This is a genomic window from Erwinia sp. MYb375 (assembly GCF_037479175.1).
Classification (GTDB): domain Bacteria; phylum Pseudomonadota; class Gammaproteobacteria; order Enterobacterales; family Enterobacteriaceae; genus Erwinia; species Erwinia rhapontici.
Window position 1 is genome coordinate 171,680 of record NZ_JBBGZS010000022.1, and the last position, 57,478, is coordinate 229,157.

At 54.9% G+C, this 57,478-nt stretch carries 53 protein-coding genes (1 of these 53 only partly in view); 28 read left to right on the forward strand and 25 right to left on the reverse strand.

Annotation, left to right across the window (positions count from 1 at the left end):
* Positions 1-204, forward strand: partial view of a Na+/H+ antiporter NhaA gene (nhaA, locus tag WH279_RS12790; protein ID WP_339457011.1) — the 3' end only. The gene continues 972 nt to the left of window position 1, outside the view; 204 of the gene's 1,176 nt are visible here — the last part of the coding sequence; its start codon lies beyond the left edge, outside the window; the stop codon is at positions 202-204.
* Between the two features lie 131 nt (positions 205-335).
* Here nhaA and rpsT read toward each other — a convergent pair whose 3' ends face one another.
* A complete protein-coding gene (gene rpsT, locus WH279_RS12795; RefSeq protein WP_133842352.1) occupies positions 336-599 on the reverse strand; it encodes a 30S ribosomal protein S20 in 264 nt (87 codons plus the stop codon).
* 316 nt (positions 600-915) lie between these two features.
* Here rpsT and ribF point away from each other — a divergent pair, with 316 nt between their 5' ends.
* Genes ribF through ispH form a run of 5 tightly spaced genes read left to right on the forward strand, consistent with a single transcriptional unit; the run spans position 916 to position 6,621 of the window.
* Positions 916-1,854, forward strand: a complete 939-nt coding sequence (gene ribF / locus WH279_RS12800) for a bifunctional riboflavin kinase/FAD synthetase (protein WP_200641684.1) — start codon at positions 916-918, stop codon at positions 1,852-1,854.
* 36 nt (positions 1,855-1,890) lie between these two features.
* Positions 1,891-4,707, forward strand: a complete 2,817-nt coding sequence (ileS, locus tag WH279_RS12805; protein ID WP_200641683.1) for an isoleucine--tRNA ligase — start codon at positions 1,891-1,893, stop codon at positions 4,705-4,707.
* Positions 4,707-5,213, forward strand: a complete 507-nt coding sequence (lspA, locus tag WH279_RS12810; protein ID WP_339457091.1) for a signal peptidase II — start codon at positions 4,707-4,709, stop codon at positions 5,211-5,213. Before ileS ends, lspA begins: the two co-directional genes overlap by 1 nt.
* Positions 5,214-5,216: 3 nt before the next feature.
* Positions 5,217-5,687 carry an FKBP-type peptidyl-prolyl cis-trans isomerase gene (fkpB, locus tag WH279_RS12815; protein ID WP_200641682.1) on the forward strand — a complete coding sequence of 157 codons (471 nt, stop codon included), beginning with the start codon at positions 5,217-5,219 and terminating at the stop codon, positions 5,685-5,687.
* Positions 5,668-6,621: a 4-hydroxy-3-methylbut-2-enyl diphosphate reductase gene (gene ispH / locus WH279_RS12820; RefSeq protein ID WP_133842347.1), complete on the forward strand. Its 954-nt coding sequence runs from the start codon at positions 5,668-5,670 to the stop codon at positions 6,619-6,621. The genes fkpB and ispH overlap by 20 nt, the downstream gene beginning before the upstream one ends.
* Positions 6,622-6,700: 79 nt before the next feature.
* Here ispH and WH279_RS12825 read toward each other — a convergent pair whose 3' ends face one another.
* The 3 genes from WH279_RS12825 to WH279_RS12835 are packed head-to-tail and all read right to left on the reverse strand — an operon-like array spanning position 6,701 to position 7,496.
* Complete coding sequence (locus WH279_RS12825) at positions 6,701-7,120, reverse strand: hypothetical protein (protein ID WP_339457015.1); 420 nt, start codon at positions 7,118-7,120, stop codon at positions 6,701-6,703.
* On the reverse strand, positions 7,114-7,317 hold the full coding sequence (locus WH279_RS12830; RefSeq protein ID WP_339457017.1) for a hypothetical protein: 204 nt from the start codon (positions 7,315-7,317) through the stop codon (positions 7,114-7,116). Before WH279_RS12830 ends, WH279_RS12825 begins: the two co-directional genes overlap by 7 nt.
* Positions 7,311-7,496, reverse strand: a complete 186-nt coding sequence (locus WH279_RS12835; protein WP_339457019.1) for a hypothetical protein — start codon at positions 7,494-7,496, stop codon at positions 7,311-7,313. Before WH279_RS12835 ends, WH279_RS12830 begins: the two co-directional genes overlap by 7 nt.
* A 272-nt stretch (positions 7,497-7,768) precedes the next feature.
* Between WH279_RS12835 and dapB the strand changes: the two genes are divergently transcribed.
* From dapB to WH279_RS12855, 4 genes are all read left to right on the forward strand, one after another.
* Positions 7,769-8,590, forward strand: a complete 822-nt coding sequence (gene dapB, locus WH279_RS12840; RefSeq protein ID WP_200641679.1) for a 4-hydroxy-tetrahydrodipicolinate reductase — start codon at positions 7,769-7,771, stop codon at positions 8,588-8,590.
* A gap of 468 nt (positions 8,591-9,058) precedes the next feature.
* Positions 9,059-10,195 (forward strand): glutamine-hydrolyzing carbamoyl-phosphate synthase small subunit, encoded by a 1,137-nt coding sequence (carA, locus tag WH279_RS12845; protein WP_200641678.1) that lies wholly within the window; start codon positions 9,059-9,061, stop codon positions 10,193-10,195.
* A gap of 18 nt (positions 10,196-10,213) precedes the next feature.
* Positions 10,214-13,438, forward strand: a complete 3,225-nt coding sequence (gene carB, locus WH279_RS12850; RefSeq protein ID WP_339457021.1) for a carbamoyl-phosphate synthase large subunit — start codon at positions 10,214-10,216, stop codon at positions 13,436-13,438.
* A gap of 204 nt (positions 13,439-13,642) precedes the next feature.
* The gene (locus tag WH279_RS12855; protein ID WP_339457023.1) at positions 13,643-14,386 is read left to right on the forward strand and encodes an acid phosphatase; all 744 of its coding nucleotides are present in this window, start codon (positions 13,643-13,645) and stop codon (positions 14,384-14,386) included.
* A gap of 72 nt (positions 14,387-14,458) precedes the next feature.
* Here WH279_RS12855 and WH279_RS12860 read toward each other — a convergent pair whose 3' ends face one another.
* Together WH279_RS12860 and WH279_RS12865 are read right to left on the reverse strand one after the other, a co-directional pair.
* Complete coding sequence (locus WH279_RS12860; RefSeq protein WP_159336876.1) at positions 14,459-14,776, reverse strand: helix-turn-helix domain-containing protein; 318 nt, start codon at positions 14,774-14,776, stop codon at positions 14,459-14,461.
* A gap of 4 nt (positions 14,777-14,780) precedes the next feature.
* Positions 14,781-15,023 (reverse strand): toxin, encoded by a 243-nt coding sequence (locus tag WH279_RS12865; RefSeq protein WP_339457025.1) that lies wholly within the window; start codon positions 15,021-15,023, stop codon positions 14,781-14,783.
* A 372-nt stretch (positions 15,024-15,395) separates the two neighbouring features.
* On the opposite strand from WH279_RS12865, the gene WH279_RS12870 reads away from it, so the two are divergent.
* The 6 genes from WH279_RS12870 (at position 15,396) to WH279_RS12895 (ending at position 21,471) form a co-directional block, all read left to right on the forward strand.
* The gene (locus WH279_RS12870; protein WP_167863356.1) at positions 15,396-16,115 is read left to right on the forward strand and encodes a FadR/GntR family transcriptional regulator; all 720 of its coding nucleotides are present in this window, start codon (positions 15,396-15,398) and stop codon (positions 16,113-16,115) included.
* Entirely contained in the window at positions 16,096-17,253 is a 1,158-nt protein-coding gene (locus tag WH279_RS12875; protein ID WP_339457028.1) for a PLP-dependent transferase, read from the forward strand. Before WH279_RS12870 ends, WH279_RS12875 begins: the two co-directional genes overlap by 20 nt.
* A gap of 22 nt (positions 17,254-17,275) precedes the next feature.
* Positions 17,276-18,562: an ABC transporter substrate-binding protein gene (locus WH279_RS12880; RefSeq protein ID WP_339457030.1), complete on the forward strand. Its 1,287-nt coding sequence runs from the start codon at positions 17,276-17,278 to the stop codon at positions 18,560-18,562.
* 65 nt (positions 18,563-18,627) lie between these two features.
* Positions 18,628-19,551, forward strand: a complete 924-nt coding sequence (locus tag WH279_RS12885) for a carbohydrate ABC transporter permease (protein ID WP_339457032.1) — start codon at positions 18,628-18,630, stop codon at positions 19,549-19,551.
* A gap of 10 nt (positions 19,552-19,561) precedes the next feature.
* Positions 19,562-20,389 carry a carbohydrate ABC transporter permease gene (locus WH279_RS12890; protein WP_133842336.1) on the forward strand — a complete coding sequence of 276 codons (828 nt, stop codon included), beginning with the start codon at positions 19,562-19,564 and terminating at the stop codon, positions 20,387-20,389.
* A 5-nt stretch (positions 20,390-20,394) separates the two neighbouring features.
* Positions 20,395-21,471, forward strand: a complete 1,077-nt coding sequence (locus tag WH279_RS12895) for an ABC transporter ATP-binding protein (RefSeq protein ID WP_339457035.1) — start codon at positions 20,395-20,397, stop codon at positions 21,469-21,471.
* Positions 21,472-21,516: 45 nt separating this feature from the next.
* Here the strand turns inward: WH279_RS12895 and WH279_RS12900 are convergent, their stop codons facing one another.
* Positions 21,517-22,131, reverse strand: a complete 615-nt coding sequence (locus WH279_RS12900; RefSeq protein WP_167863357.1) for a LysE family translocator — start codon at positions 22,129-22,131, stop codon at positions 21,517-21,519.
* A gap of 190 nt (positions 22,132-22,321) precedes the next feature.
* On the opposite strand from WH279_RS12900, the gene folA reads away from it, so the two are divergent.
* A complete protein-coding gene (gene folA / locus WH279_RS12905) occupies positions 22,322-22,804 on the forward strand; it encodes a type 3 dihydrofolate reductase (protein ID WP_171149235.1) in 483 nt (160 codons plus the stop codon).
* 46 nt (positions 22,805-22,850) lie between these two features.
* Here folA and apaH read toward each other — a convergent pair whose 3' ends face one another.
* Genes apaH through lptD form a run of 6 tightly spaced genes read right to left on the reverse strand, consistent with a single transcriptional unit; the run spans position 22,851 to position 29,597 of the window.
* Positions 22,851-23,678, reverse strand: coding sequence for a bis(5'-nucleosyl)-tetraphosphatase (symmetrical) ApaH (gene apaH / locus WH279_RS12910; RefSeq protein WP_200641672.1), 828 nt, complete (start codon positions 23,676-23,678; stop codon positions 22,851-22,853).
* 14 nt (positions 23,679-23,692) lie between these two features.
* Positions 23,693-24,070: a Co2+/Mg2+ efflux protein ApaG gene (apaG, locus tag WH279_RS12915; RefSeq protein WP_133842332.1), complete on the reverse strand. Its 378-nt coding sequence runs from the start codon at positions 24,068-24,070 to the stop codon at positions 23,693-23,695.
* Positions 24,071-24,072: 2 nt separating this feature from the next.
* On the reverse strand, positions 24,073-24,894 hold the full coding sequence (rsmA, locus tag WH279_RS12920; RefSeq protein WP_200641671.1) for a 16S rRNA (adenine(1518)-N(6)/adenine(1519)-N(6))-dimethyltransferase RsmA: 822 nt from the start codon (positions 24,892-24,894) through the stop codon (positions 24,073-24,075).
* Positions 24,887-25,879, reverse strand: a complete 993-nt coding sequence (pdxA, locus tag WH279_RS12925) for a 4-hydroxythreonine-4-phosphate dehydrogenase PdxA (RefSeq protein ID WP_200641670.1) — start codon at positions 25,877-25,879, stop codon at positions 24,887-24,889. Before pdxA ends, rsmA begins: the two co-directional genes overlap by 8 nt.
* Positions 25,869-27,164: a peptidylprolyl isomerase SurA gene (surA, locus tag WH279_RS12930; protein ID WP_200641669.1), complete on the reverse strand. Its 1,296-nt coding sequence runs from the start codon at positions 27,162-27,164 to the stop codon at positions 25,869-25,871. The genes pdxA and surA overlap by 11 nt, the downstream gene beginning before the upstream one ends.
* A 54-nt stretch (positions 27,165-27,218) precedes the next feature.
* Positions 27,219-29,597: an LPS assembly protein LptD gene (lptD, locus tag WH279_RS12935; RefSeq protein ID WP_339457040.1), complete on the reverse strand. Its 2,379-nt coding sequence runs from the start codon at positions 29,595-29,597 to the stop codon at positions 27,219-27,221.
* 172 nt (positions 29,598-29,769) lie between these two features.
* Here lptD and djlA point away from each other — a divergent pair, with 172 nt between their 5' ends.
* Positions 29,770-30,591, forward strand: coding sequence for a co-chaperone DjlA (djlA, locus tag WH279_RS12940; protein ID WP_339457042.1), 822 nt, complete (start codon positions 29,770-29,772; stop codon positions 30,589-30,591).
* 95 nt (positions 30,592-30,686) lie between these two features.
* Here the strand turns inward: djlA and rluA are convergent, their stop codons facing one another.
* The 3 genes from rluA to polB form a co-directional block, all read right to left on the reverse strand.
* Positions 30,687-31,340, reverse strand: a complete 654-nt coding sequence (gene rluA, locus WH279_RS12945; RefSeq protein ID WP_200641666.1) for a bifunctional tRNA pseudouridine(32) synthase/23S rRNA pseudouridine(746) synthase RluA — start codon at positions 31,338-31,340, stop codon at positions 30,687-30,689.
* 40 nt (positions 31,341-31,380) lie between these two features.
* Positions 31,381-34,287 (reverse strand): RNA polymerase-associated protein RapA, encoded by a 2,907-nt coding sequence (rapA, locus tag WH279_RS12950; RefSeq protein ID WP_339457044.1) that lies wholly within the window; start codon positions 34,285-34,287, stop codon positions 31,381-31,383.
* 141 nt (positions 34,288-34,428) lie between these two features.
* Positions 34,429-36,792, reverse strand: coding sequence for a DNA polymerase II (polB, locus tag WH279_RS12955; protein WP_339457046.1), 2,364 nt, complete (start codon positions 36,790-36,792; stop codon positions 34,429-34,431).
* A gap of 170 nt (positions 36,793-36,962) precedes the next feature.
* Here polB and WH279_RS12960 point away from each other — a divergent pair, with 170 nt between their 5' ends.
* Positions 36,963-37,724 carry a DedA family protein gene (locus WH279_RS12960; RefSeq protein WP_339457048.1) on the forward strand — a complete coding sequence of 254 codons (762 nt, stop codon included), beginning with the start codon at positions 36,963-36,965 and terminating at the stop codon, positions 37,722-37,724.
* Here the strand turns inward: WH279_RS12960 and thiQ are convergent.
* From thiQ to sgrR, 4 genes are all read right to left on the reverse strand, one after another.
* Positions 37,701-38,417 (reverse strand): thiamine ABC transporter ATP-binding protein ThiQ, encoded by a 717-nt coding sequence (thiQ, locus tag WH279_RS12965; protein ID WP_339457050.1) that lies wholly within the window; start codon positions 38,415-38,417, stop codon positions 37,701-37,703. The two genes, WH279_RS12960 and thiQ, sit on opposite strands and share 24 nt — an antisense overlap.
* The gene (thiP, locus tag WH279_RS12970; RefSeq protein ID WP_339457052.1) at positions 38,401-40,011 is read right to left on the reverse strand and encodes a thiamine/thiamine pyrophosphate ABC transporter permease ThiP; all 1,611 of its coding nucleotides are present in this window, start codon (positions 40,009-40,011) and stop codon (positions 38,401-38,403) included. Before thiP ends, thiQ begins: the two co-directional genes overlap by 17 nt.
* Positions 39,987-40,973 (reverse strand): thiamine ABC transporter substrate binding subunit, encoded by a 987-nt coding sequence (thiB, locus tag WH279_RS12975; protein ID WP_339457054.1) that lies wholly within the window; start codon positions 40,971-40,973, stop codon positions 39,987-39,989. The genes thiP and thiB overlap by 25 nt, the downstream gene beginning before the upstream one ends.
* A gap of 320 nt (positions 40,974-41,293) precedes the next feature.
* Entirely contained in the window at positions 41,294-42,955 is a 1,662-nt protein-coding gene (gene sgrR / locus WH279_RS12980; RefSeq protein ID WP_339457056.1) for an HTH-type transcriptional regulator SgrR, read from the reverse strand.
* Between the two features lie 244 nt (positions 42,956-43,199).
* On the opposite strand from sgrR, the gene WH279_RS12985 reads away from it, so the two are divergent.
* Positions 43,200-44,384: an MFS transporter gene (locus WH279_RS12985; protein ID WP_339457058.1), complete on the forward strand. Its 1,185-nt coding sequence runs from the start codon at positions 43,200-43,202 to the stop codon at positions 44,382-44,384.
* Between the two features lie 72 nt (positions 44,385-44,456).
* Here the strand turns inward: WH279_RS12985 and leuD are convergent, their stop codons facing one another.
* The 5 genes from leuD to leuL form a co-directional block, all read right to left on the reverse strand.
* Positions 44,457-45,062 (reverse strand): 3-isopropylmalate dehydratase small subunit, encoded by a 606-nt coding sequence (gene leuD / locus WH279_RS12990; RefSeq protein WP_133842317.1) that lies wholly within the window; start codon positions 45,060-45,062, stop codon positions 44,457-44,459.
* A gap of 9 nt (positions 45,063-45,071) precedes the next feature.
* Positions 45,072-46,469 (reverse strand): 3-isopropylmalate dehydratase large subunit, encoded by a 1,398-nt coding sequence (leuC, locus tag WH279_RS12995; RefSeq protein ID WP_167863362.1) that lies wholly within the window; start codon positions 46,467-46,469, stop codon positions 45,072-45,074.
* Positions 46,470-46,473: 4 nt separating this feature from the next.
* Positions 46,474-47,562: a 3-isopropylmalate dehydrogenase gene (gene leuB / locus WH279_RS13000; RefSeq protein ID WP_200641656.1), complete on the reverse strand. Its 1,089-nt coding sequence runs from the start codon at positions 47,560-47,562 to the stop codon at positions 46,474-46,476.
* Between the two features lies 1 nt (position 47,563).
* The gene (gene leuA / locus WH279_RS13005) at positions 47,564-49,132 is read right to left on the reverse strand and encodes a 2-isopropylmalate synthase (protein ID WP_339457062.1); all 1,569 of its coding nucleotides are present in this window, start codon (positions 49,130-49,132) and stop codon (positions 47,564-47,566) included.
* 94 nt (positions 49,133-49,226) lie between these two features.
* Complete coding sequence (gene leuL, locus WH279_RS22745) at positions 49,227-49,325, reverse strand: leu operon leader peptide (RefSeq protein WP_197931253.1); 99 nt, start codon at positions 49,323-49,325, stop codon at positions 49,227-49,229.
* A gap of 458 nt (positions 49,326-49,783) precedes the next feature.
* Here leuL and ilvI point away from each other — a divergent pair, with 458 nt between their 5' ends.
* The 8 genes from ilvI to WH279_RS13045 form a co-directional block, all read left to right on the forward strand.
* Complete coding sequence (gene ilvI / locus WH279_RS13010; RefSeq protein WP_200641655.1) at positions 49,784-51,508, forward strand: acetolactate synthase 3 large subunit; 1,725 nt, start codon at positions 49,784-49,786, stop codon at positions 51,506-51,508.
* Positions 51,509-51,510: 2 nt separating this feature from the next.
* Positions 51,511-52,002: an acetolactate synthase small subunit gene (gene ilvN, locus WH279_RS13015; protein ID WP_339457065.1), complete on the forward strand. Its 492-nt coding sequence runs from the start codon at positions 51,511-51,513 to the stop codon at positions 52,000-52,002.
* Between the two features lie 161 nt (positions 52,003-52,163).
* Positions 52,164-53,174 (forward strand): catabolite repressor/activator, encoded by a 1,011-nt coding sequence (gene cra, locus WH279_RS13020; RefSeq protein WP_133842311.1) that lies wholly within the window; start codon positions 52,164-52,166, stop codon positions 53,172-53,174.
* Positions 53,175-53,690: 516 nt separating this feature from the next.
* Entirely contained in the window at positions 53,691-54,149 is a 459-nt protein-coding gene (gene mraZ, locus WH279_RS13025; protein ID WP_200641654.1) for a division/cell wall cluster transcriptional repressor MraZ, read from the forward strand.
* A 2-nt stretch (positions 54,150-54,151) separates the two neighbouring features.
* Positions 54,152-55,093 (forward strand): 16S rRNA (cytosine(1402)-N(4))-methyltransferase RsmH, encoded by a 942-nt coding sequence (gene rsmH, locus WH279_RS13030; RefSeq protein WP_339457068.1) that lies wholly within the window; start codon positions 54,152-54,154, stop codon positions 55,091-55,093.
* A complete protein-coding gene (ftsL, locus tag WH279_RS13035; RefSeq protein WP_133842308.1) occupies positions 55,090-55,410 on the forward strand; it encodes a cell division protein FtsL in 321 nt (106 codons plus the stop codon). Before rsmH ends, ftsL begins: the two co-directional genes overlap by 4 nt.
* 15 nt (positions 55,411-55,425) lie before the next feature.
* Complete coding sequence (locus tag WH279_RS13040; protein WP_339457070.1) at positions 55,426-57,192, forward strand: peptidoglycan glycosyltransferase FtsI; 1,767 nt, start codon at positions 55,426-55,428, stop codon at positions 57,190-57,192.
* Positions 57,179-57,478: Mur ligase domain-containing protein (locus tag WH279_RS13045; RefSeq protein ID WP_339457071.1), on the forward strand; the 300-nt coding region annotated here is incomplete at its 3' end. The genes WH279_RS13040 and WH279_RS13045, both read left to right, overlap by 14 nt.

Here is a 57,478-nt window from a genome sequence, read left to right on the forward strand (position 1 = left end):
AAGATGGTGGATATTGCCGCTGTGGGTGTGCTGTGTGGCATCGGCTTTACCATGTCTATCTTTATCGCTTCACTGGCATTTGACGCCGCCCATGAAGAGATGGTCACGCTGGCCAAGCTAGGGATCCTGAGCGGATCGGTACTGTCTGCTGTGGTGGGATATATTCTGCTGCGGATTAAACTGCCTCCGCAATCATCACATTAATGACGCGGTAACTGATGGAACGGTAGGTGTGGCCTTTTTCAGGTCGCACCTGCTGGCTGTACCCTCAAAAAAAAGAAATAAAAAAACCGCCGGAGCGGTTTCTTTATCAAAGCTTGATTAACACGCTGACATTAAGCCAGTTTGCTGATCTGTGCAGCCAGATTTGCTTTATGACGTGCAGCTTTGTTCTTGTGGATCAGGCCTTTAGCTGCCTGACGGTCCACAATTGGTTGCATGTCATTAAATGCATTCTGCGCAGCTGCTTTATCGCCAGTAGCGATAGCCGCGTAAACTTTCTTGATGAAAGTACGTAACATTGAGCGACGGCTAGCATTGTGCTTGCGACGGTTCTCAGACGTTACGGCGCGTTTCTTAGCTGATTTGATATTAGCCAAGGTCCAACTCCCAAATAGTTCTATGAGGACAATTCAAAGGCCGAGGAATATGCCCTTTTCGCCTTCGGTTGTCAATGGATTTGTGCAAATAAGCGCCGGTCAAACAGTGGCACTTGATTACGTTTCGATGGCGCAAGATTCTACCAGCTTCATCCAGGCGAATACAGCTTATTCACAAGAAAAATATCATACCACGCTGGATCAGCACCCTACAGAGCGAAATGGGGAGAAGAAAGCATGAAAGCCCGAATTCGTGGGTTAACCTTCACGGCTGTACAAGGTATAATCCGCCGATTTCCACAAATTTGAGCCAGCCATGAAGTTTATCCGCGGCATACATAACCTTAGAGAGCAGCATCGCGGCTGCGTACTGACTATCGGGAATTTCGATGGCGTACATCGCGGTCATCAGGCGCTGCTAGCGCAACTGTGCAAAGAAGGGCGTCAGCGCAATTTGCCAGTGATGGTCATGCTGTTTGAGCCTCAGCCGCTGGAGCTGTTTGCGGCGGAAAAAGCCCCTGCACGGCTGACACGCCTGAGGGAGAAAGTGCGCTACCTCGAACAGGCCGGCGTCGATGCCGTGCTGTGCGTGCGTTTTGATCGCCGCTTTGCGGCCCAGACGGCACAGAGCTTTGTCGCCGATCTTCTGGTCGATAAGCTGGGCGTAGCGTTCCTCGCTGTAGGGGATGATTTCCGCTTTGGCGCTGGTCGCCAGGGCGATTTCCTGTTATTACAGAATGCAGGTGTCGAGTATGGCTTTGATGTCATCAGTACCCAGACATTCTGCGATGACGGAAAACGCATCAGCAGCACGGCGATTCGCCAGGCACTGGCAGAAGATAACCTGTCGATGGCCAATGCCCTGCTGGGGCGTCCTTTCAGCATTTCTGGCCGTGTCGTGCATGGCGATGCATTGGGCCGCACCATAGGTTTCCCTACGGCTAACCTGCCGCTACGTCGCACCGTCTCCCCGGTCAAAGGGGTGTATGCCGTGGAGGTGTTGGGGCTGGGGTCACATCCGTTAGCCGGTGTGGCAAATATCGGCACCCGACCTACCGTTGCAGGGCTGCGTCAGCAGCTGGAAGTGCATCTGCTGGATGTCTCTATCGACCTTTACGGGCGCCATATTGAAGTGGTACTGCGTGATAAAATACGTAACGAGCAGCGCTTTGCCTCGCTCGACGCACTGAAAGAACAAATTGCAAACGATGTGGTGACTGCCCGAACTTTTTTTGGGCTGAAGACATCGGTTTAAGTTTACATAGAACCGACATACGGAACCGAGAATCTGATGAGTGACTATAAATCTACCCTGAATTTGCCGGAAACGGGGTTCCCGATGCGTGGCGATCTGGCCAAGCGCGAACCGGGCATGCTGCAACGTTGGTATGATGACAAGCTGTACGGCATCATTCGCGAAGCCAAGAAAGGGAAAAAAACCTTTATTCTGCATGATGGCCCTCCCTACGCGAACGGCAGCATTCATATTGGTCACTCCGTTAACAAGATTCTGAAAGACATTATCGTTAAGTCGAAAGGCATGGCGGGCTATGATTCGCCGTATGTTCCAGGCTGGGACTGTCACGGTCTGCCTATCGAGCATAAAGTTGAGCAGATGATCGGTAAGCCGGGCGAGAAAGTCAGCGCATCCGAATTCCGTGCTGCCTGCCGTAAATATGCCGCCGAGCAGGTGGAAGGGCAGAAAGCCGACTTTATCCGCCTCGGAGTGCTGGGTGACTGGGATCGTCCGTATCTGACGATGAACTTCCAAACCGAAGCCAACATCATCCGTGCCCTGGGTAAGATCATCGGCAACGGCCACCTGCACAAGGGCGCAAAGCCGGTGCACTGGTGCCTGGACTGCCGCTCTGCGCTGGCTGAAGCGGAAGTGGAGTATTACGACAAAACCTCCCCGTCTATCGATGTGATGTTCAATGCCGTCGAGAAAGACGCGGTGCAGGCAAAATTTGGCGCAGGCCATGTTGATGGTCCTATTTCCCTGGTGATCTGGACCACCACGCCGTGGACGATGCCGGCTAACCGCGCTATCTCTCTGCATCCTGAATTCGACTACCAATTGGTGCAGATCGAGGGCCGTGCCCTGATCCTAGCGAAAGACATGGTCGAGAGCGTAATGAAGCGCGTTGGCGTGGCTGCATGGACCGTGCTGGGTGAAGCGAAAGGCGCTGACCTTGAACTGATGGGCTTCCAACATCCGTTCCTCGGCCACACCTCTCCGGTGGTGCTGGGTGAGCACGTGACGCTGGAAGCCGGTACCGGTGCCGTTCACACTGCGCCTGGCCACGGCCCGGACGACTATGTGATTGGCCAGAAGTACGGTATTGAAGTCGCTAATCCGGTCGGCCCGGACGGCAGCTTCCTGCCAGGCACTTACCCGACGCTGGACGGCGTTAACGTATTTAAAGCCAACGATATGATCGTTGAATTGCTGCGTGAGAAGGGTGCTCTGTTGCATGTTGAGAAACTGCATCACAGCTACCCACACTGCTGGCGCCACAAAACGCCGATCATCTTCCGTGCAACCCCGCAGTGGTTTATCAGCATGGATCAGAAAGGCTTGCGTGCGCAGTCGTTGAAAGAGATCAAAGGCGTGCAGTGGATCCCGGACTGGGGCCAGGCGCGTATTGAGTCGATGGTGGCTAACCGCCCTGACTGGTGTATCTCCCGTCAGCGTACCTGGGGCGTGCCGATGGCGCTGTTTGTCCACAAAGACACTGAGCAGCTGCACCCGGATTCTCTGGAACTGATGGAGAAGGTGGCGAAGCGGGTTGAGCAGGACGGTATCCAGGCATGGTGGGATCTCGATGCCCGCGACCTGATGGGCGCTGATGCTGACAACTACGTTAAAGTGCCGGATACCCTGGACGTATGGTTCGATTCAGGATCAACCAGTTACTCGGTGGTTGATGCGCGCCCTGAGTTTGGCGGTAACGAACCTGATTTATATCTGGAAGGTTCGGATCAGCACCGTGGCTGGTTTATGTCCTCGCTGATGATCTCCACTGCGATGAAAGGCAAAGCGCCATACCGCCAGGTACTGACGCACGGCTTCACCGTCGATGGTCAGGGCCGCAAGATGTCCAAATCCTTGGGCAACACCGTCAGCCCACAGGACGTGATGAACAAGTTGGGTGCCGATATCCTGCGTCTGTGGGTGGCATCGACCGATTACTCCGGTGAAATTGCTGTCTCTGACGAAATCCTTAAGCGTTCTGCCGACAGCTATCGTCGCATCCGTAACACCGCGCGTTTCCTCCTGGCGAACCTCGCCGGTTTCAACCCGGAAACCGATCTGGTGAAACCGGAAGAGATGGTCATCGTTGACCGCTGGGCTGTGGGCCGTGCACTGGCTGCACAGAATGATATCGTCGCTTCTTACGAAGCCTACGATTTCCATGAAGTGGTACAGCGTCTGATGCAGTTCTGCTCGGTTGAGATGGGTTCATTCTATCTGGATATCATCAAAGATCGTCAGTACACCGCGAAGTCAGATGGCCTGGCGCGTCGTAGCTGCCAGACCGCGCTGTGGTACATCGTAGAAGCGCTGGTGCGTTGGATGGCACCAATCATGTCCTTTACCGCGGATGAAATCTGGGGCTATCTGCCGGGCAAACGCAGCCAGTATGTGTTTACCGAGGAGTGGTTCGACGGGCTGTTCAGCCTGGAAGACAACCAGCCAATGAACGACAGCTACTGGGCTGAACTGCTGAAAGTCCGCGGTGAAGTCAATAAGGTGATCGAGCAGGCGCGTGCTGATAAGCGTATCGGTGGTTCTCTGGAAGCCAGCGTAACGCTGTACGCTGATGCTGACCTGGCGGCGAAGCTGACCAGCCTGGGTGAGGAGCTGCGCTTTGTGCTGCTGACCTCAGGGGCTCAGGTGGCTGACTATGCACAGGCGACAGACGATGCGCAGCAGAGCGACGTGGTAAAAGGTCTGAAAATTGCCCTGCATAAAGCAGAAGGTGAGAAATGCCCACGCTGCTGGCATTACACTAGCGATATCGGCCAGAACGCTGAACACGCCGATGTGTGCGGTCGTTGTGTCACTAACGTCGCGGGCAGCGGCGAACAGCGTAAGTTTGCATGATGAGCAGACCTGTTCTCTCAACCGGATTGCGCTGGCTGTGGCTGGTGCTGGTGGTGATTGTCATTGATTTCGCCAGCAAGCAGTGGATTATGAATAATCTGATGCTGCACGAATCGATGCCAGTGATGCCGTACTTTAACTTCTTTTATGCTCACAACTACGGCGCGGCGTTCAGCTTCCTCGCCGATAAAGGTGGCTGGCAGCGCTGGTTCTTTGCCGGTATTGCCATTGCCATCGTCGTGGTGCTGCTGGTGATGATGTACCGCACCAGCGCGAGCAATAAACTGAATAACATCGCCTATGCGCTGATTGTGGGTGGCGCAGTGGGCAACCTGTTTGACCGGTCATATCATGGCTTTGTGGTGGACTTCATCGATTTCTATGTCGGTGACTGGCACTTTGCCACGTTTAATATTGCTGACTGCGGTATCTGTATTGGTGCCGCGCTGATCGTGCTGGAAGGGTTCCTGAGCCCGAACGGCAAACAGGCTAAGAATAAAGGGTAAGGCATGACCGATTCTGTACAGCGTGACAGCGCAGTGCTGGTGCATTTCACCTTAAAACTGGCGGATGGTTCCACGGCGGAATCCACGCGCAGTCACGGTAAACCGGCACTGTTTTGCCTCGGCGATGGCAGCCTGTCCGAAGGGCTGGAAAGCCATCTTCTCGGGCTGAAAGCGGGTGAGACGTGTGCCTTTTCGCTGGATCCAGACGATGCGTTCGGCGGTATCAGCCCTGACCTGATCCAGTATTTCTCGCGCCGTGACTTTGTGCAGGCCGGGGAACCGGAAATGGGTGCCATCATGCTGTTCAGCGGCATGGATGGTAACGAGATGCCTGGTGTGATCCGTGAAATCTCCGGTGATTCGATCACCGTTGATTTCAATCATCCTCTGGCCGGGCAGACCATTCACTTTGACGTAGAAGTACTGGAGATTGATCCGGTACGGGAGACGAGCAATGCAGATCCTGTTGGCTAACCCGCGCGGTTTCTGCGCAGGCGTTGATCGCGCTATCAGCATTGTGGAGCGTGCGCTCGAGATGTATGGCGCACCTATCTACGTGCGGCATGAAGTGGTGCATAACCGTTATGTGGTCAATAGCCTGCGTGAGCGCGGGGCGATCTTTATTGAAGAGATCGCTGAAGTGCCGGATGGATCCATCCTGATCTTCTCTGCACACGGCGTGTCTCAGGCCGTTCGTGCTGAAGCGAAAGCGCGTGAGCTGACCATGCTGTTTGATGCCACCTGTCCGCTGGTCACCAAGGTGCATATGGAAGTGGCGCGTGCGAGTCGAAAAGGAACGGAAGCGATCCTGATTGGTCATGCGGGCCACCCGGAAGTGGAAGGGACAATGGGCCAGTACAACAACCCGAAAGGGGGAATGTATCTGGTGGAAGCGCCAGCAGATGTCTGGAAACTTCAGGTTAAAGATGAAGACAATCTGTGCTTTATGACGCAAACCACGCTGTCCGTCGATGACACCTATGAAGTGATCGATGCGCTGCGTGCCCGTTTCCCCAAAATTGTTGGTCCGCGTAAAGACGACATCTGTTACGCCACCACTAACCGTCAGGAAGCGGTGCGAACGCTGGCCCGTGACGCTGATGTGGTGCTGGTGGTCGGTTCGAAAAACTCCTCGAACTCAAACCGTCTGGCAGAGCTGGCACAGCGTGCCGGCAAGCTGGCACGTCTGATCGACTCCGCTGATGATATTCAGGAAGAGTGGGTGAGAGGTGTGGGTTGTGTTGGCGTCACTGCGGGGGCTTCGGCACCGGACATCCTGGTGCAACAGGTGATCGAACGGTTGAACTCACTGGGTGGCGTCGATGCCATCGAGCTGATTGGTCGCGAAGAGAACATTGTGTTTGAAGTACCGAAAGAACTGCGCGTGGAAGTTCGCCAGGTCGAGTAGGGCGCATTTTCTTCTGTCTGGGGCGACCTTTTTTCCGGTCGCCTTATTCCTTTAAGTTGTGAAATTGCAATAATTTCAATTACTTATCATCATGTCCACCCTCATTCGGATCGTACCATGTGTTGTGTTCATAAAAGAGGTTTACAACGTCACCACGGTCAAAAACGAAGGTGGCCGTGCCACTTGAATACAACCGCCATGTACCGAAAGATCCATCACTAAAATTTAAATCCCCCTCGGCGTAGCATGATGAATATCGTGCATCCATGACGACATAAGCTTCAACAGGATAGGCGTGATTAAAAAAGTTGATCGCCTGCTGCTGCGTGGGCACGAATTTTTTGCAGGCATTAATCTCATAGACATTGGTGACTTGTTTTAACGTTTTCCCGATGCTTGTGATGTTAAGCGAGGTTACCGATCGAGCCTGACTGTAAGTGGGGATTAGTAATATATTGATTAATATTAATTTTTTAATTATACCTTTTATTCTTACCATTTGGCGGTACTCGCCTCTGTTGGCGTTTTCCTTGCAATCTCCGGATGCCGATAAATTTCATTTGTGCTGATGCCCAACGACTCTTTTAACTGACTGATCAGCCATTTAAGTGATTCATTCTGCTGTTCAGTAACAGGATTATAGATAAGGTCTTTAGACTTTTTATTTATTGGGTCTTCTACCGCCAGTCCTACCATTTCAATACCAATTGCATCCGTGTTTGCCGGAAAGCGGTCGGGCCAGGTTTTTTTCCTCTCCCTGTCTGATGAACGACAATGCCGTTAACATGGGCGATGTTACCGTGATGAAGCGACGGGAAAATCTTTTTGGTAATCCTGACCGCATCGATATAGCCATTGGCATCGATATACAGCATGGTTCGTCCTTGTTTTGAGTGAGTTGTCATCTTTTTGTATGTTATGTAGCCCGTTCTGCTTGAGCAAGGCTGCCTGCCAATTTTCATTGTTTATCCACTCAACGCCCATCCCATTTTCCCTTCCCCAATCCTGACAAAATCTGTTTTACTGATAATCCTCACGCGCTGGCGTAAAATTCTTATTATCTGGTTTTAATTGTGGCGCAGACGTTAACCGCTGGTTAATCTGTATGCGGCTTGAATGAATAGAAATCTGTCAGGAATGAATAAATATGAGTAATACAGAAATCCGTATCGCCATTGTGGGAGCCGCAGGGCGTATGGGGCGTCAGCTAATTCAGGCAACGGTTCAGTCTGAAGGTGCGCGTTTGGGCGCAGCGCTGGTGCGTTCAGGTTCGTCGCTGACGGGCGCAGATGCCGGAGAGCTGGCAGGTTGTGGTGCTCTGGGCATTAACGTGACGGATAACCTTGATGCCGTCGTGAACGATTTCGATGTGTTGATCGACTTCACCCGTCCGGAAGGCACGCTGCATTATCTGGAATTTTGTCGTCAGCATAAAAAAGCGATGGTTATTGGTACCACCGGATTCGATGAGGACGGTAAAGCCGCCATCAAAGCCGCTTCTGCTGATATCGGCATCGTGTTTGCCGCCAACTTTAGTGTGGGCGTTAACCTGGTGCTGAAACTGCTGGAGAAAGCCGCCAAAGTGATGGGTGACTACGCGGATATCGAGATCATCGAAGCGCATCACCGTCATAAAGTTGATGCACCATCGGGTACCGCGCTGGCGATGGGGGAAGCGATTGCAGATGCAATGAACTGGAACCTGAATGAGCATGCGGTCTACAGCCGCGAAGGTTACACCGGTGAGCGCGAAGCACAGACCATTGGTTTTGCCACTGTACGTGCCGGAGATATCGTTGGTGAGCACACGGCGATGTTTGCAGATGTTGGCGAACGGGTAGAGATAACCCACAAGGCTTCAAGCCGCATGACCTTCGCTAATGGCGCAGTTCGTGCAGCAATATGGTTGAAAGCGCATAAAACAGGGCTTCATGATATGCGCAGTGTCCTTAATCTTGATGATTTATAAGTGTTGTGTACCATCGTGATGTGGTTATTTCAATCATAACTTTCTGATTGGAGGGGCAATAATTTTATTGCCCTTTTTATTTATGTAAAAATAATCGACTCGTTATTAAAAACGACTGTCATTGTTATAATTTATATTTATCTCTGTTTTTTACCCACCATAAACGCTATTTTTGACCATTTGGTCCACTTTTTTACTCTCTGCTCCCCAAAATTATGCACAAGCGCTCAGGCAACCGATTTTATGGCCAGGATGTGTCATGCTTTCAGGGTAAATCTTCCGGATTTACGCTCAGTTAGTTAAAAAACGCAGAAAAACATCCTCACAGGGTAGACAATAGAGAGGGCGATCATTAGAATGCGCCCAATTTGCCAAAAACTGAGCAGTCAGGCAGTTTTTGCATTGATTTCGGGGTCATTCCTGAATTAATATGCATATATTGTGACTGTTTATTCCCTGGAGGATGTTTTGATTAAGTCAGCGCTATTGGTTCTGGAAGACGGAACCCAATTCCACGGTCGGGCCATCGGGGCAACCGGGTCGGCAGTGGGAGAAGTTGTTTTCAACACGTCAATGACCGGTTATCAAGAAATCCTCACTGATCCTTCCTATTCCCGCCAGATCGTCACTCTTACTTATCCCCATATCGGCAATGTCGGCACCAACTCCGCTGACGCAGAATCTTCTCAGGTACATGCATCGGGCCTCGTTATCCGTGATTTACCACTGATTGCCAGCAACTACCGTAATGAAGAAGGCCTGTCTGATTACCTGACTCGCCACAACATTGTCGCTATTGCCGATATCGATACGCGTAAGCTGACCCGTCTGCTGCGCGAAAAAGGGGCACAGAATGGCTGTATCATCGCGGGCGATGCGCTGGATGCCGCTGTCGCACTGGAAAAAGCCAAAGCGTTCCCGGGCCTGAAAGGTATGGACCTGGCAAAAGAAGTGACCACTAAGGATGCGTATCAGTGGCTGCAGGGGAGCTGGACGCTGGAAGGTGAGCTGCCTGCGCCGAAGACTGATGCAGACCTGCCTTTCCATGTTGTCGCGTATGATTACGGCGTGAAGCGTAACATCCTGCGTATGCTGGTGGATCGCGGCTGCCGTTTGACCGTTGTTCCAGCACAGACTTCCGCGGAAGATGTACTGAAGCTGAATCCGGACGGGGTGTTCCTCTCTAACGGCCCTGGCGACCCGGAGCCGTGTGACTACGCGATTACGGCGATTAAACGCCTGCTGGAAACCGACATTCCGGTGTTCGGTATCTGCCTCGGCCACCAGTTACTGGCGCTGGCCAGCGGTGCCAAAACCGTGAAGATGAAACTGGGTCACCACGGTGGTAACCACCCGGTGAAAGATCACGATAACAATACCGTGATGATTACCGCCCAGAACCACGGTTTTGCCGTTGACGACAGCCAGCTGCCTTCTAATCTGCGTGTGACCCATACCTCACTGTTTGACCATACGGTACAGGGTATTCACCGCACCGATAAAGCAGCCTTCAGCTTCCAGGGCCACCCGGAAGCCAGCCCTGGCCCGCACGATGCCGCCCCCTTGTTCGATCATTTTATCGAACTGATTAAAGCTGCGAAATAAGATCGGGAGAGAAAGACAATGCCAAAACGTACAGACATAAAAAGTATCCTGATCCTCGGTGCTGGCCCGATTGTTATCGGCCAGGCCTGCGAATTTGACTATTCGGGTGCTCAGGCGTGTAAAGCGCTGCGCGAAGAGGGTTACCGCGTTATCCTGGTGAACTCCAACCCGGCCACCATCATGACCGACCCGGATATGGCCGATGCGACCTATATCGAACCTATCCACTGGGAAGTGGTGCGCAAAATCATTGAGAAAGAGCGCCCGGATGCCGTGCTGCCAACCATGGGCGGCCAGACTGCGCTGAACTGTGCGCTGGAGCTGGAACGTCAGGGCGTGCTGGCTGAATTTGGTGTCACGATGATCGGTGCCACCGCTGATGCGATCGATAAAGCGGAAGATCGTCGTCGTTTTGACGTCGCGATGAAGAAAATCGGCCTCGACACTGCGCGTTCCGGTATCGCACACACGATGGAAGAAGCGCTGGCGGTTGCCGCTGACGTGGGCTTCCCGTGCATTATCCGTCCGTCATTCACCATGGGTGGCACAGGCGGCGGTATCGCTTACAACCGCGAAGAGTTTGAAGAGATTTGCGAGCGTGGCCTCGACCTGTCACCGACTAATGAGCTGCTGATTGATGAGTCGCTGATTGGCTGGAAAGAGTACGAGATGGAAGTGGTGCGTGATAAAAACGACAACTGCATCATTGTCTGCTCGATTGAAAACTTCGATGCCATGGGTATTCACACCGGTGACTCCATCACGGTTGCGCCAGCACAGACGCTGACCGACAAAGAGTACCAGATTATGCGTAACGCCTCGCTGGCGGTACTGCGTGAGATCGGTGTGGAAACCGGCGGTTCAAACGTACAATTCTCGGTAAATCCGGAAAATGGTCGCCTGATTGTCATTGAGATGAACCCGCGCGTATCACGTTCTTCAGCGCTGGCATCCAAAGCGACCGGTTTCCCGATTGCGAAAATCGCCGCCAAGCTGGCCGTCGGTTTTACGCTGGATGAGCTGACCAACGACATCACCGGTGGCCTGACTCCGGCCTCCTTCGAGCCGTCCATCGACTACGTTGTGACGAAGATCCCTCGCTTTAACTTCGAGAAATTTGCCGGTGCCAATGACCGCCTGACCACACAGATGAAATCTGTGGGTGAAGTGATGGCAATTGGTCGCACCTTCCAGGAATCGATGCAGAAAGCCCTGCGCGGTCTGGAAGTGGGCGCCCATGGCTTTGACCCGAAAGTGGGCCTTGACGACCCGGAAGCGCTGACGACCATCCGTCGCGAGTTGAAAGATGCTGGCTGCGACCGCATCTGGTACATCGCTGATGCCTTCCGTGCTGCGATGAGCGTGGAAGATGTCTTCGCGCTGACCAACGTTGACCGCTGGTTCCTGGTCCAGATTGAAGAGCTGGTGAAGCTGGAACAGCAGGTATCAGAACAGGGCATTAACGGCCTGAACTATGACTTCCTGCGTGCCCTGAAGCGTAAAGGTTTTGCCGACGCACGCCTGGCCGATGTGGCCGGTGTCTCTGAAGCTGAAATCCGTGCGCTGCGTGAGCAGCATAACCTGCACCCGGTCTACAAACGTGTTGATACCTGTGCGGCAGAGTTCTCCACGAATACGGCCTACATGTACTCCACTTATGAAGAAGAGTGCGAAGCGAACCCTAACCAGGACCGTGACAAAATCATGGTGCTGGGCGGTGGTCCAAACCGTATCGGTCAGGGCATTGAGTTCGACTACTGCTGCGTACACGCCTCACTGGCGCTGCGCGAAGACGGGTTCGAAACCATTATGGTCAACTGTAACCCGGAAACCGTCTCTACCGATTACGACACCTCCGACCGTCTGTACTTCGAGCCGGTGACCCTGGAAGATGTGCTGGAAATCGTGCGCATCGAGAAGCCTAAGGGGGTGATCGTACAGTACGGTGGCCAGACGCCACTGAAACTGGCGCGTGCGCTGGAAGCCGCAGGCGTGCCGGTTATCGGCACCAGCCCGGATGCCATTGACCGTGCAGAAGATCGTGAGCGTTTCCAGCAGGCGGTTGATCGCCTGGGTCTGAAACAGCCGGCCAACGCCACCGTGACCGCCATTGAAATGGCCGTCGAAAAAGCAGCGCTGATTGGCTACCCGCTGGTGGTGCGTCCATCTTATGTGCTGGGCGGCCGTGCGATGGAAATCGTTTACGATGAAATCGACCTGAAGCGCTACTTCAACACGGCGGTTTCCGTCTCTAACGATGCGCCGGTTCTGCTGGACCGTTTCCTGGATGACGCCGTCGAAGTTGACGTAGATGCCATCTGTGACGGTGAGCAGGTGCTGATTGGCGGCATTATGGAACACATTGAGCAGGCGGGCGTTCACTCCGGTGACTCAGCCTGTTCACTGCCAGCGTATACGTTGAGCCAGGAAATCCAGGATGTGATGCGCGACCAGGTGAAAAAACTGGCCTTTGAACTGGGTGTACGCGGCCTGATGAACGTGCAGTTTGCGGTGAAAGACAACGAGGTTTACCTGATTGAGGTGAACCCACGTGCTGCACGTACTGTACCGTTTGTCTCCAAAGCGACCGGGATGCCGTTGGCGAAGGTTGCCGCACGCGTGATGGCGGGCAAAACGCTGGCTGCACAGGGTATGACAAAAGAGATCATCCCGCCGTATTACTCGGTGAAAGAAGTGGTGCTGCCGTTTAACAAGTTCCAGGGCGTTGACCCTATCCTTGGCCCGGAAATGCGTTCCACCGGGGAAGTGATGGGTGTGGGCCGTACCTTCGCAGAAGCTTTCTGCAAAGCGATGCTGGGTGCACAGAGCAACATGAAGAAAAGTGGCCGTGCGCTGCTGTCAGTGCGCGAAGGCGATAAGAAACGCATCGTTGAGCTGGCTCGTCGCCTGCAGGATTCTGGTTTTGAACTGGATGCTACCGCGGGTACTGCTGAGGTGTTGAAAACTGCCGGGATTGAGGTGCGCCAGGTGAATAAGGTGCATGAAGGTCGTCCGCATATTCAGGATCGGGTGAAAAACGGCGAGTACGCCTATATCGTTAACACCACCGCAGGCCGCCAGGCGATTGAGGATTCCAAGCTCATCCGCCGCAGTGCGTTGCAGTACAAGGTGCACTACGACACCACGCTGAATGGTGCTTTCGCCACCACCACGTCACTGAATGCCAGCGCCACTGAGCAGGTGATCTCCGTGCAGGAAATGCACGCGCAGATCAACGCTTAACGCCGGTCATCCTGACAGCAACAAACCCCGCCTCGGCGGGGTTTTTTTTGGGCGCGATTCGGCGAAAGTCGTTTATGATTATCGGTTTTGTGATCGCACAGGTTGCAGCATTGTCAGGGTTCGTTAGGATGACTGGCGCTGGGTTTTACATTATCTATTGAAATACAGCCATTTTTTACACCAATGATTATAGGGAAATTAACCATGAAAAAAATTGTTCTGGCGATGCTGGTGGGAGCGGTAATGGCTCAATCTGCGTATGCGGCCAAAGATGTCACCACCGAACCTGACGTTTACTTCCTGAAAGAGTCGCAATCCATTGATAGCCTGGCACTACTTCCGCCTCCTCCGGCGATGGACAGCATCGAATTCCTGAATGACAAAGCCCAGTATGATGCGGGCAAAATGCTGCGTAACACGCCAAGAGGCAAGCAGGCCTGGAAAGACGCTCATGTCGAAGGGGACGGGGTGGCAGAGGCATTTTCCGACGCTTACGGTCTGACCATCAGCAAAGAGAAAACGCCGGAGCAGTACCGCCTGGTGAAGAAAATGCGTGAAGACGCGGGTGACCTCGCGACGCGCAGCGCCAAGCAACACTACATGCGCATCCGTCCTTTTGCTTTCTATCATGAAGCCACCTGCCGTTCCGATGACGAAGGCAAACTTTCCACCAACGGTTCTTACCCTTCAGGGCACACCACGATAGGCTGGGCGACGGCGCTGGTACTGGCAGAGATCAACACTGACCGCCAGGGGCAAATTCTGCAACGTGGCTATGAGATGGGCCAGAGCCGGGTGATTTGCGGCTATCACTGGCAGAGTGACGTCACCGCGGCTCGCGTGGTGGCCTCGGCGATTGTGGCACGTCTGCACGCGGAACCGACCTTTGTCAGCCAGTTGCAAAAAGCCAAAGATGAATTCACGCGTCTGAAAGGCAGCGCGCTTTAAACGAATATCCCCCGTAGTGGGCGACCTTTTTTCCGGTCGCCCTTTGAGAGATTGTTTTCCGGTGACCTTTTCTTAAGCCAGTTTTGCCAGTATTTCCAGCGTAGTAGACTCATTTTCAATTAAGCGGATCAGCAAAATGGCCTGTTTATTCGGCTTTGCCCGCCCCTGCTCCCAGTTCTGATAGGTGGTTAATCCAGTCTGTAAGTACTGTGCGAAGACCGCCTGAGAAAGCTGTAAGTTTTCACGGATAGTGCGTAATTCCTCCGGGGCAAGTACCACCTCAGCTTTTGCCGCCAGGCGATGCGTTTTCAGCGTTTTCTTGCCCTGGTGATGTTCAGCCAGCGCGGTAAACCCCTCGACCAGTTCATGGTAAAGATCGCGTTTTTCCATAAAATCACCCTCCTTTAGTCAGGTTTGCCAGCAGCGAACGTAAGCTGTCGCGCTGTGCCGGGGAGAGATCGCTTGCCTCTCCTTTGCTGTAAAAAGTGAACAGCAGAAAGTGTGCCTGTTCCTGCCACCAGTAATAAATCACCCGTGAACCTCCGCGTTTTCCCTTATGGCGATGGGCATCGCCTACTCTGAGTTTACGCAGCCCTCCGGTGTGCTGGATAACATCACCGCAGGTGGGACAGAGCATTAACAGATTCTGCAAACTGCGAAATGCATTGTCAGAAAAAGAATCGGCACGGTGACGTGCGAAAGGCGGAAGTTCAATAAAGATAGCATCCACTGCTGTATCTCCTGATGGGCTTAAACTATCCCCAATAATGAGTTAGTTCAAGTGAATTTTGTTGGTTTTTTGAACCTGATGATTTTGCCTCCTTCCTGCTGATATGTCCCGGGCTTGCTCAATCCCTGCGCAACGCCTCGCAAACTTGCACTGTTAACGCTCAGAAGATTTGCTTATTTATAAAATAAAACCATATAAATCAATTGATTGATTTTATGGCATCAAAATTGCCTTACCTGAAAGAGGTTGAGTTGTTGGGCCAATTTATCAGGGGGCAGCATGTCATCATTGAACGCCAGTTTGTCACCGATAGCGGTACAGCACAGCGATGTGTTGGTGCTGGATGCGCTGACGCGCTATGTGGCGCAGTCCGGGACTCAGATTGGTGAACGTCTGCCGCCAGAACGTGTACTGGCAGAGCAACTGGGGGTGAGCCGTAATACGGTACGTGAAGCGCTGAAACGCTGGGAGGCACTGGGCATTATTGTGCGCCGCAAAGGCAGCGGCACCTTCCTGCATGCCGAAGTCACCAGCAATGACAGTTTCCTCTCCCTGCGCTTTAAGAACGACTCACAGAACATGCTGCATGCGCTGGAGGTGCGGCGCATCATCGAGGCCGAATCCTGTGGCCTGGCGGCGATCCGCGCCAGCCGTGAAGACCTGCTGCTGATTGAACAGCGGCTGGTGGAGATGGAGCGGGTGCATCTTTCCATTGGTTCAGCCGGGGCTGAAGACTGGGCGTTTCACGCCAGCATCTATCAGGCCGCCCATAACCCGTTGCTGCTGCATATGGTGGTCGGTTTGTACGACACCCTGCACGCGTTCTTCGAATCTCCCCCCGAACAGGCGCTGTTCAGCGACTCCTTTCCGTTGCACCGCACGCTGTTCGAGGCCATTGCACGCCGTGACGCCATTGAGGCGAGGCGCGTCAGCCATTTAATTCTCGATATCACCGAACGTGACATGAAGGACGTGATCCATGCAGCCAGAAAAATATAAAGACCAGACCCAGCTAACGCACGATGTCCGCCATGATAAAGGCGCGGTATCGCCACCGATTTACCAGTCGTCTCTGTTCAGCTTCAGCGACTACGACAGCATGATCGCCCGTTTTCGCGGTGACAGTGACCAGCCGCTCTATTCACGCGTGGACAACCCGACGGTCAAAGCGTTGCAGGACAAAGTGGCCTTGCTGGAACAGGGGGAAGCCTGTCTGGCCTTCAGTAGCGGGATGGCGGCCATCAGTAACGCCATTCTCAGCGTGGTGTCACCGGGCGATAAAGTGGTGTGTATCAACCACGTTTATCCGGATACCTATCGCTTTCTACGTGGCTTCTGCCAGCGTTTTAACATCAACAGCGAGTTTGTAGACGGTGATTCTCTCGCGGCGGTAGAAGCCGCGCTGCCGGGGGCAACGCTGCTCTATCTTGAAAGCCCGAGCAGCTGGGTGATGGGCGAGCAGGATCTGCGTGCGCTGGTCGCTCTGGCCAAACGTTATGGCGTGACCACGATGATTGATAACAGCTGGGCATCGCCGCTGTTCCAGAAACCGCTGACCCTGGGCGTGGATATTGTGGTGCATTCTGCCTCGAAATATATCAGTGGCCACAGCGATGTGGTGGCCGGGCTGGTGATTGCCAGCCGTGAGCGCATCACGGCGATTACCCGCGACGTCAGCCCTTTCCTCGGCGGTAAGCTCTCTGCCAACGAAGCCTGGCTGCTGATCCGCGGCCTGCGCACGTTGCCACTGCGTATGCGCCAGCACCATCACAGCGCCCTGACGATTGCGCAGCAACTGCTGGACCATCCACAGGTCACCCGGGCTTATCACCCAGGGCTGGACCCGCAGCCCTTCTCAACACTGAGTGGTTACAGCGGCCTGTTCTCCTTCGAACTCGATGACTCGGTGGATATTCCGCGTTTCTGTAATGCCCTGAATCTGTTCCATATGGGCGTCAGTTGGGGCGGCTTCGAGAGCCTGGTGATGCCGGCTATTTCGGTGCTGAATCAGGCCGGAGAGTTTAACTCGGCGCGCGATTTTGGCGTGTCACCGCGTGTTGTCCGTATTTCTATCGGCCTGGAAGAGACCGATGACCTGTGGCTCGACTTGCAGCAGGCGATTGCTGCTGCCCGCTAACTTCACCCGACAAGAGGACAGTATGATGCAACATCCTTTGCGCTCTGCATTATTCAAAAGCGTGGTATTGACCCTGGGAATGACCACCGCCTTCGGCACTATCGCCGCCACTAAGCTGACACTGGTGGAAGTGATCACCAGCCCGGCGCGAACAGCCGTGCTGCAAACCATGCTGACGGAGTATAAAAAACAGCATCCGGATACGGAAATTGAAGTGATCTCGCTGCCGTGGGGCCAGGCGTTTGAAAAACTGGGCACCATGCTGCAAAGCGGGCAGGTGCCGGATGTGGTGGAGATGCCGGATACCTGGCAGGGATTGTATGCCAGTAACAATATGCTGGAGGATCTTGAGCCACGCCTGAAAAGCTGGCAAAACACACCAGAGCTGACGGATAAAGCGCTGACGATGGCGCGTGCCGCCAACGGTAAAGCCACGATGGTGCCGTACGGTTTCTATCTGCGCGCCCTGTTCTGGAACAAGAAGCTGTTCCAGCAGGCCGGGCTGAGCGAAGCACCGAAAACCATGGACGAGTTCGTCGCGGACGCGAAGAAAATTACCGCACTGGGTAATGGCATCAGCGGCTACTGCATGCGTGGCGGCGTTGGCGGCACCAATGCCTGGATGATGTTTATGGCAGCGATGAACGGCTCTCCAGACTTCTTCGATAAGCAGGGTAACAGTACGCTCACCCAGCCTGGTGCACTGAAGGGCGCACAGCTGCTGGTGGATTTGTACAAAAGCGGCGGCTCACCGAAAGACAGTGTGAACTGGGGCTTTAACGAGATCGTATCCGGGTTCTACTCGGGTAAATGCGCGATGCTTGACCAGGATCCGGATGCGCTGATCGCAATTAAAAACAGCATGCCAGCGGACGATTTCGCGGTAGCACCGATGCCGGTGGGGCCAGCGGGTAAAGCCTTCCCGACGATAGGTTATACCGGCTGGTCGGTGTTTAAGCAGGCGAAACAGAAGGATCAATCCTGGCAGTTGATCCAGTTCCTCAGTAACAAAGAGAACAACCTCACCTGGTCGAAGTTCGTCGGTACGCTGCCCATCTATAAAGGCGCAGAAAGCGACCCTTACTACCATTCACCGCAGTTCGCAGGCTGGTTCGCCGAACTGAATGACCCGAAATATGTGCCGCTGACCATGCCGACCCATCTGAAAGGCTGGGGCTACTTTAACTCGGTGATCGTCAAAGAGAGCAGCCAGGAAACATTACTCGACCAGAACGACACCGAATCGATGGTTCAGGACTGGGCGAAGTATCTGACAAAAGAGCAGAAAGCCTGGCTGGCTGCGCAATAACCTGGTGATCGGGCCGATCGGAACAGACGATCGGCCCCCCGCCAACCTCATACCGGAGACGCCCTATGATGCTTGACGCCACCACCGAACCCGCCGATCGAGCGCCACGCTTTTTGCGCCTGCGTAGGCTGGCGGAACCCTGGCTTTACCTCACCCCAACGCTGGTGTTGATAGGGCTGTTTATTTTTGTACCAATGATGATTGGCATCTCGTATGCCTTCCAGAATATCCAACTGCTGAACCCGATGGACAGTGGCTGGGTCGGTCTGGATAATTTCCGCACTATGTTCGATGACCGACGTTTCTTTAAGGCGCTGGGCCATACGGTGAACTGGACGCTGACCTCGCTGACGTTGCAATTCTTCCTTGGTCTGGGGTTGGCGCTGCTGCTAAACCGCGAATTCCCGTTACGGCGCTGGGCACAGGCACTGGTATTCCTGCCGTGGGCGGTGCCTGCGTTTCTCTCCGGTCTGACGTGGTCATGGTTGCTGAATCCGGTGATCGGTATTCTGCCGCACTGGATGGTAGATCTGCATCTGATCAGCGAACCGTACAACATCCTGTCCGATCCCACCCTCGCGTTATACGGCCCCGTGATTGCTAACGTCTGGTTTGGTATTCCGTTTTTTGCCATCACCCTGCTGGCAGCGTTGCAATCCATTCCAAAAGATCTCTACGAGGCGGCATCCATGGACGGTGCCAGCGGCTGGCAGCAGTTTAAGCGCGTCACGCTGCCATTTCTTGCACCGATGATTGCGATTACCGTCATGCTGCGCACCATCTGGATTGCCAACTTTGCCGACCTGATCGTGGTGATGACCGACGGTGGCCCTGCGGGATCCACCTCGATTCTCTCCAGCTACATCTTTACCACTGCCTACCGCAAGCTCGACTTTGGTTACGCCTCAGCGATGGCGGTGTTCCTGCTGGTGCTGATGACCTGTTATGCATTGGTGTTACTGCGTATTCGCCATCAGTTGTTGAAATAAGGAGAGGTCGATGAACGCACTTTTACGTTTGATTGGGCACCGCGCCGGTATCCTGTTCTACCTGCTGTTTGCGCTGTTCCCGCTCTACTGGGTGATTAAAATTGCCTTTACGCCCGACGCGTTGTTGTTCAGCGAAGGGGTGACAATGTGGCCGGCTGCGCTGACTCTTGACCATTTTAAGCGCGTGCTGGTGGAGAGCGATTTCCCGACCTTCTTTACTAACAGTCTGATTGTGTCGTTTGGCACTGCGGGTTTGTCGACGGTGGTGGCAGCGGCTGCGGGCTACGCGTTTTCACGCTTTGGTTTCCGTGGAAAAACGGTGATGGCGGCGCTGCTGCTGTTTACGCAGATGTTCCCGCTGGTGATGATCCTGGCCCCAATCTACAAAGTGATGGCACCGCTCGGGCTGACCAACAGCCTGCTGGGCCTGATCCTGGTTTACAGCGCATTTAACGTGCCGTTTGCCACTTTTTTGATGCAGTCATTTTTCGATGCAATCCCGAAAGATCTGGAAGAGTCCGCCATGCTGGAAGGCTGCACGCGTTTTCAGGCGCTGTACCGCGTACTGGTGCCACTGACACTGCCGGGCATGGCCGCCACGCTGGGATTTGTCTTCACTGCCGCGTGGAGTGAGCTGCTGTTCTCACTGATGCTGATCAACCAAAACGATGTGATGACCTTCCCGGTGGGGTTGCTGAGCTTCGTGTCGAAATTCGCCGTTTCCTGGGGAGATATGATGGCCGCCGCCGTGCTGGCGCTGATCCCCGCTTGTCTGTTTTTCGCTTTCATTCAGCGCTACCTGATCCAGGGGCTGACGGCTGGCGCAGTAAAAGGATAATCCTGATGGCTCAAATTTCTCTGCGACAAATCCAGAAGCAGTACGGCAATGTTGAAGTGCTGCGCGATATTAACCTGACCATCGCCGACGGTGAGTTTGTGGTGCTGGTGGGGCCTTCGGGCTGCGGGAAGTCGACGCTGCTGCGCACCATTGCCGGACTGGAACTGGCGAGCAGCGGTGACATCCGTATTGGCACGCGGCTGATGAACGAGGTGGCACCGAAAGATCGTGATATTTCCATGGTGTTTCAGAGCTATGCGCTCTATCCGCACCTGACCGTGGCGCGCAATATGGGCTTCAGCCTGGAAGTACAAAAGCGGCCCAAAGCAGAAATTGAGGCCGCGGTGCAGCGTGCGGCGGAGATCCTCAGCCTGACGCATTTACTCGACCGGCGGCCAAAAGAGTTATCCGGCGGCCAGCGCCAGCGCGTGGCGATGGGGCGGGCGATTGTGCGGCAGCCGCAGGTCTTTTTGTTCGATGAGCCGCTGTCGAACCTTGATGCCCAGCTGCGCGGTCAGATGCGCGTGGAGATCAAAAAGCTGCATCAGCAAATGAATAACACCATTGTTTATGTGACCCACGATCAGGTAGAGGCCATGACGCTGGCAGATCGGATTGTGGTGCTCAATCACGGTGTGATCCAGCAGGTAGGCAGCCCGCTGGAGCTGTATGACACACCGGCGAATAAATTCGTCGCGAGCTTTATCGGTTCACCGCCGATGAACTTTATCAGCGGTACCGTGCGTGCCGGGGATCGTGGTCCTTGCGTCGAGGTTAGCGCACCGTTGGTGCTACCCTTGAGCGAGCGCGGCTTGCTGCCACAGGGGAAGGCGGTGACGTACGGCATCCGCCCGGAAAATATCACGTTATGCGATCTGGCGGATGAAGGGGCGTTGCCGTTACAGGTGTCGTTGATCGAACCGACAGGCTTATCCGAGCTGATCCACGGAACCCTGTACGGTGAGCCGGTGATGATCTACAGCACTTTGCGTTCGGGCTGCCGGGCAGGGGAGACGGTAGGGATGAAGATCGATGTGGATCGCGTGCTGCTGTTTGATGCGGACAGTCAGGTGCGGCTGTAGGTGCGGGCTATATATAGCCCACACCGGGTCAGGCGTGCCTGACCCCTACGACAGCGCGACTTTAATCCCCAGTGCAATCAGTACGCCACCCAGCAGTTTGTCAACGATGCGCTGGGCTTTGGCCAGCCCACGACGCACCGGGGCGCTCTGGATCAGCACCACCAATAGCGGCCACCATAGCGTCGACAGGCCGAGGATAATGCCCGCATACAACAGCTTTTCATGCACGCTGGAATTAACACTCAGTACCTGGGTAAAGATCGACAGGAAAAAAAGCGTGGCTTTGGGGTTCAGCAAGTTGCACAGATAACCCTGCATAAAGGCTTTCTTCAGCGAGGTGTGCTCAGGGGCCACGTTACTGAGATCCATTTTACTGCTGCCACGGGAACGCAGTGCCTGGATACCGATATAAATCAGGTAACCGGCACCGGCATATTTCAGCAGCATAAACAGCCACGGCGTGGTGGTGATCACCACGGCCAGCCCGGCAACGCAATAAGCCATATGCGTGGCAACGGCGCAGTTCACGCCCATCGCGGTCATCATGGCCGCGCTGCGGCGGTAGCGGGCAGCATTTTTGATAATCAGGAAAAAGTCTGGGCCGGGAGAAAGCATCCCGAGCGCCGCAATGGTGGCGACAAATAAACTGGTTTCTAACATAACGAAAGTCTTTAGCTGAACGAGTCGCGGATTCTATCATGCCTCCGGGGTTTATGTGGGGGTAAAACAGGCAGAAGGTGACGCAACCGATAACCTGTAAAACCTTTACTGAATATCCTCTGGTTAGCTATCGACGAAAGTTTCGCCTTTCCGTATGATGGCGCCAATTTTACCCCCTGCTGAGTTTTATATGATGATTAGCCTGATTGCGGCCCTTGCGGCCGACCGTGTGATTGGGATGGAAAATGCCATGCCATGGCATCTGCCGGCCGACCTTGCATGGTTTAAGAAGCATACTCTGAATAAACCCGTAATCATGGGGCGCCGTACCTGGGAATCCATTGGACGCCCGTTGCCAGGCCGCCTGAATATCGTGATCAGCAGCCGTAAAGGGGATGCCGACGGTGTGACCTGGGTGACCTCTATTGATGAGGCGTTAAAAACCGCAGGTGATGTGGAAGAGCTGATGGTGATTGGCGGCGGGCGTATTTATGAGCAGATGCTGGCACGTGCTGACCGTTTGTATCTGACGCACATTGATGCTGAAGTGGAAGGGGATACGCATTTCCCGGACTACGAGCCGGATGAGTGGCAGTCAACCTTCAGCGAGTTCCATGATGCTGATGAGAAAAACTCGCACAGTTTCTGCTTTGAGATTTTAGACCGTCGTTAAAATAATACGGGTCGGGTATGCCCGACCCGTACAACAACGATGTCTTTTACAATATTTCGCTTTTCCGGTTTGATACCTGCACAAACACCCGCTTGTCTTCCCAGCGTAGCATTGTCAATGTTCCTCCCCAGCAACAACCGGTATCAAGGGCGAGAATCCCTTCCGGCGTTCCTTTTCCTTCCAGCGATGCCCAGTGACCGAACGCAATGGTGTAATCATTCGATACTGGTCCGGGAATGGTGAACCAGGGTTTTAGCGGTGGGGGAGCGCTGTCCGGGGCTTCTTTCGCGATCATATCCAGCTGACCATTCGGAAAGCAGTAACGCATTCGCGTCAGAGCATTGGTACTGAAGCGTAAACGCGCCAGACCGCTGAGTTCCGGTGTCCAGTTGTTGGGCATATCGCCATACATCGCATCCAGAAACAGCGGATACGTATCGCTGCTGAGGACTGCTTCCACTTCACGCGCGCAGCTTTGCGCCGTCTCGATATCCCACTGTGGAGTGATCCCGGCGTGGGCCATCACCAGTTTTTTTTCTTCATCAACCTGTAACAGCGGCTGGCGGCGTAGCCAGTTGATCAGCAGGTCAGCATCAGGGGCTTCCAGCAGCGGTGTAATGCGATCTTTAGGTTTATTGCGACTGATACCGGCGTACACCGCCAGCAGATGCAGGTCATGATTGCCCAGCACCATTTTTACGCAGTCCCCGAGGTAACGAACATAACGCAGAACTTCAAGCGAAGCAGGCCCACGCGCGACCAGATCGCCGGTCAGCCAGAGCTGATCAACCTGAGGATCGAAGGCGACCTGGTTAAGAAGCGATCGCAATTCTTCGTAGCAACCGTGGACATCACCGATTAAATAAGTGCTCATGCAAAAAGGCCGGGTTAGTGAATATGAGTGGCAATCGCCAGGCGGAAGACCGGGATATCAACGGTGAACGGTTCGCCGTTGGCATCGATCATCTGATAGTGACCCTGCATGGTGCCCATCGGGGTTTCGAGAACGGCCCCGCTGGTGTACTGAAACTCGCCGCCAGGCTCGATGTGCGGCTGCTCGCCGACCACACCTTCGCCCTGGACTTCGGTTTCACGGCCGTTACCGTTAGTGATGAGCCAGTAACGGCCAATGAGCTGAGCCGGGATACGCCCCAGATTACGTATCGTGATGGTGTAAGCAAACACATAACGTTCTTCTTCAGGTGCAGACTGTGACGCAATATAGGCACTTTGTACCTGAACACAGACTTTGGGCGTATCGTTCATACTCAGTTCTCCTGCGGCTGAGGATGCGCAGTCAACCAGTTCGCCATACGGCAATATTGTGCAACGCTGATATTCTCTGCACGCAACGTCGGGTCAATCTCCATTTCTGCCAGTGCTTCCGCAGAGAAAAGATGGCCGAGGCTGTTGCGCAGGGTTTTACGGCGTTTACCGAAGGCTTCCGTGGTGATGCGGCTCAGGGCACGAATGTCGTCAACCGGGTGTGGGATCTGTGCATAAGGCATCAGACGCACCACGGCAGAGTCGACTTTCGGTGCCGGGGTAAAGGATTCGGGTGGCACTTCCAGCACCGGGATCACCTGACAGTAATACTGTGCCATGACGGTCAGACGACCATAGGCTTTGCTGCCAGGCCCGGCAACCAGGCGGTTAACCACTTCTTTTTGCAACATAAAGTGCATGTCCTGAATGGCACCGGTATAGCTAAACAGGTGGAACATCAGGGGGGTAGAGATGTTATACGGCAGATTACCGAACACACGCAGCTTTTGACCTTTTTCCTGCGCATAGGCGGCGAAGTCAAAGGCCATCGCATCCTGCTGGAAAATGGTCAGTTTAGGGCCAAGGAACGGATGAGTTTGCAGACGCGCGGCAAGATCGCGGTCAATCTCAATCACGGTCATGGCATCCAGACGCTCGCCTACCGGCTCGGTAAGTGCAGCAAGGCCTGGGCCGATTTCGACAATCGCCTCGCCCTTTTGTGGGTGGATGGCATTGACGATGCTTTCGATAATGTACGGATCGTTAAGGAAGTTCTGTCCAAAACGTTTGCGGGCGAAGTGGCCCTGGTGAACGCGACTATTCATTACTGCTCTTAATCATGGTAATGGCGAGGTTAAGCGCCGTCTTAAAGCTGCCCGCATCAGCCTGGCCGCTTCCAGCCAGCTCGAGAGCTGTGCCGTGGTCAACAGACGTACGGATAAATGGCAGACCGAGGGTGATATTCACCGCCCGACCAAAGCCCTGATATTTTAGCACTGGAAGCCCCTGATCGTGATACATCGCCAGCACCGCATCAGCATGTTGCAGATACTTGGGCTGGAACAGGGTATCCGCTGGCAGAGGTCCAGTCAGTTGTATACCGCGCTGGCGGAGTTCATCCAGCGCCGGGATAATCACATCGATCTCTTCACGGCCCATATGGCCGCCTTCCCCTGCATGGGGGTTCAGACCGCAAACAAAGATATGCGGTGAAGCCAGACCAAACTTGCTTTGCAGGTCGGCGTGGAGGATGGTGATCACTTCATGCAGGCTGTTGCGGGTAATGGCGGCCGCCACATCTTTCAGCGGCAAATGGGTGGTCGCCAGCGCAACACGCAGCTCCTCCGTTGCCAGCATCATCACCACGCGCTCACAGTCAGCGCGCTCGGCGAAGAACTCGGTATGCCCGCTAAACGGGATGCCGGCATCGTTGATGACACCCTTGTGCACCGGTCCGGTGATCACGGCGGCGAATTCGCCGCTCAGACAGCCGTCACAGGCCCGGGTAAGGGTTGCCAGCACATAGTGACCATTATCCACACAAAGCTCGCCTGCAACCGCTGGCTGTGTCAGCGGAACGGGCAGCACGGTGAGCGTACCTGCCTGCTGGGATTGCGCCGGGCTTCCCGGAAGATATTCGCGCAGGGTCAGGGGTAAATGCAAAGCTGCCGCGCGGGTGCGCAGCAGCTCGGGGTCAGCACAGACAACCAGTTCAACCGGCCAGGCAAGCTGCGCCAGTTGAACGATTAAATCGGGACCAATCCCGGCGGGTTCGCCGGGGGTCACCACCACACGTTGATTACTGAGCATTCGCATCCAGAATTTTCACGTAGGCGGCAGCTCGTTGTTCCTGCATCCAGGTTTGCGCTTCTTCCGAGAATTTACGGTTGAACAGCAGGCGGTAAGCACGCTCTTTCTTCGCCGCGTCAGTTTTATCCACCTTGCGGGTATCCAGCAACTGGATCAGATGCCAGCCGAAGGAAGAGTGAACCGGGCCGCTCACCTGGCCTTTTTGCAGACGCAGCAGGGCATCACGGAAAGCAGGATCGTACACTTCCGGTGAGCTCCAACCCAGATCGCCGCCCTGGTTCGCTGAACCCGGATCCTGCGACAGCTGTTTAGCCGCGTCGGCAAAGGTCAGCTTGCCACTTTTGATCTCAGCGGCCACTTCTTGCAATTTCTGACGCGCCTGATCGTCAGTCATGATCGGCGATGGCTTCAGCAAGATATGGCGGGCGTGCACTTCGGTCACCGAAATGCTCTGGTTATCACCGCGCATATCGTTAACTTTCAGAATATGGAAACCCACACCTGAACGGATTGGACCAATGATATCGCCTTTTTTCGCTGTCACCAGCGCCTGAGCAAACAGAGATGGCAGCTCCTGAATTCGGCCCCAGCCCATGTTGCCGCCTTTCAGCGCCTGTGGGTCAGCAGAATAGGTGATGGCCAGTTTACCGAAATCGGAACCGGATTTGGCTTCACCTGCCAGCTGCTTCGCCAGGCTTTCCTGATCGTCAACCTGCTGCTGAGTCGGGTTTTCCGGCAGTGGCAACAGGATGTGGCTGAGGTTTAGCTCAGTGCCAGCATCATTTTGCGATGCCATCTGCGTTGCCAGCTGATCCACTTCCTGAGGCAGGATCGTGACACGACGACGCACTTCGTTATTACGTACTTCTGAGGTAGTCATCTCTTTGCGGATCTGCTCGCGGTAGGTGGCATAGTTCATGCCATCGTAGGCCAGGCGGCTACGCAACTGGTCAACACTCATTTTGTTCTGCGCGGCGATGTTACCAATCGCCTGATCCAGCTGCGCATCACTCACCTGAATTCCGGCCTGCTTGGCCATCTGTAGCAGGATATTGTCCATCACCAGACGTTCAACGATCTGGTGACGCAGGGTTTTATCATCCGGTAACTGCTGGCCGGCTTGCTGCGACTGGCCTTTCACGGACTGCATCATGCCGTCCACGTCACTTTCTAACACCACGCCGTTATTCACGATGGCGGCAACTTTATCAACAACTTGCGGGGCTGCGAACGCAGTGTTGGCTGTCAGGGCTGCACCGAGGATCAGCATTCTCCAGTTCTTCATACTTTTTCCATTCTTCTATCCGCACTGCGGGTTTGCATACCAAACATTACAACATCAGAAAGCGCGTTGATAAGGCAGGATGCCCTGACGCAGCATTTGACCGGTGCCTAAGCCATAGCTTGGGCTGAGGCCACGCAGTTCAATGTTGAACGAGATTTTATTGTCATATTTACTGCTGTCGTTTTCCCAACTGGTGATTTTACGTTCATAGCCCAGGCGGAGTGCATAACAACAGGAGCTGTACTGTACACCGAGCAGTTGATCGGCAGCCTGGTTTGCATTGGTATCGTAATACCATGCACCGACCACTGACCATGCATCAGCGATAGGCCAGCTAGCTGTTGCACCGACCTGCGAAATCCCTTTCTGGTACAACGCATTGTTGTACTGGGTCAGCGTTTGCTGGACATACTCCTCACTGGTATAGCGGTAGTTCAACTGCACCATACGGTCAGCATCACGACGCCATTCCAGCACGGCATTACCCTGAGACACATTATTCAGACGGGTGTCGTATTGCAGCCCACCGCGTGCTGACCAGTTGTCACTCACCTTCCAGTAAGTGTCGCCAGCCCACACCAGGCTGCCGCGGTCGTCGTCATCCGTGTTGTTCAACCCGGTACGAGCAGGGGTGAACGAGTAGATTTGACCAATGGAAGCATTAAAACGTTCAACCAGATCGTTATCAAAAATTCGCGAGGTTACACCGGTAGTGACCTGGTTGGCTGAAGCGATGCGATCTAGGCCGCTGTAGGTACGGTCACGGAACAGGCCAGTGTAGTCACTTTGCAGCAGCGTGGAGTCGTAGGCGCGGATGTCGCTCTGATCACGATAAGGCGTGTAGAGGTACTGCACACGCGGTTCCAGTGTCTGCGTGTAACCCGGTGACCAGTTCATATCGCGGTCAAATACCATCTTGCCGTCGACTTTAAACTGCGGCATGACGCGATTCACCGAGTCTTTCAGCTGATTATTGCTACTGGTGCTGAGCGAGTTGTAATAATCAACGTCGTTCTGCTCGTAATGCGTGGCCAGCAGTTTGGCTTCGGTATTGATGCTGCCCCAGCCGTTGGAGAGCGGCAGGTCAATGGTCGGTTCAAGATGCAGACGCGTGGCGTCGGGCAGGCGCTCATTCACGTTAGTGAATTTCACTGCCTGCGCATAGACATGCGTATCGAATGGTCCGATATCATTGTTGTAATAATTGAAGTCGAACTGCGGTTCGGCGCGATACACATCGTTATTGGCATTGGTAGAGAAAATCTGGAACTGTTTGGTCGACAGTGTGGCATCCCAGTTTTGTTCCGCATAGCCAATGCTGAACTTCTGCGTAACGTAGCCATCGGTGGTCGAACCATAGACCGAGTCGAGATCGGTGAAATAATAAGGATCGCTGACTTTGGTGTAATCGGCGTTGAACCGCCAGTGCTGATCGTAAACACCAGAATGGCGCCAGTAGAACAGCCAGCGATTGGCGTCTTTATCATCCGGATGATCACTGTTATAGATGCTATCAGAATTCAGATAGTCGAACTCCACCAGACCTGCACCTGCGCCAGTCAGGTAACGGAATTCATTCTGCCATTGCATGCCACGGCGGCTGATATAGTGCGGTGTCAGCGTGGCATCGGCCTGCGGCGCAATGTTCCAGTAGTACGGCAGCATAAATTCGAAGCCGCTGTTACTGCCGTATTTTGCATTCGGGATCAGGAAACCAGAACGGCGCTTATCGCCCACCGGAAGCTGTAAATAAGGGCTATAGAATATCGGCACCGAGCCTAGTTTAAAGCGGGCGTTCCAGATTTCAGCCAGCTGTTCATCGCGGTCATGAATAATTTCAGAGCCGACAACGCTCCAGCTGTTCTGACCCGGCAGACAGGAGGTGAACGTGCCGTTTTCCAGAATGGTGTAGCGGTTATCATCACGCAGTTTCATCTGGTCAGCATCACCGCGCCCCTGGCGGCCTACCATCTGGTAGTTACCATTCCACACGTTGGTGTCTTTGGTATTCAGGTTTGACCAGGCTTTCGGGCCTTTCAGGATGACCTGGTTGTCATCGTAGTGCACATTACCCAGGGCATCGACGGTACGCGTTGGCGTTGTCTGCCCACTGAGCATTTTTTGATGCAACTGAACTTCGTCGGATTGCAGACGGCTATTGCCCTGGCGAATATCCACATTACCGGTAAAGACTGCGTCATCGGGATAATTGCCTTTGGCACTATCGGCATCAATCGTTACGGGTAATTGGTTGGTTGCCTTTCCCTGTACCAGCGGACGGTCGTAACTGGGCACCCCGAGCATACATTGGGATGCGAGGTCATCAGCCAGCCCTTGATGGCTGTAGAGTGCTGAACCAATCAAGGTGGCCAGCAATGTAGGTAGTCTTTTATTCATACGCGGTATCGAGAATTCCGTAATCACTGGCATCATGCCGACAAACGGTCAGAGACTAACGTACTCAACTGCATTGCGCTAGTCATACCCTGCATCTTTTATGACAGGTATACTTCTGGTTGTCTGGCCGCGTACCAATAGGCTGTGAGAGAAATGACAGGTATGATAATGCAATTTTTAGCCTTCGGCATGGCGAATTGAGGAGTATATGCGCTATTGGGGAAAAGTATTGGGTCTTGTGCTGGGTTTCTTATCGGGTGCGGGCTTCTGGGGGGTGCTTTTTGGTCTGGTGGCCGGGCATCTGATAGATAAAGCACGTTCGCCGTCACGGCAGGGCTATTTTGCGAATCAACAGACGCGTCAGGCGCTGTTTTTCCGCACCACCTTCCAGGTGATGGGGCATCTGACAAAGTCAAAAGGACGGGTTACGGATGCCGACATTCAGATGGCATCGCTGCTGATGGATCGTATGCAGTTGGACAGTAACGGTCGTATTGCAGCCCAGCAGGCTTTCCGCGAAGGTAAGGAGGGTGATTATCCTCTGCGTGACAAGCTGCGTGAGTTGCGTAGCGCCTGTTTTGGCCGTTTCGACCTGATCCGTATGTTCCTGGAAATTCAGATTCAGGCTGCGTTTGCCGACGGTTCGCTGCATCCCAACGAGCGGCAGGTGCTGTATGTGATTGCCGAGGAGCTGGGCATTTCGCGTGCGCAGTTCGATCAGTTCTTACGCATGATGGAGAGCGGTCAGCAGTTTGGCAGTGGCTCCCACTATAGCGGATCGTCTCAGGGCGGATTCACTGGCGCGCAGCGTGGACCCACGTTGGAAGACGCCTGTAGCGTACTGGGAGTGAAAAGCACTGACGATGGCACCACCATCAAGCGCGCCTATCGCAAGCTGATGGGGGAGCATCACCCGGATAAACTGGTGGCGAAAGGCTTACCGCCAGAGATGATGGAGATGGCGAAGCAGAAAGCGCAGGAGATTCAGGGCGCGTACGATCTCATCAAACGCGAAAAAGGGTTTAAATAGTTATCAGGCTGGCTGGCCGGGCATGCCCGGCCACTACGAAACACACATTGTAGGGGGCGGGCATGGCCCGCCCCGTGCAGATGAATGGCAATAAATCAAAAATCCGCCGGTTGTCTGAACGTCATCGGCGTACCGAACTGTGGATGGGTAATGCTCAGGCTTTCGGCGTGCAGTTGCAGGCGAGGTGCCATCGCTTTTGCGTCGTCGTGCGCATAGAAGTTATCACCGAGGATCGGATGGCCGAGCGCCAGCATATGCACGCGTAGCTGGTGTGAGCGGCCGGTAATCGGTTTTAACTGTACGCGGGCGCTGTTATCACTGGCGTAATCCAGCACCTGATATTCCGTTTGTGCAGACTTACCGGTTTCAAAACAAACTTTCTGCTTCGGCCGGTTCGGCCAGTCACAAATTAACGGTAGATCGACCAACCCTTTTTCTGGCTGCGGATGTCCCCAGACGCGCGCCACATAGGTTTTCTGCGGCTCACGTTCGCGGAACTGCCGCTTCAGCTCACGCTCGGCGGCTTTTGTCAGTGCCACTACAATCACACCGCTGGTGGCCATATCCAGGCGATGGACCGATTCCGCCGCCGGATAATCACGCTGGACGCGCGTCATCACGCTGTCTTTGTGCTCTTCCAGACGACCGGGAACGGAAAGGAGTCCACTGGGCTTATTCACCACCATGATGTGGTCATCCTGATAGAGAATATGCAGCCAGGGTTCTTGCGGTGGGTTGTAGGGTTCCATAACTCTCTCGTAAGGGCCGGCGGGCGCCGGCCCTGTCTCGTTACTGATGTGTGACAACGATCAGACGAAGCGCATCCAGGCGCCAGCCCGCTTCGTCCAGATTCGCCAGCACCTGCTCACGATTGTTTTCCAGCGCATCCATTTCATCCTGGCGGATGTTCGGGTTGACGGCGCTTAACGCTTGCAGACGTGACAGTTCGGCACTCAGTTTCTCATTCGCTTCCGCGCGTGCTGCATCGATCAGCTTGCGGGCTTCGACGGCCGCCTCATCTTCCGACAGTTTGATGATCTCATGGACATCCTGCTGCACGGCATTGACCAGCTTGCTGCCGGTATGGCGGTTCACCGCGTTAAGCTGACGGTTGAAGCTTTCGAACTCCACTTTCGCGGCCAGGTTGGTGCCCTTGCGGTCGACCAGCATGCGCACCGGCGTAGGTGGCAGGAAGCGCGTCAGTTGCAGGTGCTTCGGCGCCTGAGCTTCCACCACGTAGATCAGCTCCAGCAGCAGGGTACCGACTGGCAGCGCTTTGTTTTTCAACAGTGAAATCGCGCAGCTACCCGTATCACCGGAGAGGATCAGATCCAGACCGTTACGGATGATGGGGTGCTCCCAGCTAACATACTGGGCATCTTCACGCGACAGCGCCTGGTTACGGTCGAAAGTGATGGTACAGCCATCTTCCGGCAGGCCAGGGAAGTCCGGCACCAGCATGTGATCGCCCGGGGTCAGGATAATCAGGTTATCGCTGCGATCTTCCTGATTAATACCCACGATATCGAACAGGTTGAGTGCGAAGTTCACCAGCTCGATATCGTTATCCTGCTCGGCGATCAGGTTGGCCAGCGCCTGGGCTTTTTCGCCGCCGTTGGAGTTCAGTTCCAGCAGGCGATCACGGCCATGCTCCAGCTGTATTTTCAGAGCATCATGCTGTTTACGGCACTGATGGATAAAGTCATCTAACCCTTCGGTATTTTCCGGCGCGGCCAGGTACTCAATCAGAGGGGCATAAACGCTGTCGTAAACGGTACGGCCGGTCGGGCAGGTATGCTCAAACGCATCCAGCCCTTCGTGATACCACTGTACCAGCACCGACTGCGCGGTTTTTTCCAGATAAGGGACGTGGATCTGGATATCGTGTGCCTGACCAATACGGTCAAGACGGCCGATACGCTGCTCCAGCAGGTCCGGGTTAAAGGGCAGGTCGAACATCACCATCTGGCTGGCGAACTGGAAGTTACGGCCTTCTGAACCGATTTCCGAACACAGCAGCACCTGAGCACCCTCTTCTTCCGAGGCAAACCATGCCGCTGCGCGGTCACGTTCGATGATCGACAAACCTTCGTGGAACACGGCGGCACGAATACCTTCGCGCTCACGCAGTACCTGCTCCAGTTGCAGGGCGGTGGCTGCCTTGGCGCAAATCACCAGCACTTTTTTGTCGCGGTTGCTGGTCAGGAAGCCCATCAGCCACTCTACACGCGGGTCGAAGTTCCACCAGGTGCCGCTGTCGCCTTCAAATTCCTGATAAATCTGCTCCGGGTAGAGCATATCGCGTGCGCGCTCATCCGCTGATTTACGGGCACTCATAATGCCGGAGACTTTGATTGCCGTCTGATATTGCGTCGGCAGTGGCAGACGGATCTGATGCAGTTCGCGTTTCGGGAAGCCTTTCACACCGTTACGGGTGTTACGGAACAGCACGCGGCTGGTGCCGTGGCGGTCCATCAACATGCTGATCAGCTCCTGACGGGCTTCCAGCTTGCCTTCACGGTCGCTGTTGGCGGTTTGCAGCAGCGGCTCAATGTCCTGTTCACCCATCAGATCATTGAGCAGATTCAGCTCATCGTTACCGATGGTTTTGTCGGCCAGCAGCATCGCGACGGCATCGGCAATCGGACGGAAATGCTTCTGCTCTTCAACAAACTGTGCGAAGTCGTGGAAACGATTGGGATCCAGCAGACGCAGACGCGCAAAGTGGCTTTCCATCCCGAGCTGTTCAGGTGTCGCGGTCAGCAGCAGGATGCCCGGGATCTGCTCGGCCAGTTGCTCAATCACCTGATACTCACGGCTTGGCGCTTCTTCGGACCAGACGAGGTGATGGGCTTCATCCACGACCATCAGATCCCATTCTGCATCGGCCAGTTTTTCCAGGCGCTGTTTATTACGGCGGACAAAGTCGAGCGAACAGATAATCATCTGCTCGGTTTCAAATGGGTTGTCACTGTCGTGCTGGGCTTCGGCGTAGCGGTCATCATCAAACAGGGCAAAGCGCAGGTTGAAGCGACGCAGCATTTCAACCAGCCACTGATGCTGCAACGTTTCTGGCACAATAATCAGAATACGTTCGGCACGGCCCGCCAGCAGTTGCTGATGGATGATCATCCCGGCTTCGATGGTTTTCCCTAAGCCCACTTCATCGGCCAGCAGCACGCGCGGCGCATGACGGCGGCCGACATCGTGAGCGATATGCAACTGGTGAGGGATCAGGCTGGTGCGCATACCACGCAGGCCGCTGGTGGCCAGGCGATACTGCTCACTCTGATATTTACGCGCGCGAAAACGCAGCGCGAAACGGTCCATACGGTCCAGTTGTCCGGCAAACAGGCGATCCTGTGGTTTGCCAAACACCAGTTTGCTGTCGAGCATCACTTCACGCAGGACGACGTTTGCTTCCTCGGTATCAAGCCGGGTTCCGACATAGCTGACAACGCCATTGTCGGTTTTTACCTCATCAACGACCATTTGCCAGCCTTCATGGCTGGTAATGGTGTCGCCAGGATTGAACACCACACGAGTGATGGGAGAATCATTTCTGGCGTAGAGACGGTTTTCGCCCGTGGCAGGAAAGAGCAGGGTGACCATACGTGTATCTACGGCAACCACAGTTCCCAATCCCAGTTCGCTTTCCGTATCGCTTATCCAGCGTTGACCAAGTGTAAAAGGCATAAATATTCGGCTCGATTCTCGTCTAGTTTGTTTCAGGCAATAGCACTGCTGCCCGGTAAAAAAGTACCTGGCGGTGAATTCAGAACGATTGATACTTAGGAGGAGCGCTATGGTACTGGAAGGTCGCCCGTTCGTCACCTGTCAAAAAAGCCCCAGCTGTCCTGTTACCAGTGTAGCAAAGTCATCCTGCATGAACGGAAGGATGCCCTCGGCCACCGGTTGTAACTGGCGCGTCAGATAGTGATCGTAGTCCAGTGGCGTGATCCTCGCTTCCAGCGGTTCCGGGCCTGAAGTGGCCATCACATAACGGATCTTCCCGCCTTTCTGGTAAAGCAGCGGCCGGCCAAGCTTCTGGTTTTGTTCATCAGCGATACGTGCGGCCCGCACGTGCGGGGGCACATTACGCTGGTATTCGCCCAGTGGGCGACGCAGCCGTTTACTGTAAGTGAGCTGATCGTCCAGTTCCCCATCCAGCAGCTGACGCACGGTTTCCCGGATATAGTCCTGATAGGGTTGCCCGGTAAAAATACGCAGATAGAGCTCCTGCTGAAATTTTTGTGCCAGCGGCGTCCAGTCGGTGCGCACTGTTTCTAATCCTTTAAAGACCATACGTGGCTTGTCACCGCTGCGAATCAGCCCCGCATAGCGCTTCTTACTGCCCTGTTCGGCACCCCGAATGGTTGGCATCAGAAAACGGCTGAAGTGGGTTTCATACTCCAGCTCCAGCGCACTTTCCACGTTGAATTCTGCGCGCAGATGCTGTTGCCACCATTGATTGACGGTGGCCACCAGATGGCGGCCAATCTCCGCTGCGCGCGCTTCGTCGTGAGCCGATTTTAGCCAGACGAAGGTGGAGTCGGTATCGCCGTAAATCACATCAAAACCCTCGGCTTCAATCAGTTCCCGGGTCTGACGCATAATATCGTGACCGCGCATGGTGATGGAGGAGGCAAGACGCGGATCGAAGAAACGACAGGCGCTGGTGCCCAATACCCCATAAAAGGCATTCATAATGATTTTCAGCGCCTGCGACAGCGGCTTATTGCCCTGCTTTTTGGCTTCTTCACGTCCCTGCCAGATCTGATTCACAATGGCGGGCAGGCAGTGGTTGGAGCGGGAAAAACGTGCACCACGATAGCCCGCGACAGAATGTGCGTCATCCGGCTGCGCCATGCCTTCAACCAACCCGACCGGGTCAATTAAAAAGGTGCGGATAATCGACGGATACAGGCTTTTATAATCCAGCACCAGCACTGAGTCATACAGGCCGGGCTGTGAGTCCATCACATAGCCCCCGGGGCTGGCCTCAGGCGCGACATCCCCCAGATTGGGGGCCACAAAACCGGCACGATGCATACGCGGCAGGTAGAGGTGACTAAATGCTGCTACCGAACCGCCGTGGCGATCGACGGCCAGGCCATTCACCGATGCGCGTTCCAGCAGGAACGGCATCAGTTCAGTGTGCTGGAAAATACGCGTCACCAGTTCGCAGTCTTTCAGGTTGTAGTTGGCCAGGGCGGGCTTATCTTCCGCAAAGCGCTGATCAATCTCTTCCATACGCTGCCAGGGGTTATTGATGGCTTTCCCTTCCCCCAGCAGTTCGCGTGAAACCGCTTCAAGGCTAAAGGATTCAAAGTTCCAGAAGGCAGATTTGAGGGCTTCAATACCGTCAATAATCAGCCGTCCGCTGGCCTGGGCGAAGAAAACACCCGGCTTAAACCCGTGCTCGCGCCACTCCAGCGCCGGGCTGTAACCCCGCCCCAGATTCAGTGGAATGCCGTAGCGTTCGGCATGTTTTTGCAGCACGCGCAGGTCGAACTGCACCACGTTCCAGCCGATCAGCACATCAGGGTCATGACGGGCAAACCAGGCATTGAGCTTTTCGAGTAGCAACGGGCGGCTGGCGACATATTCCAGATTAAAATCGAGGTGGCTGGCATCGCCGTTCTCCGGGCCAAGCATGTAGACATCACGCTGGCCACAGCCTTCCAGACCAATGCAGTACAGCTCGCCGTGACGCGTTGTTTCAATGTCCAGCGATACCCACTTCAGCGGCGGGCGATAACTCGGGTGCGATTTCAGACGGGTTTTTATCAGTCGGTCCCCGGAGGGCTGACCGCTGAACCAGACCGGGGCAGTGATAAACCGCTCCATCAGGAAGCGCTCTGGCGGGCGTACATCTGTTTCATACAGCGTGATGCCATTCTCACGCAGCAGCTTATCCAGCTTTTGTAGCTGGCGTTGCTGTCGGCAATACAGGCCAACCACCGGACGCTGGCGAAAATCTTTTAACTCAAGCGGGGCAAAACGCCAGTCACGCTCACCGGCCAGCAATCGGGTGGCCGCTGCCTGCTGCTCGGCAGGAATAAACGCCACAGACTCCTGAGGCGGAAGAACCACCATCTGCGGCCCGGCATCCGTCGCCAGCCATAGCGTGATTTCACTGCCAGCGGGTGTATCCCGCCAGTGACGGGTGAGTAAAAATCCTGCCTGTGCGTCGTTCACACTGTCTCCCGGGGGTGATGAAGTGTTAATATTAGCATGTTTATTTATACAGTGTTCACCTGTTAAACCCAGACCTTTACTCTGCTGCTACGTTCCCATACAAAACAGGCCTTGACGCTTTCCTGCCGCCTCTGGACAATCCGGGGTTCTGCTCATTTTTTTGGAATGTTATGGAAGCCTGGCTGCAACATTTAATCACCCAATCTTTGGCCTGGTCACTGCTGGCCGTTGGGCTGGTGACTTTCTTTGAATCGCTGGCGCTGGTCGGGTTGCTGCTACCGGGTACGGTATTGATGGCGTCGTTCGGCGCACTGATCGGCAGCGGGCAGATTGGGCTGTACCCTGCCTGGGCCGTTGGTACACTGGGTTGCCTGCTGGGCGACTGGATTTCCTATTTTATTGGCTGGCAGTTCAAAGGGCCGCTGCACCGCTGGTCATTTATTAAAAAACATCAGAAGCTGATGGATAAAACGGAGCACGCGCTGCATGAGCACAGCATGTTCACTATCATCGTTGGTCGCTTTGTGGGACCAACACGCCCGCTCATCCCGCTGGTCGCCGGAATGCTTGAACTGCCCGTCCGCAAGTTTATTCCCCCGAATATCATCGGCTGCATTCTGTGGCCGCCGCTTTACTTATTGCCGGGGATCCTCGCCGGGGTGGCGATTGATGTGCCAAAGGATGCCAGCAGCGGCCTGTTTAAGTGGCTGCTGTTGGGCGTTGCGATGCTGGTGTGGCTGGGTTGCTGGCTGTGCTGGCGCTGGCTGCGTTCCAAAAAGCAGAACGACTGGGCCACACCTTATCTGCCACTATCACGCCTGCGCTGGCTGGCGCCGCTGATGATGGTGCTGGCGGTGGTGAGCTTTACGGCGATCCAGTTCCATCCAATGATGCCGATTTTCCGCCACTTATTGTGGGATGTGTTCTTCTAAGGCGATGCCCAATACCGCCGCTTCTGGCACTGCACCGCGCTGTAACTGCGCGGTGCTGCCATCCCAGTAAACCCGCCCATCAACAATCAGCAGGCTACGCGGCGCAATGTGCGCGGCGTCTTCAATACTGTGCGACACCATCAGCAGGGTGATATTGCGTTCGGTACAGACGTCATCCACCAGGCCTAACATCTCTTTACGCAGCGCCGGATCCAGCGCTGAGAAGGGTTCGTCCAGCAGCAGGATCGGCTGCTGACGCACCAGACAACGGGCGAGCGCCGCACGCTGGCGCTGACCGCCTGAAAGCTGATGGGGCAGACGCTGTAAGTGGTCCGTCAGACCGACGCGCTGGGCGATATTCTGTAACTCATGCTTCTGCTGGTGGTTAAGCTTCAGGCCTGGGTGCAGCCCCAGCCCAATGTTTTGCGCCACGGTCAGGTGTGGGAACAGGTTATTCTCCTGAAACAGCATCGATACCGGGCGTTGGGCTGGCGCGCTGTCGCGATGTTCGCTGCCGTTCAGCTGTAATTCACCACTTTTCACCGGTAAAAATCCGGCGACCAGGCTCAGTAAGGTGCTTTTTCCCGCCCCGCTTGGGCCGAGGATCGCCAGGCGTTCACCCGCCTGTACGCTGAAGGTAAAGCGCATTGGCAGGTGGTGATACAGATAAGTCAGATTAGTCAGGTTTAACATGGCGCCCCGGCAGTTTTTCAATCAGGGTAAACAGCAGGAAACAGAGCAACAGCAGCAACAGGGCGGTGACCGCACCGTCGCTGCTGCGATACGAGCCTATCTGCTGATAAAGGTAAAAGGGCAGTGTGCGGAAGTTTTCATTACCGAACAGCGCCACTACGCCAAAATCACCAATCGACAACACGCAGGCAAAGGCCAGCGCCTGTGCCAGTGGGCGTTTCAGCGCGCGCAGTTCAATCAGCCGCAGGCGGTTCCAACCGCGAATATCCAGCGACAGACACAGCAGGCTATAGCGCCCGGCAATATCGCGCAGCGGGTTTTCCAGCACTTTCATCGCATAGGGAACGGCCATCAGTGCGTTGGTGGCGATCACAATCCCTTCCGCTGACTCGGGCAGCCCGATGGTCTGGTTGAGCAACAGGAAAAAGCCCGTTGCCAGCACAATCCCCGGCATGGCGAGGATCAGCATGCCGCTCATTTCCAGCGTTTGTCCCCACAGCGGGCGCTGACGCAGGCGCAGCTCACGACTGCTCCACAGCAGCATCATCGTCAGAACCACGCTGAGTATCCCCGCGCCCAGCGCAATGCGCACAGAGGTTAACATTGCCTGCCACAGCGCAGACTGATGCAGTACCGTGCTGAACCCCTGATTCAACCCGTCGATCACCACGGCCAGCAGCGGTGGCAGGATCAGCAGTAATACGGCGGCGATCAGCAACGAATCCAGTATGCGAGCACGGCGGCTGTCCTGCGGATTGCGCCAGCCGCCTAGGCTGTCGCTGCCCGCCGGGATCGCTTTACTCAGGCGCTGGCTTAGCATGACCAGTCCCAGGCAGCACAGCATCTGTAACAGCGCCAGCAGGGCCGCGCGTCCGGGATCGTAATCGAAACTCAATGCCTGGAAGATCGCCAGCTCAATGGTGGTCGCCTGCGGACCGCCGCCCAGCGACAGTACGGTGGCAAAGCTGGCAAAGCACAGCATAAAGATCAGCGCTGCAGCGGGAAGGATCTGGCGCCGCAGCCACGGCCATTCGACAATACGAAAATGTGCCCAGCCACTCAGGCCGAGCTGTGCAGCGATCTGCCGCTGTTCGCCGGGGATCTGCTGCAGTGCCTGGAGCAGCAGACGGGTGGCCAGTGGCAGGTTGAAAAAGACGTGTGCCAGCAGGATACCTTGCAGGCCGTAAGGCGAGAAGGTGTAATCAACGCCGAGCAGGGCGCACAGCTGCGCCAGCCAGCCGCTGCGGCCATATACGCTGAGAATACCAAATACCGCCACCAGTACCGGTAACACCAGCGTCATGGCACACAGCCGCAGCAGCGTGCTGCGGCCAGGGAAGCGGCGGCGGTAAAGGGCCCGGGCCAGAGGAATGGCGGGCAACACCGAGAGCAGCGCGGACAGCAGTGCCTGCCAGAAGGAGAAGCGCAGCACGTGCCACAGATAGCTATCCTGCCAGAGGCCGCGCCAGTCGGTGGTGGGCGCATTCTGCCAAAGGGCAAAAAACGCCAACGAGGCCACGCTGACCAGCAGCATCGCAGCCAGCACGCCGGGCACTAACCAGCCGGGAATTAGCGGCTGACGGCGCGTTGCCATGCACTAATCCAGTTGCTGCGCTGTGTTGCCACGTCCTGTGGGCTGTATTGCAGTGAGGTCGTGGGGACGGTCAGGGTATTGAAGCCCGCCGGTAGTGTCGTGCTGATTGCCGGGTACATCCAGTTGCCGGTGGCGATGGTGTCCTGGAACGCTGGAGTCATCACAAACTGCATAAACTGCTGCGCCAGCTCCGGCTGTTTGCTGGACTTCAGCTGACCGGCGACTTCCACCTGTAAATAGTGCCCTTCGCTGAAGTTGGCGGCGGCATACTGATCTTTCTTCTCTTCAATCAGATGATAAGCGGGAGAGGTGGTGTAGCTGAGCACCATATCACTTTCGCCCTTGAGGAACAGGCCATATGCCTCGCTCCAGCCTTTAGTGACGGTCACCGTTTTCTTTGCCAGCTTCTGCCAGGCGTCCGGGCTTTTATCGCCAAACACCTGCTGCATCCACAACAGCAGGCCAAGGCCCGGGGTGCTGGTGCGCGGATCTTCGTAGATCACCTTCAGGGGACGATCGCTCTCGACCAATTCTTTCAGGCTTTTCGGCGGGTTCTGTAGCTTGGTTTTGTCATAGACAAAGGCAAACCAGCCGTAGTCATAAGGGACAAACGTCGTATTCTTCCAGCCGCCGGGGACGGTACTGTGGGACGTATCGGTGTTTGAGGCGGCGAACAGACCGGTTTTTTCTGCGGCATCCAGCAGGTTGTTATCCAGGCCCAGCACCACATCTGCTTTACTGTTTTTGCCTTCCATGCGCAGCCGGTTTAACAGCGAGACGCCATCTTCAAGGGCCACGAATGTCAGTTCACAGTGACACTGTGCTTCAAAGGCTTTCTTGATGGCAGGCCCCGGTCCCCATTCCGCAGAGAAGGAGTCGTAGGTGTAAACCGTCAGGGTTTCTTTGGCCGCGAGGGCAGGCAGGGAAAACAGCACCAGCAGAGCTAAATATTTTTTCAACACTTTGCGTTCCTTAAAGGTATGCGCAAAGGATCTGAGTCAGTGACACTCTCAAATCCCTACGCCGGTATGATCCGGGTCAGGTTCGACGGGTTTTATCTCAGCGAAAACGTGCTGCGCAGGCATTGATTCGGCGTCGTGCAGTGCGCGCCATCCTCACATACTGATGTATGCTGCGGTGGCTGTGCGCTGGCCTTCACCGACTGAATGCTTGCTCGCAGTGTTTTAACGTGCTGCGCAGGCAGTGATCCGGCGTCAGCTGATGTTTTCGCACCCCGTTGAGAACGGCTCATTCTAGTGGTTTCGTCTTTGTTACGAAAGCATCATGATTCGGGTGGGGCGAACCAGGCTGATTTAAAGTCGAACCAGCCCAGCGTGTTCATGCGTACACCGCGCATACTGCGCTGTCCGTGCAGCAGGAGCCAGTGGTGGAACAGTGGATGCAGGAAGTTGCTGTCGATCAGCTGCTTGCTCCAGTCGGCCAGCGAGAGTTTCTGCTCGCGCCAGAGCCGGGCATCGGTTTCCCAGTCAGTCGGCACACAGTGATGCATCAGCGGGATCTCATACAGCAGGGCAAACAGAGAGAACTCCAGCGGCAGGGTAAAGTTGGCGCTGCCCAGCCAGATATCGCTTTCAGCCTCGCCGCGATACCAGCTCTCATAATCAATTTCCTGAGTGATCAGCTCAACGCCGTGCGTCGCAAGGATCGGCCCGAGCGCATTGGCAATGCCCTGGTGTTCAATATGATCGCTGTACCAGGTGATGGTCAGCGACGTCAGCCCGGCGGGTTTCTCAGCAATAGCCATATCGCGGCGATGATGCCAGCGAGGCAGCAGGCCGTAGGCCGGGAACCAGTAGCGCTGGTAGGCAATGCCGCTGTGGTTCAGCAGGGCGATAGGGTTTAAAATGGTGCTGATCCAGCGGCGCAGCTGTTCGTTACGTCCATGCTCAGAACGCTGATCAAACATCAGGAAATAGCAGCCCTCTTCCAGTCGGCTCTCTTCGGATTTTTCATCGGTGCTTTCGCTTTGCAGTTTGACACCGGAGTAAACCAGTTCGTCGCTTATCTCCGGCAGCACCCAGATATTGACCTCATCAATCAATGCGCGATAACCAAAGTAATCATCAAAGGCGGCAATGCGCAGCTGGCTGTGCTGGTTGCGTTCCACCTCGTAGGCGCCGGTGCCCACCGGCTGACGGGCAAAATTACGCATATGCGGCCACTCTTTCGGCAGGATCATGGCGCTGACGCTGCCCAGCAGCCAGGGCAGCCAGTTATCCTGCTGGCTGAGATGGATATCCAGCGTCCAGGGGGTGTGGCATTCAATACGTTCGAGGTGGCTGAACAGCGGTTGCTCTTTTAAGCGTACGAGCGTGGCAATGACGTCCTCAACCTCCAGTTCACGGCCATGATGGAAGTGGATGGCCGGGCGCAGAAAGAAGCGCCAGTGCAGCGGGGCGATCTGTTGCCAGTGATGGGCAATATCCGGCTCGATTTCCCCGTTTTCCTCATTTATCCGTGCCAGCCCGTTGAAGATTTGCCGCGCAAGATGCGTCTCCGAGCGGCGGAGCGGCGTACCGGGCAGCAGATTCAGTAACGGACGGTAGTAGAGCACGCGCAGAATATGTTTACCCTGGCGGAAACTGCGGCCTAAATGGGAGAGCAGCATCTGACGGACGCGGTTTTTATCCCCCACCAGTTGCACCAGTTGGTCGATGCGGTCCTGTTCCAGTAAGTCCTCTGCCCGTTGTTGCTGTAACGCCAGCCCGGTGTAACGAAAAGTGAGGTGTGAACGCTTGCCGCGTCCTGCCTCGGCCTGCCACTCCAGCCAGCCCTGATCCTGCATGGCATTCAGCAGGTTACGCATATGACGCCGCGAACAGCTAAGCTGTACCGCCAGATCGCTGAGCGTGGTTTCCTGTGGCTGGCCGTCGCAACATTGCCAGAGCCGGATAAATTGCTGCTGTAAACGGGGTGAGGACATAAAAGAGGAACCCTGTGTTAAAAGCTGTCTGTTTTTCCTGCCTTATATTACGGCGATAATGGCAACAGATGAAAGAGCGGGAGGCATTCTTCGGAATGGCGTTCAATCATTCACAGTGGCGTAAGCCCTGTTTCTGAGTATGGTGCTTTTCACCCGCCAGCGGTACGCCGCTGGCTTTTTTCGTCGGTTTTCTTTTAAGCTCTGAGTCTGTTCACTCTTATTTCAGCCAATCGAGGCATCCGTCATGACATCGCTCCAACGCCGTCGTATTCATCCGGTCTATCTGGCTTTTATGGCGGTTTCTTTCATGGTCGGGATTGCCGGTGCGTTGCAGGCTCCTACGCTTAGCCTGTTTCTGAGCCGTGAAGTGGCGGTGCGTCCCTTCTGGGTTGGGCTGTTTTATACGGTGAATGCGGTGGCGGGGATCGTGGTCAGTCTGCTGCTGGCAAAACGCTCGGACAGTCGTGGTGACCGACGCATGCTGATCCTGTTTTGCTGCGTGATGGCGATAGGTAACGCGTTGTTATTCGCCTTCAATCGTCATTATCTGACGTTAATTACCGCCGGGGTCTTCTTGTCTGCGGTCGCCAGCGTGGCGATGCCGCAAATTTTTGCGTTGGCACGCGAATATGCTGACAGCTCTGCCCGTGAAGCGGTGATGTTCAGTTCCGTGATGCGCGCCCAGTTATCACTGGCGTGGGTGATTGGGCCACCGCTCTCTTTTGCCATTGCGCTGAACTACGGTTTTACCACCATGTTTCTCGTCGCTGCACTGCTGTTCGTGGTCTGTGTGGCGTTAATCTGGTTTACCCTGCCGTCGGTGCCGCGCGCGCAGGCCGCGACAGCAGACGTGCCCATCACCAATATCAGCGGCTGGAAGAGCCGCGATGTGCGTATGTTGTTTATCGGATCGGTCCTGATGTGGACCTGTAACACGATGTATATTATTGATATGCCGTTGTATATCAGTAGCGTGCTGGGCATGCCGGATACGCTGGCCGGTCTGTTGATGGGGACGGCGGCGGGGCTGGAGATCCCGGTGATGCTGCTGGCAGGGCACTACGTGAAACGCTTTGGTAAGCGCAATATGATGTTGCTGGCGGTGGCCTGCGGGGCGTTGTTTTATCTTGGTCTGGTGCTGTTCCAGAGTCGCAGCGCACTGATGATATTGCAGCTGTTTAATGCGGTGTATATCGGCATTATTGCCGGGATTGGCATGATCTGGTTTCAGGACTTGATGCCGTCGCGGCCTGGTGCGGCCACCACGCTGTTTACCAACAGTATCTCAACCGGGGTGATCCTGGCGGGTGTGGTGCAGGGCGCGCTGGCGGAGACGTTCGGCCATCACTCGGTGTACTGGGTGGCGTTACTGCTGGCGCTGGTGGCGTTTGCGCTGTCGTGGCGGGTCAGAGAACAGCGCGTGATATAAATACGGGCCAGGTATGGCAGGCCCCTACAGAGGTCGCAGGGGCTGACCTTCTTTTTCGGTCAGCCCGCAATATCAACGCAAAAACGCGTGCTGTTTTTGCTCGTACGCGGTGATATCAGCATCGTGCTGCAAGGTCAGGCCAATCGCATCAAGCCCGTTAATCAGGCAGTGGCGGCGGAAGCTGTCGATCTCAAACGGGTAGGTTTTATCCCCGGCCCGCACTTGCTGATTTTCCAGATCAACCGTGAAGCGAATGCCCGGTTCCGCTGCCACTAACTGGAACATCTCATCCACTTCCGCTTCGCTCAGCGTTACCAGCAGCAACTGGTTATTAAATGAGTTGTTAGCAAAGATATCGGCAAAACCGGAACCGACAATGGCCTGAATGCCGTAATCTGTCAGCGCCCAGGGGGCATGTTCGCGTGAGGAACCACAGCCAAAGTTTTCCCGCGTCAGCATGATACTGGCCCCACTAAACTCGGGCTTATTCAGCACAAATTCAGGGTTGGAAATTTGTCCTTCCGGGTCGGTATAACGCCAGTCATAAAACAGGTTGCGGCCGAAACCGGTGCGCGTCACCATCTGCAAAAACTGCTTAGGGATAATCGCATCGGTATCAACGTTAGCCGCATCCAGCGGCACCACGATACCGCTGTGCTGCGTAAATTTTTTCGCCATAACAGTTCCTTAAATCAGCTCGCGGATATCAGCAAAGTGACCAGCGACCGCTGCTGCTGCGGCCATGGCCGGGCTGACCAGGTGGGTACGTCCGCCGCGGCCCTGACGACCTTCAAAGTTGCGGTTGCTGGTGGAGGCACAGCGTTCTCCGGGGCTAAGGCGATCATTGTTCATCGCCAGACACATGGAACAGCCCGGTAAGCGCCATTCAAAGCCCGCATCGATAAAGATCTTATCCAGACCTTCTTCCTCTGCCTGCGCTTTGACCGGGCCAGAACCCGGGACCACGTAGCCCTGCACACCCTGAGCAATCTTATGCCCTTTCACCACGGCTGCGGCTGCGCGTAAATCTTCAATGCGCGAGTTAGTGCAGGAGCCGATAAACACTTTATCCACCGGCACGTCGGTCAGGCGGATACCGGGTTTCAGGTCCATATAGGCCAGCGCTTTTTCTGCCGAGGCACGTTCCACCGGATCGCTGAAGGAAGCCGGATCGGGGATCGGGTCACTGACGGCAATCACCTGACCGGGGTTGGTTCCCCAGGTGACCTGCGGCGCTATATCTGCCGCATCCAGCGTGACCACTTTGTCGAAGTGCGCGCCTTCATCGGTCTTCAGCGTACGCCAGTAGTCGACGGCCTGCTGCCAGGCGGCATCTTTAGGGGCAAAACGGCGGCCGTTGACGTAGTTAAAGGTGGTGTCATCGGGCGCAATCAGCCCGGCTTTGGCACCCAGTTCAATCGCCATATTGCACAGGGTCATACGACCTTCCATGCTCAGCGCTTCGACGGCTGCACCGCAGAACTCCACAACGTGACCGTTGCCGCCACCGCTGCCGGTTTTACCGATAATGGCCAGCGCGATATCTTTGGCGGTAATCCCTGGTGCAGTCTGCCCGCGAACCTCCACCTTCATGGTTTTCGCCCGTGACTGTTTCAGCGTTTGCGTTGCCAGCACGTGCTCCACTTCGGAGGTGCCGATGCCAAAGGCCAGCGCACCGAGTGCGCCGTGGGTTGAGGTGTGGGAATCACCACACACAATGGTCATGCCAGGCAGTGATAACCCTTGCTCTGGCCCCATCACATGCACAATGCCCTGGAATTGATGGCGGAGGTCAAACAGCTGGACGCCAAAGGCCTCACAGTTTTTGATCAACATCGACATCTGAATCCGTGCCATCTCGCCGCTGGCGTTGATGTCACGCGACTGAGTAGAGACGTTGTGATCCATCGTGGCAAAGGTTTTTGACGGCTGGCGCACCGGGCGACCGTGTGCGCGCAGACCGTCAAAGGCCTGCGCTGACGTCACCTCATGGACAAGGTGACGGTCGATATAGATCAGCGGCGTTTCATTGGGTGCTTCGTGCACGACATGCGCATCAAACAGCTTCTCGTACAGTGTTTTCATATTTTTATGCTTCGCGAATAAACCGGGCAATCACGCTGCCCATTTCATCGGTGCCGATCGCCTTGCCGCTGCCAGCCAGATCCCCGGTGCGGAAACCTTCTTCCAGCGCACGGTTAATGGCCTGCTCAATCGCATCAGCGGCATCGGCCGCATTCAGGCTGTAGCGCAGCAGCAGGGCCAGCGACAGAATTTGCGCCACCGGGTTAGCCATATTTTTACCGGCAATATCCGGGGCCGATCCGCCTGCCGGCTCAAACAGACCAAAGCCTTTTTCGTTCAGGCTGGCTGATGGCAGCATGCCCATCGAGCCGGTGATCATGGCACATTCATCGGACAGGATGTCACCGAACAGGTTAGAACACAGCATCACGTCAAACTGTGACGGCGCCTTGATCAGCTGCATGGTGGCATTGTCGATATACATGTGGCTTAACTCGACGTCCGGGTAGTCCTGCGCCACTTCATTCACAATCTGGCGCCAGAGAATCGAGGATTGCAGCACATTGGCTTTATCAATCGAGGTGACTTTGTTACGGCGTTTACGTGCGGATTCAAAGGCGATACGCGCAATGCGTTCGATTTCGAAGCGGTGATATACCTCGGTGTCGAAAGCGCGTTCATGCATACCGCTGCCTTCGCGTCCTTTCGGCTGACCGAAGTAAATCCCACCGGTCAGTTCACGCACCACCAGGATATCAAACCCCTGATCGGCAATATCACGGCGTAACGGGCAGAAATCTTCCAAACCCTGATACAGACTGGCCGGGCGCAGGTTACTGAACAGCTGGAAATGTTTGCGCAGTGGCAGCAGGGCGCCGCGTTCAGGTTGCTCGGTCGGTGGAAGGTGTTCCCATTTTGGGCCGCCAACAGAACCGAACAGAATAGCGTCAGCCTGCTCACAGCCTTTGACGGTACCCTCAGGCAATGGCACGCCGTGGCGGTCAATGGCGATGCCGCCAACGTCATACTCGCTGGTAGAGATACGCAGATCAAAACGCTGGCGAATGGCGTCCAGGACTTTACTGGCCTGTGCCATCACTTCCGGGCCGATGCCATCACCGGGTAACACTGCGATATGGTAAGTGCGGGACATGTTATACGGCTTCCTTTTGGTCTTTGATCTGAGATTTACGCTGTAATTCCTGTTCAACCTGACGTGCGCGCCAAATGGTGTTCAGGGCGTTGACCATCGCTTTAGCCGAGGATTCGACGATATCCGTCGCCAGACCCACACCGTGGAATTTGCGGCCGTTGTACTGCACCACGATATCCACCTGACCCAGGGCGTCTTTACCGTGACCTTGGGCGGTCAGCTGATAGTTGATCAGCTCGGTATCGAAGCTGGTAATGCGGTTAATCGCCTGATACACCGCATCCACCGGGCCGTTTCCGGTCGCCGCTTCAGTCTTCTGTTCTTCACCGCAGCCCAGTTGCACGGTAGCGGTCGCAATCACGCTGGAGCCGGACTGCACGTTGAAGGTATCCAGCGTGAAGTATTCTGGCTCTTCAGACTGTTTGTTGATAAATGCCAGCGCTTCCAGGTCATAATCGAACACCTGGCCTTTTTTATCGGCCAGCGCCTTAAATGCGTCGTACAGCGTATCCATATTGTATTCGCTGTCGGTGTAGCCCATCTCTTCCATGCGGTGCTTCACGGCAGCACGGCCGGAACGTGAGGTCAGGTTTAACTGCACCTGTTTCAGACCGATGGATTCTGGTGTCAGGATTTCGTAGTTTTCGCGATTTTTCAGCACGCCATCCTGGTGGATACCGGAAGAGTGAGCGAAAGCATTGGAGCCGATGATCGCTTTGTGGGCCGGGATAGGCATGTTGCAGATTTTGCTGACGGTCTGGCAGGTACGGTAAATCTCCTGATGATTAATCCGCGTCTGAACGTTCATCAGCTGTCCGCGGGTTTTAATCGCCATAATCACTTCTTCCAGCGCACAGTTACCTGCGCGCTCACCCAGGCCATTCATCGCCCCTTCAATCTGACGCGCCCCCGCGTTAACGGCGGCCAGCGCATTACCTACCGCCATCCCCAGGTCGTCGTGGGTATGAACAGACAGAATGGCTTTATCAATATTCGGCACGCGATCGCGCAGCGCGCTAAAGATGTTGGCATACTCGTACGGCAGCGTGTAACCCACGGTATCAGGGATGTTGATGGTGGTGGCACCGGCATTAATTGCCGCTTCCACTACGCGGCACAGGTCATCAATGGGAGTACGTCCGCCATCCTCGCACGAGAACTCCACATCATCCGTATAGTTACGTGCGCGTTTCACCATTTTGACTGCACGCTCAATCACTTCTGGCAGCGTGCTGCGCAGCTTGGTGGCGATATGCATTGGCGAGGTGGCGAGGAAGGTGTGAATACGGTAGGCATCTGCCACACGCAGCGCTTCATAGGCCGCGTCGATATCTTTTTCTACACAGCGTGCCAGGCCACAGACCCGGCTGTTTTTAATATGGCGGGCGATGGTCTGGACGGATTCAAAATCACCAGGAGACGACACCGGGAAACCGACCTCCATCACGTCAACGCCCATACGTTCGAGTGCCAGGGCAATTTGCAGTTTTTCTTTCACACTCAGGCTGGCCTGTAATGCCTGTTCGCCATCGCGCAGAGTGGTATCGAAAATAATGACTTGGTCGCTCATGGAATAGTTCCTTGTCTGGTTTACGTCGCCTGCTGCTGCGAGCATAAAAAAACCCGCGCATCGGCGCGGGTTTCTTAGGTTTTACAGGCCTGAATCAGTGATTGATTCCGCCCACCAGTCTACCGCGCAAAGAGGATGCGTTTAGTAGTAGACCGAGTAGGCGGTGAGTGCGGATCATTGATTCAAACCTCATTAAATTCTGGCAGTGACTTTATTGATACCTGATAAAGACCGGGGCTGTCAACCTTCAATAACAATCCTCAAAACGTGGGAATTATTTGGCGCGCCGGGCATTAAAGGCCACAAGGTTTTAATAACAAAACGATCACAATGCATATTTCTTCGTCGCAGAATAATCCGCTTTTAGAACGGGAAATTGTCAGTGTAATTGTCGATGGCAGGGGCAGGCGGGCAGAGCCTTAATTATCACTTTCCGCACCTGTCACAGGGTTTGCCGTTTGCCTGCCAACTTTTCTACGGTTATGGTATTTGCCATAACCTCAAAAAACTGGGGCTTCGCCCTGTACCTGGATTTTGGAAATGACTTCCACTATCTGAGCATAAAAAAAACAGGTTTTGACCTTATCTGCCGTCCGGTGACGTTATGCTGTCCGTGTAAGATAAATCAGCACCTTAAGCCTGGAGGCAAAAATGGAGATGTTGTCAGGAGCCGAGATGGTGGTCCGATCGTTAATCGATCAGGGCGTAAAACATGTATTCGGCTACCCCGGCGGAGCGGTCCTCGATATCTATGACGCTCTGCAAACTGTAGGCGGCGTGGATCATATCCTTGTCCGTCACGAGCAGGGCGCTGTGCATATGGCCGATGGCTACGCACGGGCAACCGGTGATGTGGGTGTGGTGCTGGTGACCTCAGGGCCGGGAGCAACCAATGCGATTACCGGTATCGCTACCGCCTATATGGACTCCATCCCGATGGTCGTGCTATCCGGCCAGGTCATGTCTTCCCTGATCGGCTACGACGCCTTCCAGGAGTGCGACATGGTGGGTATTTCCCGCCCGGTGGTCAAACACAGCTTTATGGTGAAACGGGTAGAAGATATCCCGACCATTATGAAGAAAGCCTTCTGGCTTGCGGCCAGCGGTCGTCCCGGACCGGTGGTGGTTGACCTGCCTAAAGATATGATGAGCCCGGCGAATAAGCTGCCGTATGTCTGGCCTGATGAAGTCAGCATGCGTTCGTACAACCCGACGACTCAGGGCCACAAAGGCCAGATTAAACGCGCGCTGCAAAGCCTGTTGGCTGCGAAAAAGCCAGTGATCTATGCCGGTGGCGGCGTGATCAATGCGGTGTGCCATGAGGAACTGCGCCAGCTGGCCGAAACGTTGAATGTGCCGGTGACTACTTCACTGATGGGCCTGGGCGCTTTCCCTGGCACGCACCGTCAGTGTGTGGGGATGCTGGGGATGCATGGCACCTATGAAGCCAATATGACGATGCACAACGCCGATGTGATCTTTGCAGTCGGTGTGCGTTTTGATGACCGTACCACCAACAATCTGGCGAAATACTGCCCGAATGCCACGGTGCTGCATATCGATATCGATCCGACGTCGATCTCGAAAACGGTTGCAGCGGATGTGCCAATCGTGGGTGATGCCAAACTGGTTCTGCAACAGATGCTGGAATTGCTGGCACAGAGCGATGTTCAGCAGAATTACGACAGCGTGCGCGACTGGTGGCAGAGTATCGATCAATGGCGTTCACGCCAGTGCCTCGAGTTCGACCGTACCAGCGATAAGATCAAGCCGCAGGCGGTGATCGAAACCATCTGTCGCCTGACAAATGGCGATGCTTACGTCACTTCCGACGTGGGTCAGCACCAGATGTTCGCTGCGCTCTATTATCAGTTTGATAAACCACGCCGCTGGATCAACTCCGGTGGCCTGGGCACGATGGGCTTTGGCCTGCCGGCTGCACTGGGCGTGAAGCTGGCTCTGCCTCAGGAAACCGTCGTGTGTGTCACTGGCGATGGCAGTATTCAGATGAATATCCAGGAGCTGTCTACCGCGTTGCAATACGGCATTCCGGTACTGGTGCTGAATCTGAACAACCGTGTCCTGGGCATGGTGAAGCAGTGGCAGGACATGATTTATTCCGGTCGCCATTCACAGTCTTATATGGAATCGCTCCCTGATTTTGTTCGCCTGGCAGAGGCTTATGGTCACGTAGGTATCTCCATCAGCCATCCTGACGAACTGGAATCGAAACTGGCAGAAGCGCTGGAACATCTGGGCCGCGAGCGTCTGGTGTTTGTTGACGTTAACGTTGACGGTACGGAACACGTTTACCCGATGCATATTCGCGGTGGCGGTATGGACGAAATGTGGTTGAGCAAAACGGAGAGGACGTAACTATGCGTCGTGTATTATCGGTTCTGCTGGAAAACGAATCCGGCGCATTGTCCCGCGTGGTAGGCCTGTTCTCCCAGCGCGGCTACAACATTGAAAGCCTGACCGTGGCGCCCACGGATGATCCGACGCTGTCGCGTATGACGATTCAGACCGTGGGTGACCAAAAGGTTCTGGAGCAGATCGAGAAGCAGCTGCACAAGCTGGTTGATGTGCTGCGTGTCAGCGAACTCGGGCAGGGCGCTTTCGTCGAGCGTGAGATCATGCTGGTGAAGATCCAGGCCAGCGGCTACGGGCGTGAAGAGGTCAAACGTTGTGCTGAAATTTTCCGTGGTCAGATTGTGGATGTCACGCCAACGCTTTACACGGTTCAGCTTGCGGGCACCAGTGACAAGCTGGATGCTTTCCTCAGCGCCGTACGTGAAGTCGCGGAAATCGTTGAAGTTGCGCGTTCAGGCATTGTTGGTGTGGCGCGCGGCGAACGCATTATGCGTTGATAGCTTCCCACCCGAATCCCGATTGTTTGTTAACCCGGCGTAATGCCGGGTTTTTTTATTTTGTCACAAAGCCCTTATCGCAGATGAAAAGCGGTTGCTCGCTAAACTATTCTGCGGTTAGATGTTACAAATACTAATCCATAGCGAATTGTGGGGTTATTGTGAAACTGGATGAAATTGCGCGCCTCGCGGGTGTGTCGCGTACGACGGCCAGCTACGTGATTAATGGCAAGGCCAAGCAGTATCGTGTCAGCGATAAAACCGTCGAGAAGGTTATGGCGGTGGTGCGTGAGCATAATTACCATCCGAATGCAGTGGCTGCGGGGTTACGCGCCGGACGCACGCGTTCGATAGGACTGGTTATTCCTGATCTGGAAAATACCAGCTACACAAGGATTGCGAACTATCTGGAGCGCCAGGCCCGCCAGCGTGGCTATCAGTTACTGATCGCCTGTTCGGAAGATCAGCCGGATAACGAAATGCGCTGTGTTGAACACCTGCTGCAACGCCAGGTGGATGCGATTATTGTTTCTACCTCCTTGCCGCCGGAGCACCCGTTCTATCAGCGCTGGATTAACGATCCACTGCCTATCATTGCTCTGGATCGTGCGCTGGATCGTGAGCACTTTACCAGTGTGGTGGGCGCCGATCAGGATGATGCCGAAGCACTGGGCGCCGAATTGCGTAAGCTGCCGGCAAAATCGGTGTTGTTTCTCGGTGCACTGCCGGAGCTGTCCGTCAGCTTCCTGCGTGAGCTGGGTTTTCGTGATGCATGGAAAGGGGACGAACGGCCGATCGACTACATCTATGCCAACAGTTTTGAGCGCAGTGCCGCTGCCACATTATTTGAGAAATACCTGGAAACCCATGACATGCCCGAGGCGCTGTTTACCACGTCTTTCGGTCTGTTGCAGGGTGTAATGGATGTGACGCTGCGTCGCGAAGGACGGCTTCCGCAGGATTTGGCCATCGCCACCTTTGGTGACCATGAGTTACTGGACTTCCTCGATTGCCCGGTGCTGGCCGTGGGGCAGCGACACCGTGATGTTGCGGAGCGTGTCCTTGAGTTGGTGCTTGCCAGCCTTGATGAACCCCGTAAACCTAAACCGGGTCTGACACGAATCCGCCGTAATCTTTATCGACGCGGTCGTTTAAACCGAAAAACAAACTGAAAAATCAGGGCAGCGAAAGCTGCCTTTTTCTTATCTGTCCAAAAGGATGGGCACAATTTAGCCATGATGATGGAGGGCGGCCAGGTAAATAAAAGTAAACAGTTCGCTGGAATGTCAGCATCTGATTATAAAGCCTGACGTTTATAAAGACTCTGTTACTTGTCAGTCACAGTATCCTGCGCTGTCACTGGGGTTGTGCTGGGAAAATTTTAAGAAATAACTTAAAATGCCGCCCACGTCGCAAAGCGGGCAGCTTATTTTTGGCGATGAATAGGTGGTAAGTTTTTGAGCAATTGCCAGGCTTGTGAGAATTTCCTGCCATTATTCATTAGTTTATTTTTAAATTTCCTCTTCAGGTCGTTTGTTTTTAACTTCCCCGTATTTTACCTCGCGAAGAAATAGTGCCAATCAGCCATTGCTGCGGCTTGACAATGTTTTCCTCTGCTCCGTACACTCTTTTGGTGGGAATTTGTGGAGTTAAGTGGTGATCTTGGGTAACTGGGGAGTGAGGCTGGCATGTTCCGAGGGGCAACGTTAGTCAATCTCGACAGCAAAGGGCGGCTTGCCGTGCCAACGCGCTATCGCGAAACGCTGATCGGGGAATCACAAGGGCATATGGTTTGTACCATTGACCTTCACCAGCCATGCCTGTTGCTCTACACCCTGCCCGAATGGGAAATTATTGAACAAAAGCTGTCTCGTTTATCCAGCATGAACCCAGCAGAGCGCCGTGTACAACGCCTGTTACTGGGGCACGCCAGTGAATGCCAGATGGATAATGCAGGCCGTTTACTGTTGGCGAATACCCTTCGTCAACATGCGAGCCTGACAAAAGAAGTGATGCTGGTTGGACAGTTCAACAAGTTTGAACTGTGGGATGAACAGACCTGGTATCAACAAGTCAAGGAAGATATTGACGCAGAGCAGTCCTCTCAGGCGCCGTTGTCTGACCGGCTGCAGGATTTGTCGTTATAACTATGCAGGATACTTTTAAACACACCACAGTGCTTTTAGATGAGGCGGTAAACGGCCTCAATATTCATTCTGACGGCATCTACATTGATGGCACCTTTGGGCGCGGTGGACACTCACGCCTGATCCTCTCCCAACTGGGTGAGCAGGGACGTTTGTATGCCATCGACCGCGATCCGCAGGCGATTGCAGCCGCTGCTGAGATCACCGATCCACGCTTCAACATCATTCATGGTCCTTTTTCCGCACTGGCAGAGTATGTCGAAGAGCGTGGGCTCACCGGAAAAATCGACGGGATCCTGCTGGATCTGGGGGTGTCGTCACCACAGCTTGATGATGCCGAACGTGGCTTCTCCTTCATGCGCGATGGGCCGCTGGATATGCGCATGGACCCAACGCGCGGTCAGTCCGCGGCCGAGTGGCTGCTGAAAGCAGAAGAAACAGATATTGTCTTTGTGCTGAAAACCTTTGGTGAAGAGCGCTTTGCCAAGCGTATCGCGCGCGCCATTGTTGAGCGTAACCGCGAACAGCCAATGACCCGAACCAAAGAGCTGGCGGATGTGATCTATGCGGCAACGCCAGTGAAAGACAAGTTTAAACACCCTGCCACGCGTAGCTTCCAGGCGATCCGTATCTGGGTAAACAGTGAGCTGGAAGAGATTGAGCAGGCGCTAAAAGGTGCACTGAGTGCATTGTCGCCGGGTGGACGTCTGTCGGTGATCAGCTTCCACTCGCTGGAAGACCGCATTGTGAAGCGTTTTATGCGTGAACAGAGCCGCGGTCCTCAGGTGCCTCACGGTATCCCGATGACCGAAACACAGCTGAACAGCCTGGGCGGACGTCGTCTGAAAGCCCTGGGGAAAATGATGCCTGGCGACACTGAAGTCGGTGACAACCCGCGCGCGCGGAGTTCCGTACTGCGTATTGCGGAGCGCACGGCGTCATGATCGGCAACGAACGTCACAGCCTGCCGGGTGTGATCGGCGGGGACCTGCTGCGCCATGGCAAGATCCCTCTGATCCTGCTGGTCGCCTCGCTGGTTTCAGCCGTTCTGGTGGTGACGACGGCGCACAAAACGCGCCTGCTGACCGCTCAGCGCGAGCAGCTGGTGCTCGAACGTGACGCCCTCGACATCGAGTGGCGCAACCTGATCCTTGAAGAGAATGCACTGGGCGATCACAGCCGGGTGGAGCGCACAGCAACGGAGAAACTTCAGATGCAACACGTTGATCCTTCTCAGGAAAATATTGTGGTACAGCAATAAGGACACACGGACTCAATGAGAGCCGCAACCAAAACGCAGAAGTCGAAACGCACGGAAGATCAGGCCAGCTTTGTAAGCTGGCGTTTTGCGTTGCTGTGTGGCTGTATTTTTCTGGCGCTGGCAGGTCTGCTGTTACGGGTCGCGTATCTTCAGGTGATTAATCCTGACCGCCTGGTGCGCGAAGGGGATATGCGCTCGCTGCGCGTTCAGGCCATCCCAACCTCGCGCGGGATGATCAGTGACCGTGCGGGCCGACCGCTGGCGGTTAGCGTGCCGGTCAATGCGATCTGGGCCGATCCGAAAGAGCTGCACGACAAAGGCGGTATTACGCTCGACAGCCGCTGGAAAGCCTTATCCGATGCGCTTTCTATCCCCCTTGATCAGCTGGCGGCACGTGTTAATGCCAACCCGAATGGCCGCTTTGTTTATCTGGCGCGTCAGGTGAATCCGGCCATTGGCGATTACATCAAGAAACTCAAACTGCCGGGCATCTTCCTGCGTGAAGAGTCACGCCGCTATTACCCTGCCGGGCAGGTGACCTCCCATCTGATTGGTTTCACCAACATCGATGGACAGGGCATTGAAGGCGTTGAGAAAAGTTTTGATAAGTGGCTCACAGGTCAGCCGGGCGAACGTACGGTGCGTAAAGACCGTTTCGGCCGCGTGATTGAAGATATTTCAACGGTAGACAGCCAGGCAGCGCATAACCTGGCGCTGAGCATCGACGAACGCCTTCAGGCACAGGTCTATCGCGAATTGAATAACGCCGTGGCGTTTAACAAGGCGGAATCAGGTACGGCGGTGCTGGTGGATGTGAACACGGGAGAAGTGCTGGCGATGGCGAACAGTCCGGCCTATAACCCGAATAACCTGTCTGGTACCACCAAAGATGTGATGCGCAACCGTGCTATCACCGATATTTTCGAACCGGGTTCCACCGTCAAACCGATGGTGGTGATGACGGCGCTGCAACGTGGCGTGGTTCGTGAAGGTAGCGTACTGAACACGGTGCCTTACCGGATTAACGGCCATGAGATTAAAGACGTGGCGCGTTACAGCGAATTGACCCTGACCGGGGTACTACAGAAGTCGTCTAACGTCGGTGTTTCACGACTGGCGTTAGCGATGCCGTCCAATGCGTTAGTGGATACTTACTCTCGTTTTGGGTTCGGCAAAGCGACCAATTTGGGGTTGGTCGGAGAAAGCAGTGGCTTATATCCTCAAAAACAACGGTGGTCTGACATAGAGAGGGCCACCTTCTCTTTCGGCTATGGGCTAATGGTAACGCCGTTACAGTTAGCGCGAGTCTACGCAACAATGGGCAGCTACGGCATCTATCGCCCATTGTCGATTACCAAAGTTGCCCCGCCGGGGGGGGGTCAACGCGTTTTCCCTGAAGCGCAGGTGCGCACCGTGTTGCACATGATGGAAAGCGTTGCTTTGCCCGGTGGCGGTGGCGTGAAAGCCGCGATCAAGGGTTACCGTATTGCGATTAAAACCGGTACGGCGAAGAAAGTTGGGCCGGACGGCAAGTACGTGAATAAATACATTGCTTATACCGCGGGTGTTGCACCCGCCAGCAACCCTCGTTTTGCACTGGTGGTGGTGATTAACGATCCCCAGGCAGGCAAATATTACGGTGGTGCGGTCTCTGCGCCCGTGTTTGGCGCCATCATGGGCGGTGTATTGCGCACCATGAATGTTGAGCCGGATGCGCTACCCACCAGTGACAAGAACGAGATGGTAACTAACAAGAATGAGGGATCGAGTGACCGATCGTAATCTGCGCGACCTACTGGCCCCCTGGGTGCCTGGCGCACCGGAGCTCCCACTGCGTGAAATGACGCTGGACAGCCGTATTGCGGCATCCGGCGATCTGTTTGTGGCGATAAACGGCCACGCGGCCGATGGGCGCCGTTTTATTCCTCAGGCGATTGCCCAGGGCGTGGCGGCAGTGATTGCCGAAGCCGAAGGTGAAGCTGAAGACGGACAGATCGTGCAGATGCACGGTGTGCCGGTGATCTTCCTCGCACAGCTTTCTCAGCGTTTGTCTGCGCTGGCCGGGCGT

Excerpts from the sequence above, each read along its gene's own strand:
- ribF (WP_200641684.1), top strand. The coding sequence starts at position 916 with ATGAAGTTTATCCGCGGCATACATAACCTTAGAGAGCAGCATCGCGGC.
- ileS (WP_200641683.1), top strand. The coding sequence starts at position 1,891 with ATGAGTGACTATAAATCTACCCTGAATTTGCCGGAAACGGGGTTCCCG.
- lspA (WP_339457091.1), top strand. The coding sequence starts at position 4,707 with ATGAGCAGACCTGTTCTCTCAACCGGATTGCGCTGGCTGTGGCTGGTG.
- fkpB (WP_200641682.1), top strand. The coding sequence starts at position 5,217 with ATGACCGATTCTGTACAGCGTGACAGCGCAGTGCTGGTGCATTTCACC.
- ispH (WP_133842347.1), top strand. The coding sequence starts at position 5,668 with ATGCAGATCCTGTTGGCTAACCCGCGCGGTTTCTGCGCAGGCGTTGAT.
- WH279_RS12825 (WP_339457015.1), bottom strand. The coding sequence starts at position 7,120 with ATGGTAAGAATAAAAGGTATAATTAAAAAATTAATATTAATCAATATA.
- WH279_RS12830 (WP_339457017.1), bottom strand. The coding sequence starts at position 7,317 with ATGGTAGGACTGGCGGTAGAAGACCCAATAAATAAAAAGTCTAAAGAC.
- WH279_RS12835 (WP_339457019.1), bottom strand. The coding sequence starts at position 7,496 with ATGCTGTATATCGATGCCAATGGCTATATCGATGCGGTCAGGATTACC.
- dapB (WP_200641679.1), top strand. The coding sequence starts at position 7,769 with ATGAGTAATACAGAAATCCGTATCGCCATTGTGGGAGCCGCAGGGCGT.
- carB (WP_339457021.1), top strand. The coding sequence starts at position 10,214 with ATGCCAAAACGTACAGACATAAAAAGTATCCTGATCCTCGGTGCTGGC.
- WH279_RS12855 (WP_339457023.1), top strand. The coding sequence starts at position 13,643 with ATGAAAAAAATTGTTCTGGCGATGCTGGTGGGAGCGGTAATGGCTCAA.
- WH279_RS12860 (WP_159336876.1), bottom strand. The coding sequence starts at position 14,776 with ATGGAAAAACGCGATCTTTACCATGAACTGGTCGAGGGGTTTACCGCG.
- WH279_RS12865 (WP_339457025.1), bottom strand. The coding sequence starts at position 15,023 with ATGCTCTGTCCCACCTGCGGTGATGTTATCCAGCACACCGGAGGGCTG.
- WH279_RS12870 (WP_167863356.1), top strand. The coding sequence starts at position 15,396 with ATGTCATCATTGAACGCCAGTTTGTCACCGATAGCGGTACAGCACAGC.
- WH279_RS12875 (WP_339457028.1), top strand. The coding sequence starts at position 16,096 with ATGCAGCCAGAAAAATATAAAGACCAGACCCAGCTAACGCACGATGTC.
- WH279_RS12880 (WP_339457030.1), top strand. The coding sequence starts at position 17,276 with ATGATGCAACATCCTTTGCGCTCTGCATTATTCAAAAGCGTGGTATTG.
- WH279_RS12885 (WP_339457032.1), top strand. The coding sequence starts at position 18,628 with ATGATGCTTGACGCCACCACCGAACCCGCCGATCGAGCGCCACGCTTT.
- WH279_RS12890 (WP_133842336.1), top strand. The coding sequence starts at position 19,562 with ATGAACGCACTTTTACGTTTGATTGGGCACCGCGCCGGTATCCTGTTC.
- WH279_RS12895 (WP_339457035.1), top strand. The coding sequence starts at position 20,395 with ATGGCTCAAATTTCTCTGCGACAAATCCAGAAGCAGTACGGCAATGTT.
- WH279_RS12900 (WP_167863357.1), bottom strand. The coding sequence starts at position 22,131 with ATGTTAGAAACCAGTTTATTTGTCGCCACCATTGCGGCGCTCGGGATG.
- folA (WP_171149235.1), top strand. The coding sequence starts at position 22,322 with ATGATGATTAGCCTGATTGCGGCCCTTGCGGCCGACCGTGTGATTGGG.
- apaH (WP_200641672.1), bottom strand. The coding sequence starts at position 23,678 with ATGAGCACTTATTTAATCGGTGATGTCCACGGTTGCTACGAAGAATTG.
- apaG (WP_133842332.1), bottom strand. The coding sequence starts at position 24,070 with ATGAACGATACGCCCAAAGTCTGTGTTCAGGTACAAAGTGCCTATATT.
- rsmA (WP_200641671.1), bottom strand. The coding sequence starts at position 24,894 with ATGAATAGTCGCGTTCACCAGGGCCACTTCGCCCGCAAACGTTTTGGA.
- pdxA (WP_200641670.1), bottom strand. The coding sequence starts at position 25,879 with ATGCTCAGTAATCAACGTGTGGTGGTGACCCCCGGCGAACCCGCCGGG.
- surA (WP_200641669.1), bottom strand. The coding sequence starts at position 27,164 with ATGAAGAACTGGAGAATGCTGATCCTCGGTGCAGCCCTGACAGCCAAC.
- lptD (WP_339457040.1), bottom strand. The coding sequence starts at position 29,597 with ATGATGCCAGTGATTACGGAATTCTCGATACCGCGTATGAATAAAAGA.
- djlA (WP_339457042.1), top strand. The coding sequence starts at position 29,770 with ATGCGCTATTGGGGAAAAGTATTGGGTCTTGTGCTGGGTTTCTTATCG.
- rluA (WP_200641666.1), bottom strand. The coding sequence starts at position 31,340 with ATGGAACCCTACAACCCACCGCAAGAACCCTGGCTGCATATTCTCTAT.
- rapA (WP_339457044.1), bottom strand. The coding sequence starts at position 34,287 with ATGCCTTTTACACTTGGTCAACGCTGGATAAGCGATACGGAAAGCGAA.
- WH279_RS12960 (WP_339457048.1), top strand. The coding sequence starts at position 36,963 with ATGGAAGCCTGGCTGCAACATTTAATCACCCAATCTTTGGCCTGGTCA.
- thiQ (WP_339457050.1), bottom strand. The coding sequence starts at position 38,417 with ATGTTAAACCTGACTAATCTGACTTATCTGTATCACCACCTGCCAATG.
- thiP (WP_339457052.1), bottom strand. The coding sequence starts at position 40,011 with ATGGCAACGCGCCGTCAGCCGCTAATTCCCGGCTGGTTAGTGCCCGGC.
- sgrR (WP_339457056.1), bottom strand. The coding sequence starts at position 42,955 with ATGTCCTCACCCCGTTTACAGCAGCAATTTATCCGGCTCTGGCAATGT.
- WH279_RS12985 (WP_339457058.1), top strand. The coding sequence starts at position 43,200 with ATGACATCGCTCCAACGCCGTCGTATTCATCCGGTCTATCTGGCTTTT.
- leuD (WP_133842317.1), bottom strand. The coding sequence starts at position 45,062 with ATGGCGAAAAAATTTACGCAGCACAGCGGTATCGTGGTGCCGCTGGAT.
- leuC (WP_167863362.1), bottom strand. The coding sequence starts at position 46,469 with ATGAAAACACTGTACGAGAAGCTGTTTGATGCGCATGTCGTGCACGAA.
- leuB (WP_200641656.1), bottom strand. The coding sequence starts at position 47,562 with ATGTCCCGCACTTACCATATCGCAGTGTTACCCGGTGATGGCATCGGC.
- leuA (WP_339457062.1), bottom strand. The coding sequence starts at position 49,132 with ATGAGCGACCAAGTCATTATTTTCGATACCACTCTGCGCGATGGCGAA.
- leuL (WP_197931253.1), bottom strand. The coding sequence starts at position 49,325 with ATGAGGTTTGAATCAATGATCCGCACTCACCGCCTACTCGGTCTACTA.
- ilvI (WP_200641655.1), top strand. The coding sequence starts at position 49,784 with ATGGAGATGTTGTCAGGAGCCGAGATGGTGGTCCGATCGTTAATCGAT.
- ilvN (WP_339457065.1), top strand. The coding sequence starts at position 51,511 with ATGCGTCGTGTATTATCGGTTCTGCTGGAAAACGAATCCGGCGCATTG.
- mraZ (WP_200641654.1), top strand. The coding sequence starts at position 53,691 with ATGTTCCGAGGGGCAACGTTAGTCAATCTCGACAGCAAAGGGCGGCTT.
- rsmH (WP_339457068.1), top strand. The coding sequence starts at position 54,152 with ATGCAGGATACTTTTAAACACACCACAGTGCTTTTAGATGAGGCGGTA.
- ftsL (WP_133842308.1), top strand. The coding sequence starts at position 55,090 with ATGATCGGCAACGAACGTCACAGCCTGCCGGGTGTGATCGGCGGGGAC.
- WH279_RS13040 (WP_339457070.1), top strand. The coding sequence starts at position 55,426 with ATGAGAGCCGCAACCAAAACGCAGAAGTCGAAACGCACGGAAGATCAG.